This window comes from Pseudomonas syringae group sp. J248-6 (assembly GCF_032586995.1).
Taxonomy (GTDB): domain Bacteria; phylum Pseudomonadota; class Gammaproteobacteria; order Pseudomonadales; family Pseudomonadaceae; genus Aquipseudomonas; species Aquipseudomonas amygdali.
On record NZ_JAWHOP010000001.1, the window covers coordinates 318426 to 376096 of the forward strand.

The following is a 57671-nucleotide window of genomic DNA, read 5'->3' on the forward strand; positions in this document are numbered from 1 at the left end:
AGAGCGTCCAGAACTGCATGCGACGCGGAGCGCCGCACGATAGTTGGGATTATCGTTCCGCACGCTCCAGCGTGGGAATGCCGTTCGTGACGCTACGCGTCACAGATCTGCACCGCGCCGCAACCTCAAGACCGGACGCAGAGCGTCCAGAACTGCATGCGACGCGGAGCGCCGCACGATAGTTGGGATTATCGTTCCGCACGCTCCAGCGTGGGAGTGCCGTTCGTGATGCTCCGCGTCACAGATTTGCGCCGCGCCACGTGGGCAACGACAGTCGTCAAACGTTTAGGCACTCTCCGTTTGGCGAGCGCGATTTAGTGCAGCGAGGTCGCGAAAGGCAGCGCCCGGGTGCCCCGCTTCCAGGCGCGGTCCTTCGCCGAACAGTTTCTCGCGCAGGGTGCCTTTGGCATATTCGGTCTTGTAGACGCCGCGTTTCTGAAGTTCCGGCACCAGCAGGTCCACCGCATCGATGAACGTTTCATGGGTCAGCGCGTAGGCCAGGTTGAAGCCGTCCACGTCGGTTTCTTCAACCCACTCCTGGAGCAGGTCGGCCACGGTTTCCGGGCTGCCTACAAATAGCGGGCCGAAACCGCCGATACCGACCCAGTCGGCCAGCGCCTGCGGCGTCCACACCGTATTCGGGTCAGCAGTGGAAAAGGTCTCGACTGCCGACTGAATGGCGTTGGTGTGTACATGCCGAAGCGGCTCATCAGGCTTGAACTGGCTGAAGTCGATGCCGGTCCAGCCGGAAATCAACGCCATCGCGCCTTCATAACTGACCCAGCTTTTGTATTCTTCAAACTTGGCCTTGGCCTTGGCGTCCGTTTCACCAAGGATCACCGTCTGCAAGTTGAAAATCAGCACACTGGAGGGGTCACGACCGGCCTCGGCGGTGCGGCGACGGATATCGGCCACGGTCTTTTTCAGTAGAACCTTGGAAGGCGCGGCCACAAAAACGCATTCGGCGTGCTCGGCGGCGAACTGCTTGCCGCGGCTTGAAGCCCCAGCCTGATAGAGAACCGGCGTACGTTGCGGCGACGGCTCGCACAGGTGGATACCCGGTACCTGGAAGTGTTTGCCAACATGACGAATCTCGTGGATCTTGCCGGGGTCACTGAATACCCGACGCTCGCGATCACGCAGAATAGCGCCCTCCTCCCAACTGCCTTCCCAGAGTTTGTAACAAACCTCCAGATACTCCTCGGCATAGTCATAGCGCGCATCGTGCTCGGTAAGGGTTTTCTGCCCCAGGTTCTTCGCGCCGCTCTCCAGATACGACGTGACGATATTCCAGCCTGCGCGGCCCTTGGTCAGGTGATCGAGCGTCGACAGACGTCGGGCAAACGGATAAGGATGTTCGAACGACAGCGACGCTGTCAGGCCGAAGCCCAGATGCTCGGTCACCAGCGCCATGGGCGGAATAAGCTGCAACGGATCATTGACCGGCACCTGCGTGGCCTGGCGAATGGCCGCCTCACCGTTACCCCGATAAACATCGTAAATGCCCAGCACATCGGCAATGAACAAACCATCGAACTTGCCGCGCTCAAGAATTCTGGCCAGATCGGTCCAGTATTCCAGGTCCTTGTACTGCCAGGAGCGATCACGAGGATGAGCCCAGAGGCCAGGCGATTGATGGCCGACGCAGTTCATGTCGAAGGCATTGAGGCGAATCTGACGAGACATACACTTACTCCTGAAGCTGCGGCGGAACCACGCCATTGAGGCGTTGATTGCCGATAACCTGATAGTGCCAGCGCAGCGGTTCACGACCGGTCGGGGCGGGCAATGACGAGCGTTTGCCGGTCAATTCGTACTTAATATTGCCCACCGCCTGCAATGCATCAGCACTGGCGATGACCGCCTCACTGCTGGCGACAAGGCGCTGCTCGGACGAGCCATCCAGCCTCTGGGCGCGCTCAAGCAGCGCGGCAGCAACCTCCAGACGAATCTGCAGGTCTCCGACTTTGCTGATCACATAGGGGTCATCGACAATGCGTTGCAGGTCACTGAGCGGCCACGGCTGAGCGTGCTCACGCAGGTAATCGAGGGTGTCTTGCAAGCCTTCGCGCGCCTGACCAAGGTCTTCGGCGGCGACCTTCAGTTGTGCGGTAATAGCGGGATGCGTCATGGGCGTACTCCTTGATCAGTTCCAGGCATGGCGTGGCGGTGCAATGCCGTTGAGCACCTGATTGCCGATCAGGTGGTATTTCCAGCGCGCCGGGTCATGCAGCGTGTGGGTCCGCGCGTTGCGCCAGTAACGGTCCAGATTGAGTTTGCCCAGCACCGAGCGGGTGCCGGCCAGTTCGAACAGCTGGCTACTGGCGAGCAAAGCGATCTGTGTCGACAGCACCTTGGCCTGCGCGACGATTACCGAGGCCTGCGCGACGCTGGCTTCACTGGGTTCGGCCAAGGCATGGTCAATGGCCTGCCCGGCCTTGGCGAGAATCGCGTCGGTGCCATGCAGCCGCCACTGCAAGTCGCCGATGGTGGCGATGCTGAACGGGTCCTGCCAGCCGAAATCCTGCTTGCTGTCGATCCAGGGCCGCGCCAGCCGCGCGTGCTTGAGGGTTTCTTCGAATGCGCCATGCGCGATGCCGGTGTCCACCGCCGCCTGAATGATCTGCGAAATCGGCCCGTCGGCAGTCGGCTCATCGAATGCCCGGTGCGCAGGGATCACCGCGCTCGACGGCACGCGGACGGCGTTCAGGGTTGCCCCGCCGCTGGCGGTGGTGCGCTGGCCGAAGCCGTCCCAGTTGTCGATGATGGTCAGGCCCGGATTATCGCGCTCGACGAATGCAATGAAAGCCTGATTCTTCTCGTTGACCCCCGCCACTGGCACGATGTGCGCGAACAGCGCGCCGGTGCAGTAAAACTTTTCACCGTCCAGCACCGCGTGCTCGCCATCGAAGCGGATACGGGTCTGGAAGGCTCCGGCGTTCTTGCTTTTCGACTCGGAGAACGCATTGCCGAAGCGGTAACCGGCCAGTGCCTTGCCGAAATAGTGGCGCTTCTGCTCCTCGGTGCCGGTCTGCAGCAGGATATCGAGCACGCCCAGATGGTTCTGCGGGATCTGCCCGAGCGAAGAGTCGGCGGCAGAAATGATCTTGATCACTTGCGCAACAGTGACGTAGGAAACGCCTGCACCGCCATAGGCTTTGGGCACGGTAATGGCCCACAGTCCGCTGGCGGAAAACTCATCCAGCTCGGCGACCGGCAGACGGCGTTCGCGATCACGCAGCGACGCTTCCTCGGCAAACCGGCTGGCCAGTGCTGTGGCGACTTCGATGGCTTCGGCATCGGAAGCGATGACATGTGCTCTGGGCGGTGCTGCAGGTGGAATTGAGAGTGGGTTACTCATGGGCTGGCTCCTGCTCGTTGGCGACAGGTTGAAAACACTCAACACGCTTGACCTTGAACAGTGCACAGCCCGTGCCGTAAATTATTTTTCTTTTAAAACAGTCGCTTGCATTAGATTTAAGATTCTCGGCGGTGCCCCGCAGAACAAAATGTCCGAACACTGTTGCTGGGCGAACAGCGGGGATTCACGCTTGGGTCGCCGTGCCCAGATAGAAGTTCTGGATATCGTCACTCCCGGCCAGTTCCTGCGCAGTCCCTGAGCCCACCACCCGGCCGTTCTCCAGCACATAACCGAAGTGCGCGTATTCCAGGGTCAGATTGATATTCTGCTCGGCCACCAGCAGGCTCAGCCCCGCCTCGCGATTGAGCCGCGCCAGCGTGTCAAAAATTTCCTCGACTACCTGCGGAGCGAGGCCCATGGAAGGCTCGTCGAGCAGCAGTAAACGAGGCTGGGACATCAATGCCCGGCCGATGGCGACCATCTGCTGTTCACCGCCCGAGGTATAGCCGGTCAGCCGTTTACGCAGCAGGCGCAGCCTGGGGAAGTAGCTGTAGACCCTCTCCAGCCTGGCCTTGATTTCGGCCCGTGATGGTCGCGACACAAAAGCGCCGATCAGCAGGTTCTGCTCGACACTCAAGTGGGTGAAGCAGTGTCGACCTTCCAGCACCTGCGCCAGACCGTTTTTGACCAGTGCCGAAGGATCGGAATGGGTGATTGGCAGGCCCTGGTAGTGAATCCGGCCACTGACCACCTCGCCCCGCTCGGCACGCACCAGTCTGGAAATGGCCTTGAGCGTAGTGCTTTTGCCCGCGCCATTGGCCCCCAGCAAAGCCACGATCTGGCCCTGCCGAACCTGCAGACTGATCCCGCGTAACGCGAGGATGGATTGCTCGTAGAACACCTCGACCTGCTCCACCGACAGAATGGTTTCGGCAGCGGGCGCAGCATGCGGGATCAGGCTCATCGGGTTTACTGCTCCTTGCTGCAATCGCGCGGGGTAATGCCTTTTTCCTTGGCGTACTGCGCAGCCGATGCCTCGATGATAGGCCGCAACAAGGCACGATCAGCCTGTATCCAGTCGCTGATCAGGTTCCAGCGCTGGCCGTCCCATTGCTGAAAGCGCACCGCACCACCGCCTTCGTGGTCAGCGCACGACAGCTTCAATGGCTGTACCAGCCCTTTGGCACCCAGCGCCTGCAAGCGTGCGTCGTCAAGGTTCAAATGCTCGAACCCCCAGCGCACCTGCTCGCCAGTCAGTGGCTTATTGCCGAATCGGGCCTGTGCAATGCGCAGCGCTTCGACATTGAGGATGCCGTTCACCACACCCAGGTTGTAATACACGGTGCCAAAACGTTTGGGGTCGGCCAGGTTGCCTTGGCCCTTGTCGAGCACCGCCGTCTTGATGCCTTGCAGCACCGGGAAGTCGGTCCCGGAGGGGTGCGTGGTGATAGAAATGAAGCCCTTGGCGGCTGCCCCTGCGGGAATCACGTCTTCCTCGGAATTGCTCCAGATGTTGCCAATGATGTGATCCACCGGAAAGCCAACCTTCTGCGCCGACTTCAGCGCCACCGGATTCATCACCCCCCAACCACGCAGGATCACCCAGTCGGGCTTGAGGCGACGAATGTTCAGCCATTGCGATTGCTGTTCGTTACCGGGGTGCGGCACTTCAAGGGTGGTCAGCTCGAAGCCGTAATTTTTTGCCAGGGTTTCCAGTACACCATTGGTTTCCTTGCCATACGGCGAGCCGTGATACAGCACAGCGATTTTCTTGCCCTTGAGCGACGCCAGGCCGCCTTCACGCTGACCGATGTAATTGACGATGGCCGACACTTCGGAGTACGGGTTCAACTGCAGCGGAAACACATAGGGAAAGACACTGCCGTCTGTGGAATCCGTGCGTCCGTGGTTGATGGTGATCAGCGGAAGTTTGTCGGCAGTAGAGCGCTCCAGCGTGGCGTAGGCGATGCCGACGGAAAGCGGATTGGTCGCCGCAGCCGGCGCACCGTTAAGCCCGCCTTTGAGACGCTCGTAGCACTCGACGCCCTTCTCCACCACGTATTCGGTTTCGCACTCCGACCAGGTCAACTTGACGCCATTGACCCCACCGTTGGCATTGACGTATTGCAGGTAGTCGATGAAACCACCGAAAAACCCGGTGCCGCCCGCAGCATAAGGGCCTACCCGGTAGCTCTGCAGCGGGAAATACTGCTCGTTGGCAGCCTGTGCCGTGGTAGCCAGACCACACCCCAGCAGGGCCATACCGAGGGCCAGACGCAACAGGGATTTTCGGTGTTTCATAGGCGCATTCCTTGAGGTACACGAGGTTTTTGTGGGTGAGTAACCAGTCAATAGCGCAGCGGCCAGACGCGTGCGCGCTGACGAAAGCGCAGCCAGAGACGCGCCAGCCCTTCGGGCTCCTTAATCAGAAAAGCGATGATCAAGGCGCCGAAAAGCATTTTCTGAATGTTTTCCAGTTGCCCGGAATCGATCAGGCCGACCGGCAGCAAGGCGCTTAGGTTGCCGAGCAGAATCGGGAACAGCACGATGAACGCCGCCCCAAGGAAGTTGCCTTGCACGCTGCCCAACCCGCCGATAATGATGATGAACAGAATCTGGAATGACCGGTTCAGGTCAAAACCATGCGGCTCGACCGTGCCCAGATAAGCGAACGCCCACAGCGAGCCAGCGACGCCCAGATAGAAACCACTGATGGCGAATGCCAGAAGTTTGGCCTTGAACAGGCGAATGCCGATCACCGCAGCAGCGGTGTCCATATCGCGCACGGCCATCCAGTTGCGGCCCAGCTCCCCGCGCAGCAAATTTCTCGCCAGCCAGAAAAGCAGCACTACTAGCCCAAGCGTCAACAGGTAGCGGCCTTGCGGCGAGCTGAAATTCACCCCGGCGATGATCAGTGGCGGCGAGGTGATCACGCCCGACGCATTGTCGTTGGTGAACCAGCTGAAGCGGGTCAACACCCACTCGACCACAAACTGTGCGGCGAGTGTCGAAACCAGCAGGTAGAAGCCCTTGATCCGCAGGCTCGGCAGCCCGAACAGCAACGCCACCAGCGCAGACACCAGCCCACCCAGCGCGAAACCGAGCAGCAACGGCATGCCCGGCACGCGCAGTTGCAGGTTATAAGCAGCGAAAGCACCCACCGCCATGAACGCAGCCGAGCCCAGCGATAACTGCCCTGCGTAACCGGTCAACAGGTTCAGCCCCAGCCCCGCCAGCGACAGCACCAGAAACGGAATCAGGATCGCGCTGAACCAGTAATCGTTACCCAGCAACGGCACTGCGATAAAAGCGAATACCAACAGGCTCCACAGCCCGATGCGGTCCTGGCGCAGACGAAACACCCGGCGTTCATCCGCGTAGCTACTCGCCAGTTGTCCGGTTTCTCGATAAAGCATGGCATTGATCCTTGATGAAAGTCAGACGCGCTCTATCGCCCGCTCGCCGAACAGGCCGGCAGGGCGAACCAGCAGAAACAACAGCGCCAGCACATACGGCACCCAGTTTTCGATACCGCTGCCGATGATCGGCCCCAGGTAAATCTCGGCCAGCTTCTCGGCTGCGCCGATGATCAGACCGCCGACAATCGCGCCGCCAATCGAGGAAAAACCGCCAATGATCAACACCGGCAGCGCCTTAAGCACCACCAGTGACAGGGAAAACTGCACCCCCAGCCGCGCCCCCCAGAGCAGCCCGGCCACCAGTCCGACAAACCCGGCCACGGCCCAGACCACCGCCCAGATGCGTGGCAAACGGATACCCACGGCCAGCGAGGCCAATGGGTCGTCCGCCACTGCACGCAACGACAGACCGATACGAGTACGGTTGAACAGCAACGACAGGGCAATCACCAGCGCCGCAGCCGTGCCCGCCGCGAACAGGTCGAACTGCGAGAGCAACATGCCGCGAATTTCCAGTGGCTCGTCAGGGATGCCCAGCTCAAGGCCGTGAACCTGCGCCCCCCACAGCGCCTGGGCCAGGCCTTCGATCATGTACGACAGGCCAAGGGTGGCCATGAACAGAATGATCGGTGGACGATTGACCAGTGGGCGCAGAACCATTCTTTCGATCAACAGCGCCAGCACCACCATGCTGGCCAGCGTTGCCAGAAACGCCCAGAAAAATGGCACACCCCGCTCCAGCAGGCTGACAAACGTCAGCGCCGCGAACAGCACCATCGCGCCCTGAGCGAAGTTGAACACCCCCGACGCCTTGTAGATCAGCACAAACCCAATCGCCACCAGCGAGTACATGACACCTGCCAACAGCCCGCCGATCAGCACTTCAAAGAAGAATTCCATGGTTTATGGTTTCCCGACCGAAGACGAACGACGCGTGCCGAGATACGCAGCGATTACCTGAGGGTTGGCGCGAACCTGCGCGGGTGTGCCGTCCCCGATCTTGCGACCGTAATCCAGCACCACCACATGGTTGCTGAGGCCCATCACCACACCGATGTCGTGCTCGATCAGCACCACAGTGACGCCCAGCTCACGATTGATATCGCGGATGAACTGACTCATCTCGTGCTTTTCTTCGGCATTCATTCCGGCCATCGGCTCGTCCAGCAACAGCAGGCGCGGTTCCGCCGCCAGGGCGCGGGCCAGTTCGACACGTTTTTGCAGGCCATAGGAAAGTTTGCCCACCAATGCATGGCGCCACGGGTGGATGCGCAGAAACTCAATCACCCGCTCGGCATGCCGGCGTTGTTCGTCGTCTTCGGCAGGTGCCCGACCGATGCGCAGCATCTGCTCAAGCCAGGTACTGCGCCGTTTGAGATTGCGCCCGGTCAACACGTTGTCCAGCACACTCATGCCCTTGAACAAGGCGATATTCTGAAAAGTACGGGCTATACCGCCCTCGGCCGCCTGGTGCGGACGCATCCGGCGGCGCGTCTGGCCGGCATAAGTGATGGAGCCGCTTTGCGCCTGATACACGCCATTGATGACGTTGAGCAGCGAACTCTTGCCCGCACCATTGGGGCCTATCAATGCGCAGATCTCGCCTGTAGCCACCGAGAAACTGATTGAGGTAACAGCTTTAACCCCTTTGAAAGATAAGGAAATATCTTCAAGTTCCAACAGCGCCACAGGCGCCAGCGCATTCAAGACGGCACACCCAGTAGTGCTGGCGTATGCGGCATATCATCTGCCGGTTCTTGTGGCTGACTGGTTTGGCTCGCTGCCCCCAACCTGATTGGCCTGATACCCAGCGCCGTAAAAAACGCTTCGCTCTGTGGCGTCAGCGCATCGCCTGCCAGCAATGGTTTAGCCAGCCGACTCATGCCCAACACGTCCAGCAGCGGGCGGCGAATCAACCAATAACCCAGCCAGCGCCGCACGGCACCCGGAGCAGGAGCCATCGCCCATTGATAAAGCCGGTGGCTGATGCTGCCTGGTAGCGGCAAGCGCTCCCTGACCCAGAGTTCCAGACGTGCGTAGGACTCGCGAGTGCCCAGCACCAGGGTGGGCCCCAGTTCGCGACGGTCGTTGTCGCGAGTGCCAAGGGCCTCGGGAAAATTCAGGCAAAACCCGGCAACCAGCCAGGGTGCCAACATATAGCGCGCCTGCCCGCTGGCGGCAAACACTCTGGCGGCCAATGCCTGATCCTGGCTGGAAAGCGCATGCCTTTGCGCCAATTGCCTTGCGTCCGAAAGCAGAACTGCATGACTCAACTGCAGGTCCGGCTGCCAGTCGACAGCGGGAAAAACAAAGGCCGCAGCCTGGCTCTGGCGCGGATCGGCAACGTTGCCAGCCGATCCGTTCAGCAGTCGGGCATAGTCGATCACCCCGCTGTCATCAGCCTCAATCAGGCCGCGCTTGTCCAGCAACACGACGATGCCCGGTGAGGCGACGCGCACCTGGAGAAGCGCTTCCAGCCCGTCGACCACTGCAAACTCCGGGGACTGGCCTGCCAGCCATGCGCGGTTATCCAGCGCCGGGTCGAGCAGGCTGACGCTGCCCCCAAGCCAGTGCGCCGCCAGCGTCAACAACAACGCTTCGGCTCGCGCCTCGCTGATAATGAACAGCCTGTCGGCCGGGCCGAACCCGACGCCCTTCAAGGCAGCAGCCAAGCTTCTGACGTCAATGGCCAGCTCGCCCCAGCTACGTTTCTGCCAGATACCGAATTGCTTGTAACGCAAGGCCGTCTGTTCAGGGCGGCTTTGAGCCTGCTGTAGCAGCGCCTGGGGCAATGAGTCGCACATGTTGCGCTTCCGTCGATAAAGAATCGATGAAGCCATAGCAGCGAGCGTGCCAGTCTAACAACCTTATTAATATCAATAGGTTGCAACGCCTGAATGAGTTTTATCACTGTGCGGTTTGCAGACAAGCTGTTGCGCGGCTGTTGCCCGGACAACAGATGAATCCACCAATTAAAATAAAATCTATAAAAATCAGATAGTTATATTCAGGCATAAAGCATGCAGAGATCTGCACGAACCCACCCGGCCCATGTGCCGATCTCTTCGCGTTCAGGAGTACCGCATGACTCAATCAACCGGCTCAAACCCTCTCTCGCTGGGCACCGATTACGAAACTCTGGCCAACCGGTTCCGGCCGATTTTCCGCGAGATCGGCGCTGGCAACGTCGAGCGCGAGAAAGCCCGCGCCCTGCCCTATGAACCGATTGCCTGGTTGAAGAAAGCCGGTTTCGGCGCTGTGCGGGTACCCGTCGAATACGGCGGTGCGGGTGCTTCGGTCAGCCAGCTGTTTCAACTGCTGATAGAACTGGCCGAAGCCGACTCGAACATTCCGCAAGCCTTGCGAGCGCATTTCGCCTTTGTCGAAGACCGCTTGAATGCACCACCCGGCGCCGACCGGGACACATGGTTTGCACGCTTCGTGGCTGGGGATCTGGTCGGCAACGGCTGGACCGAGGTAGGGGCAGTGAAAATCGGCGATGTGATAACCAAAGTCAGCCCTCAAGGCGATGGCTTCGTGCTTAACGGCACCAAGTTTTACAGCACCGGCAGCATTTTCGCCGACTGGATCGACGTCTACGCCCAGCGCGCCGACACTGGAACCGATGTGATTGCGGTGGTGGATGCCAGGCACGCAGGCGTTCGTCACAGTGACGACTGGGACGGGTTTGGCCAGCGCACCACCGGCAGTGGCACCTCGGTGTACGACAATGTGCCGCTGCCTGCCACACATGTCATTCCGTTCGAGCAGCGTTTCAAATACCAGACGGCGTTCTATCAGCTGGTGCTGCTGGCGGTGCTGGCAGGTATTGGCCGAGCCGTCGAACGCGACATCGCGCATGAAGTGCGCGACCGCAAGCGCATCTTCAGCCACGGCAATGCGGGCAGCGTCAGCCAGGACTCACAGGTGCAGCAAGTGGTCGGGCAGATCTCCTCTCAGGTCTACGCCGCCGAAGCGGCCACCCTGCGTTCTGCCGAGCCTTTGCAACGCGCTTATGTGGCACGCTTCGGTAATAATCCACAGCAGGAAAAAGACGCCAACATTGCCGCGGAAATCGAGACGGCCAAGGCGCAGGTCATTGTGTCGGAACTGGTGCTGCGCTCTGCCACCGAGCTGTTCAATGCGCTGGGCGCGTCAGGCGTCAGCGTCAACAAGGCGCTGGATCGCCACTGGCGTAATGCTCGCACAGCGGCATCGCACAATCCGCTGATCTACAAGGCGCGCATTGTCGGTGACTGGCGCATCAATGGTACCGAGCCGCCTTTTGTCTGGCAGATCGGCAGCGGTACCGGCAAAGCCTGAGGCGTAAGGTTACGCCGCGTTACGCAACAGGTGGCGACTGGCAAAGCTGAACGCCAGCACCAGAAAGATCAGCACCCCGGTCGCCACCTGCTGCCAATAGAAGTTCCAGCCGATCAACAACAAACCATTGGCGATGACGTTGATGAACAGCACGCCCAATAACGTCCCGACAATGTTGGCACGCCCATGGCGACTCAGCGTCGTGCCGATGAACACCGCGCCAATGGCGTTGATCAGGTAGGCATTGCCCGACATCGGCACGTAGGCGTTGACCGTGGAGCTGAGCAGGATACCGGCGACCGCGCAGGCCAGAGCGCTGGCGACAAACACCTGTACGGCGATGCGCCGGGTAGAAAGCCCCGAGTAATACGCCAGCTGCGGCTGCGTCCCCAGCGCAAGCATTTCCCGCCCCAAACGGCCACGCGCCAGCACCAGCCCGTAAAACCCTGCCAGCACCCCGACCACCACCAGAGGCAATGGCACGCCCAGAATCAGTACACCGCTAATGCCCGGCAACGCGCCCTGAGCGATGTAGATAGGTTGACCACCGTCGGATAACAGCTGCTGCACGCTGGTGCCGATAAACAATGTACCCAGCGTCGCCAGAAACGGCGAAATACGCAGCCCGGCGATCAGCGTCGCATTGAACGCGCCCGCCGCGCCGCCTGCCAACAAGGCCACCGCGATGGCCGCGCCCAGACCGTGGCCGCCATTGAGCGTGACGACAAAGCCGAGGCTGGCAAAGTCCAGCGCCGTTCCCACCGACAGATCGATGCCGCCGGCAGCAACTGCCCAAGTCATGCCAACGGCCACAATGGCCAGCAACACAAAATTGTTCAGCACCAGGCTCGACAGGTTGCCCCAGCTCAGAAATCCCGGTGCATTGATGGCGAAAAACAGCAGGATGATCAATACCAACAGCGGCAGGACCGCAGGCAACAGGCGCGGCAGGAATTTCACCAGTGTTGAAGAAGTGTTCAGGGTCAGCGTATTCATTGTTCACCCTCCCGGCGGCCCAGCGCCCCGGAAAATGCCACCACCAGCAGGATCAGCACGCCTTGAACGCCATTGACCCAGAAATTGGAGATGTTCAGCAATTGAAAGCCATTGATCAGAAAACCCAGCAGCAACGTCGCCAGCAAGGTGCCAGGAATGTTGGCGGTCAGGCGCCGCGAGAACACCACACCGAGAAAGGCAATCGCCACCACTGACAGCAGCATGTCGCCGGAGCCGGTGGTGCTGCCACTGAAAAATGCAGCAGAGCAGAACGCCGCAATGGCGGCGCAGCCACCGGCAATCAGGTAGCTGGCGAACACATGGCCCTGCAGATTCAGGCCGGCAGCAGTTGCCGCTTGCGGGTATTCACCGATGGCATACAGGCGCAGGCCAAACGCTCTGTGCTGAATCAGCAGCCACAACAGCGCTGCGACACTCAGCAACACCCACGCCAGCGCCGGAATGCCCAGCCAGACGCCGGAAGCCAGACTGTCCAGCAGCGCGGAATCGGTAGCCAGTACGGTGTTCTGGGTCAGCACCAGCTCCAGACCTGCAATCAAATTCATGCTCGCAAGTGTCGCCAGCAACGGCGGCAAGCGTAAAAACACCACTGCCAGACCATTGAGCGCGCCAACCAGCAGACCACAGGCGAGCGTCAAACCAATCGCTTGCCAGGCGTCGAAACCGGCGTTGTTCAGACTGCTGTAAACGGCTGCGCACAGACCGAGATTGGCCGCCAGCGACAGGTCCAGCCCGCCGCTGACAACGTTGGAGCCACCGCCGATAACCACACATGTCAGGCCCAGCGCCAATATGCCCAGCACGGCTGACTGGGCGAACACGTTGCTGATGTTGCCGATGCTGAGAAAGTTGGGCGCGCTGACCGCAAAGCCCAGCAGTATCGCCAGAAATACCAGCAACGAACCGCGCTGTGCCAGCCGCACCAGCCAGCGTTGCGAGGGATCGCCGACCTGAATGACTGATGTTTCAAGCGTGGACATGGCGGGTCTCCTGGAGAGTATGTTTACCGTCATGACGGCTTTCGCTGGCACCGGTGGCGCAGGCCAGCAACTGGTCACTGTCGGTGCTCGACGAATCGAATTCGCCCGCAATACGCCCCCTGTGCAGCACCACAATGCGCTGGGTGATGCCGATCAGTTCCGGCAGGTCCGACGACAGCACCAGCACTGCTGCACCGCCTTCAGCCAGCCGGGCAATCAGCCGGTAGATTTCCACCTTGGCACCAATGTCGACACCCACACTGGGCTCATCCAGCAGGTACAACGTCGAGTGTCGACTCAGCCACTTGGCCAGGGCGACCTTTTGCTGGTTGCCACCGCTGAGCAATTGAACCGCCGCATCATGGCCTGAGGTCTTGATCGCCAGTTCACCGATCAGGCGCTGGCTTTCCCTTGACTGCGCAGCACCGTCGAGCAATCCCCAGCGGCTGAAGCGCCCGAGGCTGGCCAGGGTAATGTTCTCCAGCACCGAAAGCGCTGGCGCTACGCCATGCGTGCGGCGCTCTTCGGGGACCAGCGCGATACCGTTGCGCACCGCATCACGAGGGGATTTCAGGCGCAACGGCTGACCATTCAACAGCACGTCGCCACGATCCGGCTTGAGCAGCCCGAACAGGCTCTTGAGCAATTCCTTGGCACCCGAGCCGACCAGCCCGGTCAGGCCCACCACTTCGCCACTTCGCACGCTCAGGTCAACGCCGTTGTAAAAGCGTCCTGCTCCCAGCCCGTTCAATTGAAGCACTGGCGGGCCGGGCTGCGTCTGCGCCCGGAAATATTGCTCACCCACGTCACGATTGACCATCAGCCGGGCGATCTGCGCGGTGCTGACAAGCGCGGGATCAACCACCGCCACATCGCGTCCATTGCGCAGCACGGTGACCTGATCACACAACGATTCGATTTCCTGCAGGTAGTGGGAGATGTACACAATGGTCAGACCGTCATCGCGCAAGCGCCGGACAATCGCCAACAACCGGTCCACCTCCTGTTTGACCAGTGACACACTCGGCTCGTCGAACACCAGCACCTGCGGTTTGGCCAGCAGTGCGCGAGTGATCTGCAATATCTGTCGCTGCGCGCTGTCCAGATCGCGTACCAGCGCCCCGCTCGGCAGGCGCATGGCAAAATAATCATCCAGCAACCGGGCCGCTTCGCGCTCCTGAGCGCGTCGATCGACGAACAGACCGCGTTTGATTTCCTGCCCGAAAAACAACGCCTCGCCGACGCTGAAGCTGCCCGGCAGCAAGCGCTCCTGATGAATGAAATGCACGCCCGCGGCTTCAATCTGGCGCGGCGTAAAGCTGTCGAACTGCTGGCCATGAATACTCAAGCTGCCCGCATCGGCGCGATGAATACCGGCGAGGACCTTGATCAGGGTTGACTTGCCTGCGCCGTTTTCGCCAACCAGCCCATGAATCGTTCCGGCCTCGACCCGCAGGTTGACCCCATCCAGTGCCTGAGTGGCACCAAAGCGCTTACTGATGCCCTGCAAGTGCAAGGCCGCCGTTGCCCTCGTAACGTCTGCAATCGCTGCTCTCATGGTCGATCTCCTGCGTCAGTTATCACCCCTGAGTTCCTGCACTTGCGGCAGGTTGGCGGCCGTGGTCAGCAAGGTCGGCACCTGAGTCTCTTTGGGCAGGTCGCGTTGCCCGGCCAGGTAGCGAGCGACGTTCTGCACCGCGGTCTTGCCGATCAGGGCCGGCTGCTGCGCAACCACCGCACCAATCGGCGAGTTCTCACGGCGCATCAGCTCAAGCACTTCCGGGGTGCCGTCGACGCCATAGGTCTTGATTTCAGTTCTTCCGGCGTCGATCAGTGCCTTGCTGGCACCCAGCTGGGGAATGTCCCAGGCCGCCCAGATCGCCGAAACACTGCCTTTGGGATACTTGTTAAGCAGTGCCGAGACTTGTGAGTAAGCGTCTTGAACCGTGTTGGGAATGACGTCACGCAACTCCGGCTCGATGATTTTCAGTTCCGGATGATCCTTGAGCGCCAACTTGAGCTGGTCGTAACGAATGGCACACACCGGCACACCATAAAAGCCGTTGAATACCAGCACGTTGCCCTTGCCACCCGCGTCTTTGATCAGTTGCCCGGCCAGTGCCTTGCCGGTGGCAATATTGTCCGAGGTGGTGTTGTTGAGGCTGTATTGCGAAGGTGCATCGATGGTGAATAGTGGAATCCCCGCCTTGCTGATGCGCTTGAGCCAGGGGTCGATAACGCTGAGTGTGCCCAGGGTCTGAATCACCGCGTCGGGTTTTTGCGTAACCACGGTCTGCAGTTGATTGACCAGGTTCTTGTCGTTGCGACCTGCATCAAGCGTTATAGGCGTGCCGCCCAGGCGCTTGACCTCATCCACCTGCGCCTGAAACGTCTTGATATCGAAGTAGTGACTGGTACCGGTCATGCTGATCGCGATGCGCTTGCCCGCCAGCGAAGGTACATCGCTGTCATCGGCATATGCCGTCGCGACAAGGCTGGTGGCCAACACGGTCAGCGCCAGGGCGCGCCCTAATGCACGCAGGCGGGTTGGCTTATAAATCGGGACGGCATCAGGCATTCGGGTGGCTCCGCTGGCTCAGGAAAACAATCCTGATCAGCAGTGCACAGGTCATGCCCAAAGCCCTGCGGTTACGCTGGCAACGGCGCAGAGCCTGGCTTGCAGGCTATTGCGCCGAATTGCGTCTAGGCTGATAGCCGACGCTTCAGGCCCAAGGCGGCGAACACATTGTCGATTCGCTGTTGTCCGGGCAACAGCAAGGTCATGCCTGACTGCTTAGCCAAGCTTGAACTGCCTAAGGGTAGTAGTCAGATCACTCGCCAGTTCGGCCAGCGACTGACTGGCACTGCCGGTCTGGCCGGTGCGCACTGCCGACTGCGCCGACAAGTCACGGATTCGTACCAGGTTGCGATCCACTTCGCGCGCGACCAGCGCCTGCTCCTCAGAAGCGCTGGCGATCACCGTATTTCGCTCATCGATGACCATGACCGAACTGGCGATACTGGCCAGCACGGCGTTGGCCGACTCGGCCTGCTGTTTGGTACGTTGGGCCTGCTCGGTACTGACTTCAAGCGCCACCAGCGTGCTCTTGGTGCCCTGCTGGATGTGCCCGATCATGGTCTCGATCTCACGGGTCGACTCGCTGGTGCGATGAGCCAGCGCGCGAACTTCGTCCGCAACTACGGCAAAACCCCGCCCGGCATCGCCAGCCCGTGCCGCCTCGATGGCGGCATTGAGGGCCAGCAGGTTGGTTTGCTCGGAGACTGCGCGAATAACATCCAGGACCTTGGTGATATCCAGCGTGCGGGTTGCCAGCGCCTGCGCCTCGACCGACGCGGTGCTGACATTGCGGGTCAGTTCAAGGATCGACTGAACGGTTTGATTGAGCTCTTCCTGACCTTCGCGGGCCGACACCGAAGAGGCTTTGGATTCTTCCGAGGTGGCCACCGCATTTCGCGCTACTTCGTCGACCGCCTGGCTCATCTCGGTAACGGCGGTGGCGGCCATTTCTATCTCGCTGTTCTGCACCACAAGGTCAGCGTTGCTGTTGACCATCAGCACACTCATTTGCTCTGTGGCCGAGGCCAATTGGTGAGCGGCATCGCCCACCTGGGTCAGGGTCTGGCTCAGATTGCCGCGCATGCGCTCCATCGATTGCAGCAAAAGGGCCGCTTCATCAGTGCCCTCACGGTTGATTGCGCTGGGGCGCAGGTCGCCCGCAGCAATGGTTTCCGAGCTATGCAGCGCCTGACTGATCGGCACTGCCAGACTTTTGGTCAGGCGCCAGGCGAGCAATACGGTCAGCAACACCGTCAGAAACATAACCCCCTGAGTGACGATCAGGGCGTTTTCATACACCGACGTCGCTGCAGCGCTGGATTCGGCTTCGGAGTCATCATTGATCTTTTCCAGCTTGCCAAGGGCGGCTTCGATACTTTCCGCCATGGCCTTCATCTCGCCCCAGACGAGCGCCCTTCCGGCCTCTGCCTGATTCTCGTTGATCAGCGTATAGACCTTTTCGGCATGCTCGATGTAGCCCTGATAAGTGCTCTTCAGACCCTCTACGAGCGCGCGCTCTTCATCATCGGTGATCAGCGGGTCGTAGGCCTCTACGGCCTTTTGGAAACCGGCCTTTCTTTCAAGGAACTCGTTGTGAGCCTGAGCTACCTGCGCAAGATCATGCGTGGCAAGCATTTTGGCCACGGTGGTGCGGGTTTTCTCGACCGCCAGGGCAATATCGTCACCCAACGCAATCCCTGGAAGCGCGTCGTTTTCGATTTCAAGCGATTGCTCACGAATACCGTGCAATTGCTGAATGCTAAAAATACCAAGCCCGAACACCAGCACCACCATCAACGCAAAGCAGGCGGAGGTCCGCGCGGCTATTTTCAGCTGTCTCAGCATGTTCAATCCCCTTCCCGTGGCTGACGAATAAATTAGCACCGTCATTTCTATCGGCTGATCGAGAAAAAGAATGAAGAACGTCGAATCAGAGCCGTGCCACTGCTATTCAGGGCCCACTTCAAGGAAACCTTATGGTAGGTTTCGCGACGCTCGATAACCACGAGATGACGGGTCTTTTCAACCTTCAGACTGACTTACTGGAGTTGCCATGAAACATTATTACGCTGCCGCATTACTTGCCCTTGCACTGCCCGGTGCTGCTCACGCTGGCGACGCGCTGGTCAGCTACCCCGCTATCGTCCAGGCGTTGAACACCGGAGAGTCGGTCGCTGTGGCGATTGATCTTGGGCAATGCAAGTCTTCGGTCGCGGGTGCCGAGCCGTCCAAAACCAAAGGCGGCAAACGCATCGATGCCTACCGCATCACTCCCGACGGCACCCTAGCGTTCTCGGACAGCCACTTCACCCTCGATCGCGATAACAAGCCCATCGAGCAGTTCATTCGCTACCAGATACGCTCTAATGGCAGTGCCGTATTCAGCATGACGACGCTGAGTGTTCCCGGCTACCAGCAGGTCGGCAATCCGGTGAGTTATGAATGCGCGATCGGCAAAGGACTAAGCTTTTTTGCCAGCCAGTAACGGTCACGCCACAACAAAAGGAACCAGACATATATCCGGCGTGGGCGACAGACCGTCCTCACGCCCTTGAAAGTAACGCTTGAATTGCTTATTGGTGGACAATTTCGAGCACTTCAAACCCGACTGATAAACTGAGAATGGTTGAACCTAGCCTGCGCGCAAGCCGCCCTGTCAGACTGACCAGTCTCTGGTTATATACATAACCAGCAAAAATGATTTAAACGCCATTACTCCGACCCGCCAAGTGTCAGCGACAAGGTTTATACCTTGATAACACATTTGACACTTGCTTTCACACCCACGCGTTTCTTTGAAGGCTCTCTATATCTCGTTAACCTGATAAATACTGACACGCAGGCGGTCATCCCCGGCTTTTATATTTAATCTGCCGACGTACAGGTTTCTCTGCAGGTAATCATGAGCGCCGGAAGGAACGCTGAACTGTTTGCTGCACGTGCACCGACAGCGCGATTCGGCGAATGGCGCGCGGTCCGTTTCATCGAAGGCCACGAGCCCTTCTCCGACGACATCTATCTTTATTCCGTCGTCAGTCAGCAAGGTGTAGTACAGGCTGAATCGTGCAAGGCTGTCATCCTGGGGCACGAGAAAAAAGCTACCTCCCGGAAGAACCTGCCCCTGCAATCGATCGCCGTTGAATTCGCCTCCCAGTACCTCACCGCTGCTGCGCTGCCCCCGCTTAGGATTGCAAAGCGCTTGTGGCGTATCGATACGCAGGTGAGCAGTCATTATTTCATGCAGTTGCATCGTATCCATCCCCCTACCCCTCATCTTGCATGTGGCGATTTGCGCCTCGCCCATAACTGTACCGAGGTGTATCTTTTAGCCCTTACATCGCATGCTGTCAATTTAAATGTACCGATCGGTACGCTTATGGGCTTAGGATAAGCGTCTATAAAGCAGTATCGTTTTGCCACTTTCGATAAGGCGCTTTGGCTCGTATCAAGCGCAAAAAAAAGCAGTAATTCTATTCCGCAGGCCCATTTAACAAACTGGTTAATATGGCCCGCTACTCAACTAACAGTACTGGCCAAATAAGTCCACCCGGCCAACTCATAGCTCACTATTGACTAAACTAAGTTTAATCCGCGCCTGCCAAAAACCTGTTTACATGAGCGCTGTCAAATTTTCTGACAGTGTCTTACAAGGAGATACGAAATGACCTATACCGTGAAACAGTATGGATGGATTCGCGATCTGCCTGATCATCGCGATCATCTTTATGCGGCCCCCACAACGGCGCTGGCGGCGCTTCCACACATGGTTGATCTGCGCCCCCATTGCCCGCCCGTATACGACCAGGGCCAACTGGGCAGTTGTACCGCGAACGGTATTGCCGGAGCGATTCAGTTTGATCGCATGAAGCAAAAGCTGACGCCGGCGTTCGAGCCCTCGCGGTTGTTTATCTATTACAACGAACGGGTCATTGAGCATACCGTCGATTCGGACAGCGGCGCGATGATCCGCCACGGAATCAAAAGTGTAGCGGAGCAAGGTGATTGCCCTGAAAAAGAGTGGCCTTATGACATTGAAAAGTTCGCTGTCAAACCTCCGGCTGCCTGCTACAAGGACGCTAGAAAATACAAAGCAGTGTCTTACCAGAAGGTTGCGCAAAACCTCAACCAGATGAAAGGCTGCCTGGCGGCAGGCTATCCATTTGTCATTGGTTTTTCCGTCTACGAGAGCTTTGAAAGCAAGAAAGTCGCCCAGACCGGGCATGCCCCGATGCCGGGCCCTCACGAAAAAATGCTCGGAGGGCACTGCGTGTTGGCAGTGGGCTACAACGATGCCCACCAGCATTTCATCCTGCGCAACTCATGGGGCACTGGCTGGGGCATGGAAGGCTACTTCACCCTGCCCTACAGCTATCTGCTGGATGAAAATCTGTCCACCGACTTCTGGACGATAAGGGTCGTGGCTGCCTGACTTGTCAGGCAACCGTGCATTGCACTGCCGCATTGACACCTTGCAGGTACTCTCGCGGCGTGCAACCAAATTCCCGGCGAAAGACCGTATGCAGGTATTGCGCCGACCGGAAACCACAATCGCGTGCGATGTCGGCAATTGCGCAGTCCGTATTTTGCAGCCCGTGTGCGGCAGCGGCCAATTTGAAACGCAGGATCTCGTCATGCACGCTACAGCCCCGCACCCGGCGAAAATGCGCTTCCAGCGACGAGCGCGAAACGCCCACGTACGCGGCTACCTGTGCGGTCTTGATGCCTTGGCACGCGTACTGCCGGATAAACAGCAACGCCTGCATGACATAGGGGTCCCCCAACGGTTGATGCAGACTCGAAGCCTGTACGTTGACAGCGTCCGGCGGTATCAGAATGTGGGTGCCGGAAGACGGCATGCCATGCAACATCTGGTGCAGCAGGCGCGCGGCGGTTCGGCCCATTGTGTCGGTGCCTTGAACCACCGAGCTCAGCGGTACACGCGTGAGGGTTCTGGTCAACGGATCGTTGTCGATGCCGATCAGCGCCACTTGTTCAGGCACGGCAATTCCGGCAGTCAGGCAGGCCTGCAACAACTGACGGGCGCGGGCATCTGTCACGGCAATAATGCCGATAGGCTTGGGCAGGCTTTGCAGCCAGGCGATCTGCTGTTCCACAGCGCTGTCCCAGAGCGGTGCACTGGTGCCCAGGCCGCGATAAACCTCGGCGTGCAGGCCGTCGCGCTGCAGCAGTCGACGAAAGGCCTGCTCGCGCTCCTGCGCCCAGCGATTGGCCTGAGCCTCAGGCAGACTGAAGCAGGCAAAGCGGGTCAGCCCGGCCACTATCAAATGCTCGTAGGCGGCCTTGATCAAGGCGTGGTTGTCGGTCGCGACATAGGGAATGCCCTTCGGGTAGGCGCGCTCATCCTGATAGGAACCGCCAACCGCCACCACCGGCAGCCTGATGCCGGCCAATGCCTCACCAATCAGCGGGTCGTCGAAGTCGGCAATGATCCCGTCACCCTGCCAACGCTCGATGCCTTTCAAGCGACAGAGAAAATCTTCCTCCAGAAACAGATCCCAGGACACCCGGGTACTGCTTAGGTAGTTGCCGATGCCGCTGATGATGCCGCGGTCATAGATTTTGCTGCCGTTGAACAAAAGTGCAATACGGTGAACGGGGGGTACGGTTTTCATTATTTTTATGCCGGTTTTTTATATTGATTCGATAAGCACTACATCGCTCAACACAGACTAGGCCCGCAAAGGACCAATCTCAATACTCAAAATCGCACTGCGCGTTGACGATTTTCATAATCAGCAGGCCTGGGGCCGTTGCTAGTATCGAGGCATCGCCAAGAACAATAAGGAAAACGCAGATGCCGTACTTCCCCGCCGTCGACAAGGTTCGCTACGAAGGCCCTGACAGCGACTCGCCCCTTGCCTTTCGTCACTACGATGCCGACAAACTGATTCTCGGCAAACCCATGCGCGAGCATTTGCGCATGGCGGCCTGTTACTGGCACACGTTCGTCTGGCCGGGCGCCGACATGTTTGGTGTCGGCACTTTCAAGCGTCCATGGCAAGGTTCCGGGGACCCGCTGGAACTGGCTATCGGCAAGGCTGAAGCAGCTTTCGAGTTTTTCTCCAAACTCGGCATCGACTACTACAGCTTCCATGACACCGACGTGGCACCGGAAGGCAGCTCGCTCAAGGAGTATCGCAACAACTTCGCGCAGATGATTGATCAGCTGGAACATCATCAGGGGCAAACCGGGATCAAGCTGCTGTGGGGCACCGCTAACTGTTTCAGCAACCCGCGCTTTGCCGCAGGGGCCGCCAGCAACCCGGACCCTGAAGTATTTGCCTACGCCGCGACTCAGGTGTTCAGTGCCATGAACGCCACCCAGCGACTCAAGGGGGCCAACTACGTCCTGTGGGGCGGTCGTGAAGGCTACGAAACCCTGCTCAACACGGACCTCAGGCAGGAGCGCGAACAGTTGGGCCGCTTCATGCGTATGGTGGTCGAGCACAAACACAAGATTGGCTTCAAAGGCGACTTGCTGATCGAGCCCAAGCCGCAGGAGCCCACCAAGCATCAGTACGATTACGACAGTGCTACGGTGTTCGGTTTTCTGCAGCAGTACGGTCTGGAAAAAGAGATCAAGGTCAACATCGAAGCCAACCACGCGACCCTGGCCGGACACAGCTTCCACCACGAAATTGCCACAGCAGTCTCGCTGGGGATCTTTGGCAGCATCGATGCCAACCGCGGCGACCCGCAGAACGGCTGGGACACTGACCAGTTCCCCAACAGCGTCGAGGAGATGACCCTCGCCACCTACGAGATTCTCAAGGCCGGTGGTTTCACCAATGGCGGCTACAATTTCGATTCCAAGGTCCGTCGTCAGAGCCTCGACGAAGTCGACCTGTTCCACGGCCACGTTGCCGCCATGGACGTGCTCGCCCTGGCGCTGGAGCGCGCAGCGGCGATGGTGCAGAACGATAAGCTTCAGCAGTTCAAGGACCAGCGCTACGCAGGCTGGCAGCAGCCTTTCGGAAAGTCGTTGCTGGCGGGTGAATTCAGCCTCGAGTCGCTTGCAAACCATGCATTCGACAACGAACTGAACCCACAAGCCGTCAGCGGCCGGCAGGAATTGCTGGAAGGAGTGGTCAACCGCTTTATCTACTCCTGAAGCAAGGCTGAACGGACGCCGCAGTGACATTCTCAAGACAAATCTGTGCCCGCGGCGTCCGACAACGTTTTACAGTTGCACCGGCATTACGCTGCACATCATGAAGTGTCTTTCGAACAACAATAAAAGGACGCACCCTATGAACACCCTGAAACGCACGCTGCTTGCCAGCGCTCTGGCCTTGCTGTCCCTGCCGGTCATGGCCGACTCCGCCCACCCGAAAATCGGTTTTTCCATCGATGACCTGCGTCTGGAACGCTGGTCACGCGACCGTGATTACTTCGTTGCGGCAGCGGAGAAACTGGACGCCAAGGTCTACGTACAGTCGGCGGATGCCAACGAGCAGAAACAGATATCGCAGATCGAAAACCTCATCTCTCGCGGCGTCGATGTGCTTGTCATCGTGCCGTTCAACGCCACCGTGCTGACCAACGCCGTTGCCGAAGCCAAGAAGGCCGGGATCAAAGTGGTGTCTTATGACCGGCTGATCCTCAACGCCGACATCGACGCTTACATCTCCTTCGATAACGAAAAGGTCGGCGAAATGCAGGCCGGCGGCGTACTGAAAGCAGCGCCCAAGGGCAACTACTTTTTGCTGGGCGGAGCCCCCACTGACAACAACGCCAAGATTCTGCGCGAAGGTCAGATGAAGGTGCTGCAGCCAGCCATCGACAAGGGCGATATCAAAATCGTCGGCCAACAGTGGGTGAAGGAATGGAACCCCACTGAAGCCCTGAGCATTGTTGAAAATGCCCTGACCCGAAATAACAACAAGATCGATGGCATCGTTGCTTCCAACGACGCCACCGCCGGGGGCGCGATTCAGGCGCTGGCCGCACAGAAACTGGCCGGCAAAGTGCCTATCTCGGGGCAGGATGCGGACCTGGCGGCGGTCAAGCGGGTCATTGATGGCACCCAGACCATGACCGTCTACAAGCCGCTGAAGCTGATTGCCAGCGAAGCCGCCAAACTGTCGGTGCAACTGGTGCGCAACGAGAAGCCTGCCTTTACCGCGCAGTACGACAATGGCAGCAAGAAAGTCGACACCATCCTGCTGACCCCGACACCGTTGACCAAGGACAACATCGACCTGCTGGAGAAAGACGGGTTCTACACCAAGGCGCAGATGGGCGGCCAGTGAGCTATCGATAATCAGTCGATAGAAAGCCTGGGCCTGTGCAGAACGGCTGCGCAGGCTCAGGCACGCCCTTGGATCCCCGTGTGAGCCTGTGCCATGTCCGACTATCTGTTGCAAATGAACGGCATCGTCAAAACCTTTGACGGCGTCAAAGCCCTGAACGGCATTGACATAAAGGTCCGGCCCGGTGAATGCGTCGGCCTGTGCGGCGAAAACGGCGCGGGCAAGTCCACGCTGATGAAGGTGCTGTCAGCGGTTTACCCTTACGGCACCTGGGACGGCGAGATTCTCTGGGACGGCACCCCCCTTAAGGCGCAGTCAATCAGCGAAACGGAAGCAGCCGGTATCGTCATCATTCATCAGGAACTCACGCTGGTGCCTGACCTGTCGGTGGCCGAAAACATCTTCATGGGTCATGAACTGACGCTCCCGGGTGGGCGCATGAACTACCCGGCAATGATCCATCGCGCCGAAGTGTTGATGCGTGAGCTCAAAGTGCCAGACATGAACGTGGCACTGCCGGTTTCCCAGTACGGCGGCGGTTATCAGCAACTGGTGGAAATCGCCAAGGCACTGAACAAGAAGGCGCGCCTGTTGATCCTCGACGAGCCGTCCTCGGCCCTGACCCGCTCGGAAATCGAGGTGCTGCTGGACATCATTCGTGACCTGAAAGCCAAGGGCGTGGCGTGCGTGTACATTTCGCACAAACTCGATGAAGTGGCGGCCGTGTGCGACACCATTTCGGTGATCCGCGATGGCAAGCATATCGCCACCACCGCCATGTCGGGCATGGACATCCCGAAGATCATCACCCAGATGGTCGGTCGCGAAATGAGCAACCTTTACCCCACCGAACCCCACGAGATCGGCGAGGTGATTTTCGAGGCGCGAAACATTACCTGTTACGACGTCGATAACCCCGGACGCAAACGGGTCGACGACATTTCGTTTGCTCTCAAGCGCGGGGAAATTCTCGGTATTGCCGGGCTGGTAGGCGCGGGTCGCACCGAACTGGTGTCCGCGCTGTTCGGTGCCTACCCGGGCCGATATACCGGTGAAGTGTGGCTGGACGGCCAGCCTGTCGACACGCGCACGCCGCTCAAATCAATCCGCGCCGGCCTGTGCATGGTCCCGGAAGACCGTAAGCGTCAGGGCATTATTCCGGACCTGGGCGTTGGTCAGAACATCACCCTCGCGGTCCTCGACAGCTACTCGAACATGACCCGCATCGACGCCGAAGCCGAGCTGGGCAGTATCGACCGGGAAATCTCGCGCATGCACCTCAAGACGGCCAGCCCGTTCCTGCCGATCACCAGCCTGTCCGGTGGCAATCAGCAGAAAGCAGTGCTGGCGAAGATGCTGCTGACCCGCCCGCGCGTTCTGATCCTCGACGAACCGACCCGCGGCGTCGATGTGGGTGCCAAGTACGAGATCTACAAGCTGATGGGCGCGCTGGCGGCCGAAGGTGTGTCGATCATCATGGTCTCTTCGGAACTGGCCGAAGTGCTGGGCGTGTCCGACCGTGTGCTGGTGATTGGCGAAGGCCAGTTGCGCGGCGACTTCATCAACCATGAACTGACTCAGGAACAGGTACTCGCCGCAGCCCTCAGCCACCCCGATGCCCCTGACAATAATGCCCGGAAGACCGCATAGATGAACCAGGTCAAACAGTTCTTCACCCGCTACAAAATGCTTGCGCTGGTGATTGCCATCGCGGTTATCTGGCTGTTCTTCAGTTGGCAGACCGACGGCGGGTTTCTGACCCCGCGCAACCTTTCCAACCTGCTGCGGCAGATGTCCATCACCGGCATTCTGGCGTGTGGCATGGTGCTGGTCATCATCAGTGGCGAGATCGACCTGTCGGTGGGTTCATTGCTGGGCCTGCTCGGTGGCCTGGCGGCGATTCTCGATGTGGTCTACCACGTGCCGCTGCTGGCAAACCTGAGCGTGGTTGCGCTATGCGGGCTGATGATTGGCCTGGCCAACGGCTACATGACGGCCTACCTGCGCATTCCCTCCTTTATTGTCGGGCTGGGCGGTATGTTGGCCTTTCGCGGCATTCTGCTGGGGATCACCGGTGGTACGACCATCGCCCCGGTATCGCCTTCGCTGGTCTACGTTGGCCAAGGGTATTTACCGCACTCTGTCGGTACAGGGCTTGGCGTACTGTTGCTGGCGCTGACGCTGTTCCTGACCTGGAAACAACGGCGCAACAGAGCCCTGCACGGGCTGGCGGCACATTCGATGATCCGTGATGTGTTACGCGTGGTATTGATCGGCGCTGTGTTGGGCGGGTTTGTCTATGTACTCAACAGCTACGACGGAATCCCCGTTCCGGTATTGCTGTTGCTGGTCCTGCTCGGTGTGTTCAGTTATGTCACCAGCCAGACGGTTTTCGGACGGCGCGTCTATGCGGTGGGCAGCAACATGGAAGCCACGCGGTTATCCGGCATCAACGTACAGGCCGTAAAACTGTGGATCTTCGGCATCATGGGCGTCATGTGTGCCTTCGCCGGGCTGGTCAATACCGCACGCCTGGCTGCAGGCTCGCCCTCGGCCGGCAACATGGGCGAACTGGACGCCATTGCCGCCTGTTTTATCGGCGGCACGTCCATGCGCGGCGGCTCGGGCACTGTCTACGGTGCCCTGCTTGGCGCGCTGGTCATCACCAGTCTCGATAACGGCATGTCCATGCTCGACGTCGACAGTTACTGGCAGATGATCGTCAAGGGCGGCATCCTGGTGCTGGCGGTGTGGGTGGACGTCAGTACCCGGGCCGCACGGCGATAGTCGAGCAACTGGCGGCATTGAATCAAGCGGGTCTGGCCGCGATTGCTTCGACCTCGATCAGCGCACCGGGCAATGGCAGCGCCACTACCTGCAAAGCGGTGCGCGCAGGTTTGAAGGGTTGCTCGGGGGTGCCGAAAAACTGCGTGTAACCGGCCTGCAGTCCCGCAAAATCAAGCTTGCCGCCGGTTTCCTCGGCCCCCACCAGAAACACTCGTAACTGCACGATATCGCCCAGGTCAAGATCCTGTTGCCGGAGGATATTGCGCAGTTTGTTGAACACCGAAACGCTTTGCACTTCAGTGTTGCCATAGGCGGCAGGCGTGTCCGCGGGAGCGTGTGGGTCGGCAAGGTCGGGTAAAGTGCCGCTGATGAACACAAGGCTGGCCGAGGCAGGCACGGTCACGGTTTGCGAGATTGGAAAATCGCCGACGCTGGTACGTTGAATGCTGTCGCTCATGGTGTCTCTCCCCAATAGATGTTGATGCTGAAATAAAGGCTCACGACGCCGCGAGGGCCGCGGTCTGCCGTTGCTGGATGACCCGCTCGGCCAGTTGCCCGACCACATGGCGCGCCGAATTGGCGGCTGATTCCTGCCAGATACCCACGCCGCTCTGCACCAGCCCGTCGCCAGCGAAGTAAACCCGGCCATGAGGTTCATCCAGCAAGGCGCTGGCGTCGGCCGGGAAATGTTCGCGTTGCAGCCACGGGCCTTCGCTGTACGGAATCTGCTCCCAGGACACGGCCAGCGGGTTACGCAGGTGATGCGAGTAACCGGGATGCAGCAGTTCGACCGCTTCTCTGGAGGCGGCGTATTGCGCCTCGAACGGTTTCGCGCCGAACACGTCGGCACCCTCCCCGGTCACGTAACCGGCGACGAGCAGGCCATCGCGGGTGTTCAAGTCATTGCTCGGGTACCACAGCAGGCGCGCCGGATGGTCGATCCAGGACAACCCGCCATAGGTACGGTAATCGGTTTCCCAGAAGCGCGGGGATTGCCACGCCACCTTGGTCGCCTGATCGTTGCGGGTGCTCAGCAAAGCAGCCTTTACCGGATTACTGAAGTCGGTATCCAGCCTGGCCAGCAACGGCAACGGCAGGGTCGACACCAGATAATCGGCGCGTACTACCTGTTCACGGCCACTGTGTCTGTCGTGATAGGTGACCGCCACACCGTCTTCCAGTTGACGAATCTGGCGCACCTGCGCGCCCAGTTGCACCTGTTCAGTGAGACGCTGGTAAAAGGCGTCGGTGATGCGGTCCATACCGCCGACCGGCTGAAACATGGTCGCCGAGAACTCGGGAAACTCAGTGTGCAGCAGCGCGCCCCACAGCTCGGGATGCAGCAGGCGCTCCAGCCCTACCGGCTGCGCACTGGTCGGCAATGCCCCCGGATGCGAGAGCGACTCCTGATGTCCGGAACGCAGGCTGCCCTCATAAGCCAGTTCCTGCGAGAGGTCGCCATACACCTGCAAAAACGCTAACAGGCGCTGACGCTCTTCGCCGCTCAACACATCGTCCAGAGCATCGCGCTGCACCGCCGTGGCCAGTAGACCCGAGAGGTGGCCGCGGGCGTCGTTGATAGCCTGGCCGACAGTGAACGCGGGCTGTTGCAGGTCCGGACGGACCTGAGCGCCATGGCTGCTGTTGACCAGCACTTCAAGCGGCACCCCCAGCTCGCTGCAATAGTCGAGCAGCGTGCGGTGCTGGCTGGGAATCCGCGCTGGCCCGGCATTGAAATACAGCCCGGGATCAAAGCCCACGGTCTGCGTGCGACCGTCCTTGTAGTCCACCTGATCGCCGCTGCGCAACGTCCAGTTGCGGCCGCCCACTCGATCACGGGCCTCCAGCACTTGCACAGTAAACCCTGCCCGCGTCAATTCCAGCGCAGTCACCAGCCCGGCGATTCCGGCACCCAGCACCAGTACGCGAGTGCCCTGCCCCAGCCCGTCTCCGAGTTTCAGAGGTTTTGGCCGCCGGTGTGATGAAGGCCCCAGCCCCAGTACCGCAAGCGCGTCCTTGACGGCTTTTTCGCCACCTACCGCAGCAATGCTGGAAAGTGCTTCACGTCGTGTCAGTCCCATATCATTTGCTCCCTTGAAGGCCTCAATCCGGTAAGCCGGGCGGGTTGATCAGCGACTTGTCGACGCGCTCCACATCCAGGCCCCAGCGCTGCAACACTTGCTCGTACTGCCCGCCGGCAATCGCGCCTTCAAGGGCGGTATGAATCGGTTTGACCAGACCGTTGTCCTTGCGCGTGGTCACGGCGATATCAGCCTGCAGTGGCCAGCCGCCGTTAACCGTGCCGACCCGCTTGATGCCTCCGGTGATGGCGGCCGAGTAGGCATACACCGAATTGGGCCCGAACAGCGCATCACTGCGCCCCGACTGAATGGCAAGCTGCGCAGCCGCCTGATCATCGAAATACTGCAACAGCGCAGGCTTGATACCAGCCTTTTCGTTAGCCTCGTTCCACGCCAACAGGACCTTTTCCTGATTGGTGCCGGAGCCGACGATGATCTTCAGCCCCGCGATGTCCGACGCCTGTTTTATCTCGCTGATTTTGCTGTTGGTCTTGACATAGAAGCCCAGGACATCCTGGCGGTAGGTGGCGAAATCGAAGCGTTTCTTGCGCGCTTCGGTCACGGTGACGTTACTGATGACTGCGTCGTATTTGCCCGAACTGACGCCCAGTGGCCAGTCCTCCCAACTGGTCTGCACCACGTTCAATTGCAGGCCCAGGCTGTCCGCCACCAGTTGCGCGGTGTCGGCCTCGCTGCCGATGGTGGTCTTGTCATCATTGGCCAGCAGCGCCAGGGGCGGCCCCGCCACACCGGAGACGGCCACGGTGAACTTGCCTGGCTGGGCAAACTTGAAGCCCGCCGGGATCTGCGCAATGGCCGCTTCGTTACGCGGTACATGAATGCGTTGCCGGTCAGGACTGAGGTCGACCGGTTGCGCGGTGGAAGCAAAAGCACTTTGCGCCACGCTGACGGCTATCGTCAGCAGGGCTACGCGGGCGGTATTCACTAGCATCAGCAATCACTCCTTGAAAGCGGGAAATTCACAGCACCTTGCCGAGAAAGGCAGCGGTGCGAGGGTGTCGGGGATGGTGGAAAACCTGTTCCGGCGGCCCTTGCTCAATCAACTGGCCATCGCACAGAAACACCACGTGATCCGCCACTTCCCGGGCAAAACCGATCTCGTGGGTCACTACCACCAGCGTGACCCCCAGTTGCGTGAGCCCTTTGATGACATCCAGCACCTCGCCGACCAGCTCGGGGTCGAGGGCTGAGGTAGGTTCATCAAACAGCAGCACCTTGGGGTCCAGCGCCAACGCACGGGCAATGGCGACGCGCTGTTGCTGGCCCCCGGAAAGCTGGCGTGGGTAAGCGTCCACCTTGTCTGCCAGGCCAACCCTGGCCAGCAATTCACCTGCTCTTGCCTGCGCCTCGGCCTTGCTCCAGCGTTTATGGGCCAACGGTGCTTCAGCAATGTTTTCCCAGGCGGTGAGGTGCGGGAACAGGTTGAAATTCTGAAACACGAAGCCGACCTCGATGCGCCGCTTGAGGATTTCACGCTCCTTGAGCTCATAGAGCAGATCACCCTTGCGCCGATAACCAACGTAGTCGCCGTCGATGGTGATGTAACCGCTGTCGATCTTTTCCAGGTGGTTGATGGTGCGCAACAGCGTGGACTTGCCCGAGCCGGACGGCCCGAGAATCACCGTGACCTTGCCCGGCTCAATGCTCAGATCAATGTCCTTGAGCACCTGCTGGCTGCCAAAGCGTTTGCCCACGCCCTGGATCTGAATGCGCCCTGCGCGCACGGGTGCAGAGGCTTCACTCATGATGCTTCTCCTTCAACCAGCCGCGCACTCGCTGCAAGGGCGTGGGCGGCAAAACACGCGCCGTGCCACGAGCAAAGTGTCGCTCGACGTAGTACTGCGCGCTGGTCAACAGCGTGGTGATGATCAGGTACCAGACGGTGGCAACAATCAGCAGCGGAATCACCGCCTGGGTACGGTTGTAGATGACCTGCACGGTGTAAAACAGCTCTGGCAAGGCCAGCACGTAAACAATGGAAGTGCCTTTGACCAGGCCGATGATTTCGTTGAAGCCCGAAGGCAGGATCGAGCGCAGTGCCTGGGGCAGAATGATGCGGAAAACCCGACGCGAAGCCGGCAAGCCGAGGGCTGCAGCGGCTTCATGCTGGCCAGCATCGACACCGATCAGCCCGCCACGAATGATTTCTGCGGTATACGCCGCCTGCATCAGGCTCAAGCCCAGGACCGCCACGGTGAATTGACTGAGCACGTCGACCGTTGACCATTCGGCGAAGACCAGATCGGTAAACGGCACACCCAGTACGATGTGGTCGTACAGGTAGGCGAAATTGTAGAGAATGATCAACACCAGCAGCGCCGGCATCGAGCGGAAAAACCAGATGTAGCCCCAGGCCAGCGCCGCCAGCAGCGGTGAGCCCGACAGGCGTGCCAGCGCCAGCGCCGTGCCGAGAACGATGCCAAACACGGTGCTGAGCAGTGTCAGCAGCAACGTCTGGGCCAGGCCGCGCAGCACTGACGGCGAGAAGAACCATTGCCCGAACACGCCCCACTCCCAGCGCGGATTGGTCGCCAGCGAATGCACGATGGCGACCAGCACCAGTGCAGCGAATATCGACCCCACCCAGCGACCGGGATGCCGGGCGGGTACTACTTGCAATGCCTTGATCGGTGGTTGTGCTACCCGGCTCTGGCGCAGCGGGTAACGGCTGGTCTCGTCGATGAAGTCATAGGGTTTGGCGACAGTGGGCATGCTTGTTCCTCGCACTCAATGGGGGTTTTCAGGTGCTGGCCTTAAAAGGCGTAAGTCAGCCGGGTGTAGTAGTAACCGCCGGTAAAACCGTAGGGCGAATAGGTGCCGTAACTGCTGACCATGGTGCTGCTGGGAACCCCCTGTTTCTTTGGATAGATGTCGAACAGGTTCTTTGCGCCGATGGCAACGTTGAGGTTTTTGCTGAGGTTGTAGCCGAGGTCCAGATCGGTGATCCACTTGGCGCTGTACACCCGGTCCAGATCGCGATTGGCTGAGGAGTTGACCTCTTTGTAGGAACCGTAACGGGTCAGCGCCAGGTTCAGGTTGAAGCGCTCGATGCTCCAGTCGCCGCCCAGAATCAGTTTGGTACGCGGCTGCACGCCGGTAATCAGATTGCGCGCTTCGCGGTCCATCAGCTCATAGGAAGTACCGAGGATCGAGGTGGATTCCTTGTAGCTGAGGATCTTTGTCTGATTCCAGTTGAACGCCGCCGTCCACTTCACTAACCCGTACTGCCCAAGGTCCTGACGGTAGTTGCTGACCAGATCCAGCCCCTTGGTGCGGGTGTCGGCACCGTTGATGAAATACTGGCCGCCCGACGTCGAATCGATGCCGTTGTTGAGCAGCACCTGAGTGACTTCATCACCCAGCAGGGTGCCGGTCAGGGTGATGCGGTCACGCAGATTGATCACGTAGGCATCGGCGGTCAGGGTCAACTGATCGGTAGGCGTCAGGGTGAAACCGAGGCTGAAATTGGTGGAGCGCTCCGGCTTGAGGTCCTCGGCACCCAACGCTCTGGCGGCACCCGAGCCGGTCGGCAGTACGCCGTAATTGATCGACTGATACACGCCGTCCACCACGCCGTAAGTGGTCGAACGTGCACTGAATAGACTGTTGGCCAGGGATGGCGCACGAAAGCCATTGCTGACGGTGGCGCGAACGGCGAACTGCGGGGTGAAGTCGTAGCGTGTGGTCAACTTGCCGCTGCGGGTCGCGCCCACACCTTGGTTGTAATGTTCATAGCGCAGTGCGCTGCCGACATACCAGTCAGGCACAGGGTTGAAGCCTACGTCGACATAACTGGCGACACTGTTGCGCGAGGCGCTGCTTTCTTCATCCGGCGAAATGCCGTTGGTGACCTGCGCACCTGACGATGCACAGTTGCCCGGTGCGACGCAGTAACCACCGTTGGCATAGGATTCATAGTCGCCCGCCTGCACCTCATACGTGTCGCGTCGATGTTCAAGGCCGTAGGACACGTCGAGGGGCTTTTGCAGGCCGATGTCAAAGCCGCGCTTGAAGTCCAGATTGGTGGTCAGCTCGGTGGAAATCCACGTTCCTGATGTGAAGCTGTTGGGCGTGGCCTCACCCAGCGACGGGTTCTGGTTATGCGTGGTGCCCTGCTCCGCCTCGTTGCGCCCGTAAGTGCTGGACAGATCCCAGTCCCATTCACCAAGCGTGCCTTTGCCACCAAACGCAGCCTGAAAATCGTCTTCGTCGATGTACCAGGTCGGTGTGTATCCCGCCGGATAACCATTGGGCCCGGTGGTGATCGTATTGGTAATGGTCGGCAGGCGAAAATTCTGCCCCTGCTCGGCCTTGCGACGCGAATAGGTGGTGAAGGAATACAGGCTGAAACTGTCATCGATCGGCAGCTCGGCGTTGTAACCCAGGGTCAGCAGATTGGTCTTCGGCGTGCCGTAACCGCCGTACGTGGACTTGCCCGCCAGGTCGTAGGCTTGTTCGTAGCTGTAGCCATTGGCGCTGGCCTTGTTGTCGTCATTCTGGCTGCGGGCGTCCAGCGCCAGTTGCACGATACCGCCGTCGCCAATCTCGAAGCCTTTATTGAGGCTTTGCTGCACGGTCTGCTTCTTGCCGTCATAGCCGAGCCCGGCGTTGGTCACCGACATGCCGCTGGTGTCGGCCTTGAGAATGACGTTGATCACCCCGGCAATGGCATCGGAGCCATATTGAGCCGCGGCACCGTCACGCAGCACTTCTACATGATCGATGGCGCTGATCGGGATCAGATCGAGGTCTGCCGGCGCAGCGCCGGTGTTGATGCCGTTGATATTAAGAGTCGCGCTGGTATGGCGGCGTTTGCCGTTGACCAACACCAGCACCTCGGCGGCACTCAAACCACGCAAGTTGGGCGCACGGGCAATGCCGCTGGCGTCCCAACCGGTTTTTTCCGGCAGTGTCAGAGATGGGATGACCGCGCTCAATGCCTCCATCAGGCCGGGCTTGCCGGTGCTCTGTAATTGTTTGGCACTGACCACATCGATCGGCACCGGGCTGCTGGTCACGGTGCGCTGCTCGGCACCACGATTACCGGTGACTACCACGGTGGACAAGGTGCGACGCTCATCCTCGGAGGTTTTTTCCTCGGCCTGAATCGTCCCTGACAGCAACACGCTCCCTATCGCCAACGCCAGCGGGCAGAAACCCGGCGCAACAGACAACGCTCGGGCACGGTGTAAGGCTTGCTTCATATCCACTCCAGACATGGCCGTCATTGAAGCCATGCATGCAAATCGCAAAGTCGGGCGCTCCTGCTGTCGTCGGGACAGCGCGGTACGCACGTTTCAGGCTGTGCAGGTAAAACCTGCGCGATGAGCTAGCGGTGGGGTGAGAAGCCGGTTGGCGGCAGAAGTGTCGCGCAGCGCCTGGTAACGACAGGGCGAGAGGAATAAAGCCAGTGGCAGGCTTGAACAGGCAACATACGTCGAACTCCCTTCCAACGATTCTGCTTGAGGGGAATGGTTTATCCCTCGGTCATGGCGCACTCGACGGCGGCCTGAAGCGCAGAATCCCGATAACGATTGGTACCATCCGAGGTAAGGGGTAGGCTGTTGAAACCAAACATAACGGAATCAATTTCGAAAATATAATTCTATTTGGTCATAAGCTAATATTATTATTTTTGATTTATATTTATTTTATTATTCATAAATAGCATTTCAGTTCTCAGGTGTTCGACTGACAGGAAGACCCGGCTATGAGGCCGGGCTTCCCAAGGCTGCTCTACTTTGAGAGCAACAGCTCGACCAGCTCATCTGCGCCTCTGGAAATGCCGGCCTGCGCCGCCGACAAGCGCCCGAAGGTCGAGCTTATGTCATAAACCTTAGGGTATTGCCGAGTGACATAGGACTCCAGAAGCTGCGAAGTGGACGCATCGTAGATCTCGACGGCATAGCTGACGGACCCCGTAAACGTACCTTCACGGTCTCTGGAGGCCTGAACGAGGTTATATGACCCCATGCCGATATCGAATCGGGAGAATGTAGACAGCCCGGTAACAGTGGTCTCGGCCCCGGTCAGGGTGAGGCGAATGCGCATTGTCCCGCGTGAAGGTGTGTCGGTGAACCGGAAATGCTTGCCCAGGGCTTCAGAGAACCTGACCGTCATGTCGTTGGCCAGGACGGTCTTTTCGTTGCGCTCCAGGTCTGAAAATTGCGCATCCGCTCCCGAGTAGATCACCACAGGCTCAAGCATTACTTTATCGTATTGGTTCCAGTTGACTGACGTCGAGTACTTGAAGGGAATACGACCCGAGCTGTCCTGTTTGTTGGGCCGCATTTCAAGTGATGACTCGATTCCTGAATAAGGCGACGGCTCGTGACTGGCACACCCCGTGACCAGAAAAACCAATAACAACAGCCCGGCCAACTTCATGTTTTTAACGTAGTGCATGCAGAACTCTCCAGCGTGATCAGGTTATTGAAATTCAAGCACTCACCGTCAATCCCCGAGCCCGACTACTATCAGGCACGCACCGTCACGGGCAGTACCTTTGAAGGGCACTGGTAATATCCCGGGACTGTTTATCCAGAAGCACGTTTTCCAGAGGCACTGTATCTCGGAGCACTCTCTTGCCTGATGCAGGGCCATCCATGATCGCGACGTACCGCGTTGCACGGCATTTAATCGATCATCATCAGACTGCTCTGCGAGGCGCTGCCGGACTGTTCTGGATGTGTGTCAGTCTGCAATGAACTGCGAGACCACCAAAACTGTACCGACGTGTATAGTTTTAAACCGTTGGCGATGGGTCGTCAACCTAAAATGTACACATCGGTATGCTTTTGAAGAGTTCACCATTCGCATCAAGTGGGCTGAACCCGTCAGACCCTTGAACGGCAATCATTCCAGATTCCGCGAATCAGATCCTTGAGTAACAGTGCCTCGCTCCAGCGATCTGAAATTTCGCGCCCGTCACTCCCTGTGATTGCATACGGGGGTGGGCCCAGCTCGCACGTGAAAGACAGGCTGGCTGGTTTATTCGGTCGAGCCAGCCAATCTTCAATACCGTAACGCCACCAGGCTGAAAACCGCTCAAGCCAGGGGCGGTGTTGTGCAAAGCTCAAAGGCACCTGCACTTGTTCACTATTGGCTATACGGCCGTGAAAGCCCCAACTATGGCGCAAGATGCTGTGAATGTGCTCGTCGTCCTCGGCCGTCGCCGACTCGGGCAACTCCCGACCTACCACGTAGTGGGACAAATCAGCCAACAGTTTGAGGTCCGGCATCTGCGCCAGCACGTCGAGGGTAAACAACAGATCACTGGTAAGGCGGTAACGGTGAGTTTCCAGCAGAACCGGAAAGTCCACCTGCTCGGCCAGACGCTGCCAGCCCTCGATCAACGTGATCGCCTGGGCCAGCGTCCGCGGACGTGCATCGGCCTGCAGAGTCAGGTGGTGACAACCGTAGCGGCAAGCAACTTCAAGCGCCCTGTCCAGATCGGCTACTGTCTGTGGGAATAGCTGGCCTTCAATCTGTAAGCCACGGGCCTCTGCGGCGGCATGCAGCCGCATGACATCGGGGGCATGCCAGTAATGGTCGGTGATCCCGTCAAAGCCGGCGGCGGCAATTCTGTCCAGTTGCGCCTCGATGGGAACGTCACACTGGCCACGATGGTCCTGCATGGCCCATAGCGACTGAAATACCAGAAATGTGTCCATGTCAGAGCCTCAGCAGTTGTTTGAGCGAACACTCGGGGTCGTTGAGCATGGTGACGCTCAGCGGAGTTCGGGCAACGATCAGGCGCTCACACAGCTTGATATCTTTGGCAACGCTGTTGCCCAGCGCCAGGCCACAGGCCCCCTGCAGTCGTTGTTGCGCATCCAGGTAGAACAGCAACCGCCCACCGCAGGCCAATGCGCGGCTGGCTGAAGGCAGGGGCTGCGTGGTTACACCGACTGTCTGCACGCTCCAGTCGTACTGATCGGACCAGAAGCCGGGCACCTCCTGGAACGGAAGATCGTACCCCAGCATATTCAATGCGCTGTGGCGCCCCTGCGCTTCGGCGTTGCGCCAGGTCTCCTGCCGCTGGTACACCCCCTCGGGGTGCAGGCGATACTCACACACATCACCGGCGGCGAAGATGTCCGGGGCGCTGGTGCGCAGTCGATCGTCGACACGAATCCCTTGCCCCACGGCAAGGCCAGCCGCTACTGCAAGCTCGATGTTCGGCTGCATGCCAACGCCGACAACCACTGCGTCACAAAGCACACTCCGGCCGTCGACCAGCAGCACTGACTCGGCGCGCTCATTGCCTTGCACGCCTTCAAGCACGACATTGAGTTGTACATCGACGCCGTGCTGCCGATGCAAATCCAGCAATGCCCGGGACACTTCTTCAGGCAAGACGCGCCCGGCCAGACGAGGGCCTGCTTCGAGCAACGTCACCTGGCAGCCTAGAGCCCGCGCCGTCGCCGCAACTTCAAGGCCAATGAACCCGGCACCGATGATCACCAGGCGTGAACCGTGGATCAAGGCACCCCGCAACGCCAATGCTTCATCGTGGGTGCGCAGGTAGAAAACATTGCTCAGGTGCCTGGGGATCTGTGCCAGGCAACGCGCCCTGCCCCCGGTCGCCAACAGCAATCGGCTGTAAGGCAACTCATCGCCGTCAGCCAACTGCAGGCGATGACCCTGCGGGTCGAGGCTCTTTACCGGATTGTCGGTCAGATGCTCGATACCCAGCTCAGTGAGGCGCGTGTCCGCACACAGGCTGCAACCGGCCAGGTCCACGGAGCCTCGCAGCACGCCCTTGGACAAAGGTGGACGCTCATACGGCACGTGCGGCTCGGAGCCGATCAGTATCAGTCGGCCGGCGTAACCCTGATCGCGCAAGGTCAGCGCTGCACGGCCACCTGCATGACCCGCGCCAACGATAATCAATGGAGCATTCATGGCATGCACTCCTGATTTTCAGTCACTGACCGCAAGCAAAACCCGCCCGGCTTCGACCCGTACGGCAAAGGTCTTGAGATTGACGCACACGGGTGCTCCCAGGGCTTTGCCATTGCGATAGTCGAAGCGGCCGTTATGTTTAGGGCATTCGATGACGTGATCTATTACCAACCCGTCGGCGAGGTGAATCTTTTCGTGGGTGCACAGGCCCGCCGTGGCGAAAAATTCGTTGTCGGCGGAACGGTATACGGCATAGGTATGCGGGCCGTGATCGAAGCGCATGACGTCTTCTTCATCAATTTCGCCCACGGCGCATACATCAATCCATTGATTGTTCATGGTTTTTCTCTCTCGTTCGGGAACAACCGGAAAGTGTCAGCCGGAGGTCGCTTCAGGCTGGGGACGTGCGGCGGTGGCAGGCGCTGAAGCATGTGACACCTGGCGCTTGATGAAGTAGGTCGGGTCGCGGCGCTGCCTCAGGAGGGTTGGAATAATTTCCTTGAAGGCTTCGCCGAGGCTGGCATAAGGCGGCGGACAGTCGTGGCGGATCTCTTCATGAAGTTGCGCCAACGCGTGATACGGCACCATCGGGTACATATGGTGCTCAAGGTGATAGTTCATGTTCATGTACAGAAAGCGCAGCACGCGGTTCATGTAGATAGTGCGGCAGTTGCTGCGATGATCGAGCACGTCTTCAGCCAGCCCCACATGTTGAGTAAGGCCGAACAGGTAAGACAGCCAGCCGCCATAAAGCATGGGCAAACCGACGTACATGAGGGGTAACCAGCTTTGCAGATACAGTGCCGCAGCAACCACTCCGGCATAAATGGCGAGCCAGATACGCGCGGCCAGAAACACTCTGGGCCATTCGGACACCGGGATGAAATCCTTCTCTTGCTCGCTCATGTGCGCAAAAGCATGTCGGCACACGCCGCCCATTGTTTTGATCAGCAAGGGAATCTGAAACAGGCTCAGGAACATCATCACAAGGCTCGGCGGCCGTGGCTCGACAATTTCCGGGTCGCGACCTACCACGATAGTGTCGGTATGATGCCGCGCATGGCTCCAGCGCCATACATGTGGCTCGAACATGCACATGAAACTGGCCACCTGGTACAACCCGTCATTCATCCACCGGGTCTTGAACGCGGTGCCGTGGCCAGTCTCGTGCCAGCGCGGGTTGGAGGCTGTGGCGTAAAGAACGCCATAAGCCAGGAAGAACGGCACACATGCCCAGGAACCCCAGAACCAGTAGCCGCCAAAACCGCTGACCAGCAGCGCCAGCAACCAAATCGCGGTGTCGAGCAAGGCCGGGCCGTCGCGGCGCTGCATCAATTGTTTCATGCGTTGACGAGAGATGGGCGACTGGTACCACTCGGCAGATACCAGGCCTTTTTCCGCTGCACGGGCAGCTTCGGTGCCGGTCAGGCTATAGTCGCGCTGACAGGCTGCAGTGTCTTGAGGCATTGTTATTATTCTCCGCAAGTGTGAAGTTTCAGAAACTTTGCGTAAGAAAATATAGAGAGCACCCACCCCCCTCTCAAGGCCTTGAATACATTCACTATCAAGCTATCATCGAGCATCTGCGGTGCTTGATAGTTTTCTATCAAGCCGCTTCAAGGGCATGTCATGAATAACAATAAGCGCCCCACCATCGCGACTGTTGCCGCGCAGGCAGGCTTGAGTGTCGCGACTGTCGATCGCGTGCTCAACGCCCGCGCTCCGGTAAACCCCGCTACCGCCGAGCAGGTGCTGAAGGCCGCGGAAGCAGTGGGTTATTTCGCCGCACGGCTGATTGCGCAGCGCATTGTCGAGCAACGTCCCACTTACCGTTTCGGCATTCTGTTGCTGAACACCGCCCAGGCGTTCTATGCCAACCTCGCTCAGGCCATTGGCCAGGCCGCGCAACGTCGTATCGGGGCCAATCTGACCTGCCAGTTCGAATACGTGACTGATCGCAGCCCGGCCGCCATCGTTGCCCAACTCGAACAACTGGCAGTGCAATGTGACGGCCTGGCGGTGGTCAGCTTCGCCCACCCGCTGATCAACGCTGCTCTTGAACAGATTCGCCAGGCTGGCGTCCCGGTGATAGCGCTGCTTTCAGACATTCATGAGAAGGCCGATGAGCCTTACGTCGGTCAGGACAATTATCAGGTCGGACGCACCATGGGCTGGCTGCTGGCACGTACCTGCGGTGCTCGCAAAGGCAGCATCGGCATTCTGCTCGGCGGCCATCGCTTTCTTGGCCATCAGGCGCGGGTTGAAGGGCTACACAGTTACCTGGCAGAACATGCGCCGGGGTTACGTCCTCTGGTGCCGCTGATCAACCTCGACAACTGTGATATCACCGAAGAGGCGAGCCTGGAATTGCTGGGCAATCATGACGATCTGCGCGGGCTGTGCGTGGTGGGCGGTGGTGGCGACGGCATCATCAGTGCCCTCGCGCAACTGCCCAGACGTCCAGCGCTGTGCTGCATTTTACAGGAGTCCACCGAACTGTCGCGCCTCGCACTCGCGAACGGGCTGGTTGACGTGGTGATCGACTCCCAGCCTCTTCAAATTGCCGAGGCACTGGTAAATCTGCTGATCGAGTTGCAGACCGTCAACAGCTTCGATCCGCTCAGGCACCGGGTGTATGTACCGCTACAGATCGTGACCTCGGAGAATACCGACGCCTGACCGGCGTCAGAGCCCTCGAAAATCGGCGGCGTTCAAGCCGAATCGACTCATTTTGTTGTACAGCCCGCCGCGGGAAACGTTCAGCTGTCGAGCAGCGAGGCGAATGTTGCCTCGGGTGCTTTCGAGCGCCGCAATAATCGCGTGCATTTCGTGGGTGCCAAGGTCATGGGCCGCCAAAGGCACTGGCAGCCGGCCCGGCACCGCGGGGCCGCTGCGCTGCCTGATTTCAAGGGGCAGATCGGCGGGCTGGACGAGCTCACCCGTGGCCAGATTGGTCGCGCGCTCAATGCTGTTTTCCAGCTCTCGCACGTTGCCCGGCCAGCTATAAGCCACCAGCAATTCCAGAGCTTGCGCAGAAAGCCCCAGCACTGACTTGCGCAATGAACGGGCACAACGATCAAGAAAATGTTGCGCCAGCAAGGCAATGTCTTCCCGACGCATACGCAGCGGCGGTACGGTCAGGTTGAGCACGTTGAGTCGGTAATACAGATCTTCACGAAAGGCGCCTTCGGCCACTGCCTGACTCAAGTTACGGTGAGTGGCGGCAATGATGCGTACATCCACTGGTCGCGAGCTTTTCGCCCCGACCCGGGTTACTTCGCCCTCTTGCAACACCCGTAACAGGCTGACCTGCGCGTCGAAGGACATGTCGCCGATCTCATCAAGAAAGATCGTGCCGCCATCGGCCAGTTCGAACTTGCCCGCCGACCCGCCTTTAGCCGAACCCGTGAATGCGCCCTCGACATGGCCGAACAGCTCGCTTTGCACCAGGTCCCGGGGAATCGCGCCACAGTTGACCGCTACAAAAGGCCCGCTATTGCGGTCACTCGCATTATGGATCGCCTGGGCGAACAACTCCTTGCCGGTGCCGCTTTCGCCAAGAATCAAGGTGGTGGAATCGCTGCGACTGGCGATCCGCCCAAAATGCACGGCATCTGCAATCGCCCGTGAACGGCCCTGAATGGTCTCGAACGTGTAACGGGCCTGAGTGCCGATAATTCGCCGGGTGATCTCCCGAATGCGCCGATTTTCTCGCAGCGACACCACGCGCCCGCCCTGCTCCAGTGGGCATACCGAAACCAGACAGGACAACTGGCTGAAATCATGCAGTTCAAAGGTGCAGTCCAGGTCCCGCAGCCCTTCACCGATACGCGCCAGAATCTGCTCGTTCAAATCACTGCGCCCCAGACGCTGGAACGGGCTGCCCAGCAAATCCAGGCCGACCCGAAAAAGCTGCCGGGCATAGCGATTGAGCGCTTTTATACAGCCTCGTTCGTCCAGTACCACCAAACCTTCGTTGAGCACTTCGAGAACGGTTTGCTGTTCTTCCAGCAGCGCCTGCAAGGCCATTTGCCGCGAGACGGCCTCGGCCGCCGCCTGGACAGTGCCGAGCGTATGAAAATGGAACCAGCCAGGTTCTGCGGTCAGGGTCAGCATCGCCAGGGTCTTGCCTTGGGCATTGCGAATGGGCGCCGCAGCGCAATGCATCCGCCGCTGACGAAGGCCTGTACCGAAGTTTTCCTCTGCCAGTACATACACCAGGGAATCTTCAGCCAGGGCCAGCCCGGTGCAGTTGGTGCCCTGCACCGACTCCAGCAAGCGCGTACCTACCGGCGTCAGATCCAGCCCGCAAAAATACAGTGTGGTGCCCTCAGCATCGGTGAGGTTGATATGGCCTCTCGGGTTATAGGCAAGCAAGCCGCGCATCACTTGAGCTGCTGCGGCAATCAAAACCCGATTGGCCGTCAGAGTAGCCGCAAGGTGTTGAGGGTCGACAAACCGGTAGTCGCTGTCTTCCGGGTTCACGCCGCCTGCGATGCTGCGTCCCCAGGAATCCCAAATAACCTTCCTGACCGTCGCCGGGCGCTCGTCAACGCCACTCAGGCGCGCCCGCCAGGCCTGTTCCAGTTCAGGTATGGGACCGCTGTTGAGTGCAACCGTACCCAATGCTGTGAGGTAACCGAGGTCTTGCACGCTAAAGGTCGCAAACTGTGAGGGCATTGATGTATCCATGTTCATATAGTCGACATGTCAGTATAGACATGTCATTAAAATGAACATTTTTTGGCTAAAAATTATTAATAACACTTTAAAATCAATAGCTTAATTTGTGGCATAGCCTTTGCTCTTCCCCCTTTTACCCGGCGCGCTTACAGCCGGGAAATAATCGAACAACAATTAAAAAGGGTTATTTCATGAGCAAAAAAATTCTCCGCCTTGGTCTGATCGGTGCCGGTCGCATGGGCAGCTTCCACGGCCAGACCGCTGCCTACCACATTCCCGGTGCCTGCCTTGCAGCCATCGCCGACCCCACTCCCGGCCAAGCGTCGCGTCTGGCCGCAGAGTTAGGGGTAGATCGGGTCTACACCGACCCGCAGCAATTGCTGGACGACCCAGACCTGGATGGCGTGCTGATCGCTGCCCCCGCGCGCAGCCACGCAGAATTGGTCATCAGCGCGGCGCGGGCCGGCAAGGGCGTTTTTTGCGAGAAACCCATGGCGATCACTCTCGAGGAAGCCGACCGCGCTATCGCTGCGGCCGCCGATGCCGGCGTGCCCTTGCAAGTCGGTTTCAACCGTCGCTTCGCCAAAAGCTTTCGTACGGCTCATCTGAACGTGGTTGAGGGGCGTATAGGTACACCGCAACTGTTGCGCTCGTTAACCCGAGATCCTGCGCTGAACAATCCGGCAGCCTCGCCGCAATGGGTGATCTTTCTTGAAACGCTGATTCATGACTTCGATACCCTGCGCTACCTGAACCCCGGTGCCGAGGCAGTCAGCGTGTTCGTCATGGCTGATGCGCTGATTGCACCGGATTACAAGAACAATGGGTTTCTGGACACAGCGGTGGTGATGATCCGTTTCGACAACGGTGCCATTGCCACCGCTGAAGCCAGCTTTCAGGCGGTCTACGGTTACGACGTCCGGGGCGAGGTCTTCGGCAGTGCCGGCATGTTGACTATGGGCAACGTCAGTGAATCTGATCTGACCCGTTATCTGGCCAATGGCATACAGGCCGACTCCCAACGACTGGACACCGACCTGCTGCGTGACGCCTACATCGCCGAACTCAATCATTTTGCCGACTGCCTGCGTACCGGGGCCAAACCCCTGGCCAGTGGCGAAGATGCCCGAGCGGCGCTGGCCATTGCCCGCGCCTGCATCGAGTCGTTCCAGCAAGGCCGGCCGGTGGCGGTGTCACGAGGAGTCTGCGCATGAGCTCCATACCATTCACATTAGCGGTCAGCGCCGAGATGGTGTTCCTGGATTTACCCTTCACCGAGCGTGTCAGGCGTATTCACGAGCTGGGCTTCAGCGCCGAAATATGGAGCTGGGCCAATAAGGACATCGCGGCGCTGGCTGCCACAGGGGCGAATTTCACCTCCATGACTGGCTACACCCACGGCAATCTGACCGACGCAGACGCAATCCAGCACCTGCTGGACAGCGCACGCGAATCCCTCGCGGTTGCAGCCCGGCTCAATTGCCCGAGCCTGAACCTGCATGGCACGGGCCTTGACGACAAAGGTCTGCCCGTCAATCCGGTGGCTCATGTCAATGGACGCATGTGGCTGAGTGCCTGCAAAACGCTGGAAAAACTCGCTCGCCTTGGCGAAGAGGCAGGCCGGGTATTCTTGCTGGAAAACCTGAATACCGAGGTCGACCACCCCGGCACCCCGTTCGCTCGCGCTGAAGACACATTGGCCCTGATCGAGGCCGTGGGCAGCCCGCACCTGAAAATGAACCTGGACCTTTATCACGCGCAAATCGGCGAAGGAAACCTGATCGAACTCATCCAGCGCTCAGGCAGCGCCATAGGAGAAATCCAGGTCGCCGACGTCCCGGGTCGCCAAGAGCCTGGTACGGGTGAAATTCATTATCCCGCCATTGCCAGAGCGTTGTTCGATATGGGCTATACGGGTGTCGTCGGGCTTGAAGGCTGGGCCAGCGGCAACAGCGAAGCAGCACTGGAACGCTTCAAAAAAGCCTTCACCCTGACTTGAGGAACACCTTGGCAAGCTCTCGTGAAAAGCGCTGGAAACGTTCATGACAGGTCTTGGTGAACGTCACACATAACAACAAAAGGAAACGTCTCATGCCCTTCCGCAAACTGTTTATCGCCGTGCTGTTACTGGTTTCCAGCCAATGGGCTGCTGCGAGCTACCGAATTGGCGTCACGATCGCCAGAGTCGACGATAACTTCATGACCTATGTGCGCAGCGGCCTGGAAGAAGCTGCCCGAAAAGAGAATGTGCAGCTCCAGTTCGAGGACGCTCAAGGCGATGTGGTTCGCCAGATCAATCAGGTTCAGGGCTTTCTCAGCCAGAAAGTGGATGCGGTTATCGTCTTGCCGGTGGACACCGCCGCCACGGCAAATATGACCCGCGCAGCGGTCGAGGCAAAGATGCCGCTTGTCTACGTCAACCGTCACCCGGATGAGCGCGTCTTGCCCAAGGGCGTTACCACCGTGGCGTCCAACGACATTGAGGCAGGACAATTGCAGATGCGCTATCTGGCAGAAAAGATGGGAGGCAAAGGTACTATCGCGCTCATCATGGGTGACCTTGCGCAGAACTCGACACACGACCGCAGCGAAGGCGTCAAACAGGTGCTCAAGGACTATCCGGGCATAACGATCGTCGAGCAGCAAACAGCGGAATGGCAACGTAACAAAGGTATGGACCTGACCAGTAACTGGCTACTGGCGGGCAGAACCTTTGATGCCATCGTGGCCAATAACGACGAGATGGCCATCGGCGCCGCCATGGCGTTACAACAGGCTGGCAAAGCGAAGGGGGAAGTTGCAATTGTAGGCATTGACGGCTTGCCTGATGGCCTGGCGGCAATCAAACGTGGAATGCTGGCAGCCTCGGTGTTTCAAGACCCGAAGGCCCAGGCGACCACAGCTCTTCAATCGGCCATAAAAATGATCAAAGGCGAGCCGGTCGACGCTGAAGTCTGGGTGCCCTTTCAACTCATTACACCGGAGCAGGTAGCGGTGTTCGAGCAACATTATAAATAGTAGTCGGGAAGGCGAGTATCGAATGGTGGGATGGACGCCCTGACCAGATGAGTTTCGAAGTTCAGAGGCAACGCATGGCATGGGCTACCAAGCCGGGTATCGACACTGGCGTAGAAGGTGTGCGCTGGGTACAGTCTGCCAATAACGATGCCGCCTGGGTGAACTACTAAAGCACTGACTGCCGGGTTTCTTACCCGGCAGGATGGCTGCCCTGCCGGCGATTCAACCGACAGTGGCTTCCTTGCCGAAGTCTTCGTAGGTGCGCAGCGGGTGCCCGATAATGGCCTCCAGCCGGTCTACTGTTCCTTCGACTGCTTGAGGTGGCGACGGCTATATGGCTTCGGACGCCAGAACTGCTTCAGACAATCAGAAGTACATCACAAGAAAGTAAACCCGGGATATTTACCGCAAAAACGAAAAAAGACGCCTAAGCGTCTTTTTTGTTAATCCCATATGCCTCTTGTGCATACATGGATTTAGATTTGGAGCGGGAAACGAGACTCGAACTCGCGACCCCGACCTTGGCAAGGTCGTGCTCTACCAACTGAGCTATTCCCGCATTGTCTTGATGACGGGCGCTATTCTAGCGTTTCAGAAAGCTGCGTCAACCCCTTGATTCAAAAACTTATTTTTTTTCTGCCGTAGTCTTGAGGTGCGGCCATGCGGCTCTGAGGTATTGCACCATCGACCACAGGGTCAGCCCCGCTGCAACGAGCAGCAATGCGTAGCCGAGAATCACCCAGATCGTGATCGCAGGCGGGTTACCCAGCAGAATAACCAGCGCGAGCATTTGCGCCGCGGTTTTCCATTTGCCCATATTGGAAACGGCAACCTGCGCACGCGCGCCGATTTCCGCCATCCACTCGCGGAGTGCAGAAATCACGATTTCGCGACCGATGATCACCGCTGCGGGCAGCGTCAGCCACAGATTGGCATGCGCCTGAACCAGCAGCACCAATGCCACGGCCACCATCAGTTTGTCTGCTACCGGGTCGAGAAAGGCGCCAAAAGGCGTACTTTGTTCAAGACGGCGGGCCAGATACCCGTCGAGCCAGTCGGTCGCCGCAGCGAACGCAAAGACTGCACTGGCGGCCATGTAGCTCCAGTGATAAGGCATGTAGAACAGCAAAATGAAGATCGGAATCAATAAAACGCGTAGTACGGTGATCAGATTAGGGATATTCATCGGCACAACTGGCTACGAGGTGAGCGGGCATTCTACTCGCTGTGCAGGTTTGCATAAATCGACTCTGCCAGCTTTTTACTGATTCCGGGTGCTTTTGCGATTTCATCGATGCTGGCACGGGACAATTCCTGTAATCCGCCGAAATGTTTGAGCAGGTCACGACGCCGGGTCGGCCCGACGCCTGCAACACCCTCAAGGGTCGAGGTGCGCCGGGTCTTGCCGCGCCGCGCGCGGTGACCGGTGATTGCGAAGCGGTGGGCCTCGTCGCGAATCTGCTGAATAAGGTGCAACGCCGGAGAATCGCCGGGCAGCGTAAATTCATGTGCTGCGTCGTTCAGGTAAAGGGTTTCAAAGCCCGCCTTGCGCGTGGTGCCCTTGGCGACACCGAGCAGGATGAGGTCAGGCACCTGCAATTCGTTGAGCACATCACGGGCCATGGACATCTGGCCCTTGCCGCCGTCCACCAGCAGCACATCCGGCAACTTGCCCTCCCCGGCCTTGATGCGGCTGTAACGTCGGGTCAAGGCCTGGTGCATGGCGGCATAGTCGTCGCCCGCCGTCACGCCTTCGATATTGAAACGCCGGTAATCGGACTTGATCGGGCCTTCCGGACCGAACACCACACAGGACGCTACGGTCGCCTCACCACTGGAGTGGCTGATGTCGTAGCATTCGAGGCGCATTGGCGGATCTTCAAGCCCCAGCACCTTGGCCAGCGCTTCGAACCGCGACGCAACATGCTGACGGTTGGCCAGCCGCGCAGTCAGTGCCTGCTCGGCATTGGTGACTGCCATTTGCTGCCAGCGCGCCCGGGTGCCGCGCACGCGATGACTGATAACCATCTCGACGCCGCGCAGTTCTTCGACGGCGTCGACGAACGCAGGGAAATCGTCGTTGATGACATTGACGATGACTTCGCCGGGCAGCTCACGGTCGATGCCGCCGAGGAAATACTGAGCCAGGAATGCCGACATCACTTCGCCGACCTCCTCTTCTATGCCGACCTGCGGGAAGAAGTTCTTGCTGCCCAGCACCCGCCCGCCCCGCACGCTGATCAGGTGCACGCAGGCACCGCCAGGGTTGACGAACGCGGCGACCACATCGACATCGCCGGTACCGCCGTCCATGCTTTGCTGATCCTGGACGCGGCGCAACAAGGCGACCTGATCGCGCAACTCGGCTGCGCGTTCGAAATCGAGCGCCATCGCGGCTTTTTCCATGGAGGCGTTCAGTTCGTCACTCAGGGCACTGCTGCGTCCCTCGAGAAACATCACCGAGTGACGTACGTCCTCGGCATACACCTCAGGCTCGACCAGCCCGACACACGGCCCTTTGCAACGTTTGATCTGATATTGCAGGCAAGGACGCGTGCGGTTCTTGAAGTAGCTGTCCTCGCACTGCCGCACCTGAAAGGTCTTCTGCAGCAGGCTAAGGCTCTCGCGAATCGCGCCGGCACTCGGGTAAGGCCCGAAATAACGGCCCTTGGCTTTTTTGGTGCCGCGATGAATGCTCAGTCGCGGGTAGTTACCATCGGACAGAAACACATAGGGATAGGACTTATCGTCACGCAGCAGAATGTTGTAGGGCGGCCGCCACTCCTTGATGAGGGTCTGCTCCAGCAAGAGCGCTTCAGTTTCGTTGCCCGTGATGGTCGTTTCAATCTGGGCGATGCGCGACACCAGCGCTCCGGTCTTGGGCGCGTGTCCGGTTTTGCGAAAATAGCTGGCAAGACGCTTCTTGAGGTTCTTGGCCTTGCCGACGTAAAGCAGTGTGGCTTCGGCGTCGAACATACGGTAGACGCCGGGACGACCGCTACAGGTCGCGAGAAATGCACTTGGATCGAATGTCTGGGTCATGTTCAGGCGCTGGCATCAACCATGCCGTGACGTACAGCGAGCAAAGCCAGTTCAACATCACTGCTGATCGAGAGCTTTTCAAAGATACGGTATCGGTAGGTATTAACGGTTTTCGGTGACAGGCACAGCTTGTCCGAGATGGTCTGGACTTTCTGGCAGCCGACAATCATCAGGGCAATCTGGATTTCACGCTCGGAAAGCAGATCGAACGGCGAATTGTTGACCTGCGGCTGAAACGACTTCAAGGCCAGCTGCTGGGCAATCTGCGGGCTGATGTAACGCTGACCGGCAAACACCAGGCGAATGGCCTGGACCATTTCGGCAAGCCCCGCACCCTTGGTCATGTAGCCGGCAGCACCTGCCTGCAGCAAACGGGTCGGAAACGGGTCTTCTTCACAGACAGTGACTGCGACGACCTTGATATCAGGGTGGCTGCGCAGCATCTTGCGCGTCGCCTCCAGCCCACCGATGCCCGGCATCTTGACGTCCATGAGTACAACGTCAGGCTTGAGCTCGCGCGCCTTCTTCAGTGATTCTTCGCCGGAATCAGCCTGCCCGACAACCTGCAGACCGTCTATGTCGGCCAGCATGCGTGTGATGCCTGTCCGGACAAGATCATGGTCATCGACAACTAGCACCTTAATCAAGCAGACACCTCGCGCAACGGTCATAACGAATGCCAATCACCATAACAAAAACAATGAGTCAGACCTAGCACTGCGAACTCAGACTCTCGACAACTTGACGGTGGGTGCTTCGAGAACGACGAAAAAAACCCGCAGGCCGCAGAAAAGCAGGCTGCATGTCCGCCTCGCAATGCCTGCACTAAGGAAGCTTTTCAGGAGCGGAAAGCTCGGCAATGGTCGTCGTCAAACGCCTGATCGCATCCTGATCATCCTTGGCCAACACCCGGTAATTACCCAGAATCTTTTCTTCGATCACACTGAGGTTGTCAATCGGCACCGGAGTGCGCGCTCCCGTCAGCACATAGAGCACATCCACACCTTTGGCCGCCACCGCAGCCAGGTAATCGGCCTTGGGCGCGCGATCACCATTTTCATACTTTCCCTGGGCGTTAGCCTCAACTCCCCCTATTTCACCGAAGGTACGCTGAGACATGCTCAGACGCTCTCGTTCTTTTCTCAGCCGACAACCGATTCCACTCATTTGAATCTATGATCCTGTTAAAGCCATCCTAACGAATGTTAGAATCCCGCGGAATTGAATAGATTTGAACGGTTTTGAACTATGCCCGGAATACGCACCGCCGCACAAGCCAAGGCCTGGCTCGAACAACAGGGAAAATCTGTTCAGGAATTCGCTCGGGAAAACAGCATTGATCCGGCGACAACTTACCAGGTGCTGGCGGGCCGCAAGAAAGGCAGGCGCGGTGAAGCGCATAAGGTAGCCGTATTGCTGGGCATGAAGATCGGGACCATCCCGAACATGCAAACCCCGCAGGAAGAAGTAATGGGTGAAGAGTAGCTGATCCTGCCGGAGACTGCAGGCGCAATATGTAGAAGCCTGGCCGAACCATAGCCTGCCGCCAGGTAACTGTCATCAGCCGTTGAGCGGTTTACCCCTCGCCCTCTGGACCACCACGTCAATGCTCGTAGCCATTGATAATCCTGGTGATTGAATTTTCCAATTGAATGCGCCGCCGCTCCTGAAGTAAGCTTCGGAGCAATCAACGGAGACCCACCATGCTGCAATCCACTTCATCACTGCTTCAAGCGGCTACCGGCATTTCCTGCCGTGCATGCGCTGTGGCTGTGCGGGTTGCCTCGGTGAATGCTCCTGTTCAGCTCAACTCTTATTATGGGTATTGGTTTAGCCACTGGCGCGCCTGATACCCATCCGGCGCCCACTTCAAGGGGACGCCAACCAGAGAATTCTCTACCCCCGGTCGGCTTCCCGACCGGGGGTTTTGTTTTTTCAGGGTCAGGTATTTTCAACCCTTCCTAAATATCACGCTGCACATTGAGGATCACGACATGAACTATGCCACTTATTACCGCAACGACATCGACTTCGCTTGGCGATTTAGCCATCTCCGTTCGGGACAGCCTGCCGCCTCCGTTCGGTCACTGCCAGGTGGCAACCACAAACGCCCGGCCAATAAGGCCCTTTGTCGAACACCCCAGCAGGTCTGCGCGGGACTGCCCCGCCAGCCCAGGAAGCCAGAATATGAATTCGTCCGTTGCCGTAAAACCGTCCGACCTGTCCAGCCATGCCGTTGCTCTGGCAGACAACAGCCCCGCCTCGAAACGCCTGCCCGGCACGCTTGAACTGAAAATGCGCCTGCCACTGAATGCAGCGCTGACCGAACAGGTTGCTGCCCATCGCCGCGCCGTACGCGCCATCCTTGAAGGTGAAGACTCGCGACTGCTCGTTATCGCGGGCCCCTGCTCGATCCATGACCCACAATCTGCTCGTGAATATGCCGAGCGACTGGCCGGCCTTGCGGCGCAAGTCAGTGACCAGATGCTGCTGGTGATGCGCGCCTACGTCGAAAAACCGCGCACGACAGTGGGCTGGAAAGGCCTGGCGTATGATCCCCATCTGGACAGCAGTGACGATATGGCTGAAGGCCTGGCGCTGTCGCGACAATTGATGCGTGACATGCTGGGCATGGGCCTGCCGATCGCCACCGAGATACTGCAACCCATGGCCGCGGGCTATTTCGATGACCTGCTCAGTTGGGTCGCGATTGGTGCGCGCACCACCGAGTCGCAGATCCATCGGGAAATGGCCAGCGGGCTGCCGATGGCAGTCGGCTTCAAGAATGGCACTGACGGCGGCGTCGCGGTGGCCTGCGATGCAATGCGTTCAGCGGCGCATCCGCATCGCCACTTCGGCATGGACGGTCACGGTCATCCGGCAATCATCCAGACGCAGGGCAATCCGAACACTCACATTGTGCTGCGCGGCGGCCACAGCGGCCCCAATTACGATGGCCAGAGTGTCGCTCGGGTGCAGGCCAGCCTGACAAAAAACAATATCGCATCGCGAATCATGGTCGATTGCAGCCACGCCAACAGTGGCAAGGACCCGTCACGCCAGCCCCACGTCTTTAACGATGTTCTTGAACAGCGCCTGGCCGGCAATACCTCACTGATCGGCATGATGATCGAGAGCCACTTGTTCGACGGCTGCCAGGCATTGGGCGGGACGCTGCGGTACGGCGTTTCGGTCACCGATGGCTGCCTTGGCTGGGAAGGCACCGAACAGCTGTTGCGTCGCGCGGTTGACCGTCTGCGTTACAGATAAACAGAGCAAAGGAACTTTGTCGGGAAATACCGCACTGAATCCGGTAGGCTGTTTCTTTTTTTTCACAGGAGATTATTCCCCATGGCTAAAGCCACTGCCCGCCACATCCTTGTTTCGAGCGAAGAAAAATGCAACGAACTCAAGGCTCAGATCGAAGGCGGCGCTGATTTCGCTGAAATCGCCAAGGCCAACTCCAGCTGCCCATCGAGCCGCCAGGGCGGTGACCTGGGTTCGTTCGGTCCAGGCCAGATGGTCAAGGAATTCGACACTGTCGTATTCAGTGCTCCGGTGAACACCGTTCAGGGTCCGGTAAAGACTCAGTTCGGCTACCACCTGCTGGAAGTGACCAGCCGTCAGGACTGATCCTGCTGCGCCGCATGCCAGACGGCTCATCTTCGGATGGGCCGTTTTTGTATGTGGTCGTTTTCAACAGCGCAGTGGCCCAGCCTGCGCGCAGTGGCTTGGCGAAGCGGCCATTTGTCTGTAGAAGATAGCGCGATGCAGAGGCATGAGCGCTGCCGGGATTTCGCCATACCTTTACAGTCAGTCGCCTTTAACCCTGACATTCGCTTGCGAACGTCAGTCAGGATTCGAGTCATGCGTTTTGTTTTTCCATCATTGCTCGCCTTGACGCTGACCTTCGTTGGCGTTGTTCAATCGCTGTCTGCAGCACCACAACACGCACTGACCGTTTACGGCGAGGCCCCGCGCTACCCTGCCGACTTCAAACATTTCGATTATGTGAACCCGGACGCCCCGAAAGGCGGCAGCATGCGCCGCTCGGCCATTGAAATAGGTCAGTTCGATCACTTGATGCCGTTTACCGACAAAGGTATGGGGGTTTCGCAGATCAATGGCCTGCTCTATGCCCCGCTGGCCATACGCTCTATGGATGAGCCTTATACGGTCTACGGACTTGTCGCCGAGAAAATGGAGCGTGGTGCAGACGGCCTTTCCTTGCGCTTTTACCTCAACCCGAAGGCGCGTTTCGCGGATGGCACCCCGATTACCGCCGACGACGTCAAGTACACCTACGAACTGCTGATGACCCAAGGCAACATGCAATACCGGACCCAGTTTGAGGCGGTCAAAGGCCTGGAAGTCGAATCCCCCTTGCAGATCCGTTTCGACTTCAAGCATAGCGACAGCCGCACCCTGCCCCTTGACCTCGCTTCACTGCCGGTCTTCCCCGAGCACTGGTGGAAATCCCGAGACTTCGCCAGTGGCGCGGGGTTTGAAGTTCCTCCGGGCAGCGGGCCTTACACCATCAGCCGTGTCGACCCGGGGCGCACCGTCACGTTTCAACGTGACCCAGGCTGGTGGGGAAAAGACCTGCCGGTCAGCAAAGGCCTGTACAACTTCGACACCTTCAGCATCGAGTATTTCGGCGACATTGACGTGGCACGCACGGTTCTCAAGGGCGGGGCCTACGACTACAACCGCGAGTTTTCAGCGACCGGCTATTCAATTCGCTATGACGGCCCGGCACTCAGTGACGGTCGCTTGCAGAAGGCCCAACTGGCCAAGGGCGCGGTGCAAAGCTCGCAGGGCTTCGTATTCAACCTGAGCCGACCGATGTTCCAGGACCGCCGCGTGCGCCAGGCGCTGTCGTTGCTCTGGGACTTTGAATGGACCAACCGGCAGATGATGCGCAACATGTACATTCGCCAGGACAGCTTCTTCTCCAACTCGGAGCTGGCTGCCAGCGAGCTGCCGACTCCCGCCGAACTGAAAATCCTTGAGCCGCTGCGTGGCAGGGTCCCTGACCAGGTGTTCGACAGCGTGTTCAAGGCGCCAAAAACCGATGGCACAGGCTTCATTCGCGACAAGCAACTGCAAGCACTGGCGCTGATGAAAGAGGCTGGCTGGACGCCGCAGGGCGACCAACTGGTTAACGCACAGGGCGAACCCTTCAGCTTTACGTTTCTCAACGCACAGAATGGTTTCGAGCGGATGCTGCTGCCCTACAAACGTACGCTGGCGCAGATCGGCATTCATTTTGATATTCGTCGCATCGATTCCGCGCAATACCTCAACCGGGTAATGGCCCGCGATTACGACATGATTGTCACCGGCTACCCGGTATCTACCTCGCCGGGGGCCGAGTTGTACAACAGCTTTGGCTCGAAAGTAGCGATGGACCCAGGCTCCAGCAATTACATGGCACTTCAGGACCCCGCCGTCGACACCCTGATTGCAGGGCTGCTCAAGGCCGACAACAAGCAGACCATGACCGACTATGCACATTGCCTGGATCGGGTACTGCAATGGAATTACTACTGGATTCCCAATTATTACCCGCCCGGCTCTTCCACCGTCTGGTGGAACCGTTTCGGCATTCCGAAAATCCAGGCCAGCAACAATGAAGCCATCGAAACATGGTGGGAAATCAGCCCGACGCCATTGACCAACGAGCAGTTCGCTGAAAAACGCGGTGCTTCAGCCATCGTTTCGGAGATGCACTGAATGCTCGGCTATATTTTGCGTCGCCTGCTGCTGATCATCCCTACCCTGCTGTGTATTTTGCTGGTCAACTTTTTCATCGTGCAGGCCGCGCCGGGCGGCCCTGTCGAACAGGCCATTGCACGCTTGCAGGGAATTGGCGGTGCGACCGTGGGCGCGGGTGCGAGCGAGTCGGCCGGTGCCGGACACTCTCGAGCGTCCCGAGGACTGGACCCAGTACTGATCAAGCAGATCGAACGTCAATATGGTTTCGACAAACCCTTGCATGAGCGGCTCTGGCTGATGCTGAAGAGTTACGCCCGACTGGATTTCGGCAACAGCTTCTTTCGCGGCGCTACGGTAACCGACCTTATTCTGCAAAAAATGCCGGTCTCCATATCGTTGGGCCTCTGGGCGACGCTGCTGACGTACCTGGTATCCATCCCGCTGGGGATTCGCAAAGCGGTCAAACATGGCAGTCAGTTCGATATCTGGAGCAGCACCGCGATCATCATCGGTTACGCCACGCCAGCCTTCCTGTTCGCCATGCTGCTGGTGGTGGTGTTCTGCGGTGGCACGTCGCTGAACTGGTTTCCGGTGCGCGGGCTGGTCTCGGACAACTTCGAGCAACTGAGCACCGTCGGCAAGATCGCTGACTATTTCTGGCATTTGGTGCTGCCTGTTTCAGCGCTGGTGATTGGCGGTTTTGCCACACTGACCCTGCTGACCAAACATTCCTTTCTCAACGAAATAACCCGTCAGTATGTGACTACCGCCCGCGCCAAGGGCATGAGCGAGCGGCGCGTGCTCTATGGCCATGTGTTCCGCAATGCCATGTTGCTGGTCGTGTCGGGTATTCCGCAGGCGTTCATCAGCGTGTTCTTTGCCGGTTCGCTGCTGATCGAAGTGATCTTCTCGCTGGATGGCCTGGGCCGCATGAGCTATGAAGCGGCCGTTTCGCGGGATTATCCGGTGGTGTTCGGCTCGCTGTTCATCTTTACCGTTTTCGGCCTACTGATAAAACTGATTGGCGATGTCTGCTACACGCTGGTTGACCCCCGAATCGACTTCAGCGCGAGGAATGCATGATGCGTAGCCTCTCGCCGCTGGCCCGCCGCCGCCTTGAGCGCTTTCGCAGCAATCGCCGGGGCTGGTGGTCGCTGTGGCTGTTCTGCGCACTGTTTGCCCTGACTCTGGGCGGTGAGCTGATCGCCAATGACAAACCACTGATGGTCAGTTACCAGCACTCGCTCTACTTTCCGGTGTTCAAGCGCTACACCGAGCAACAATTTGGCGGCGAACTGCCCTTCCAGCCGGATTACCGCAGCGACTACGTACGTCAGCTGATTACCAAGGGCGACGGCTGGATGCTGTTTCCGCCAGTCCCGTTCAGTGACGACACGCCCAACTATGAATTGACTACCCCGGCCCCCAGCCCGCCCTCAGCGAACAACTGGCTCGGCACCGATGATCAGGCGCGCGATGTACTGGCGCGGGTCATTTTCGGCGCTCGGGTGTCGATCCTGTTTGCGCTGGTCCTGACCTTCATCAGCGCGCTGATTGGCATCACCGCTGGCGCGTTGCAAGGCTATTACGGCGGCTGGGTAGACTTGCTCGGCCAACGTCTGCTGGAGGTCTGGTCCGGCTTGCCTGTGCTGTACCTGCTGATCATCCTGTCAGGCTTCGTCGAACCCGATTTCTGGTGGCTGCTGGGTATCATGGCGCTGTTTTCATGGTTGACGCTGGTCGACGTCGTGCGCGCCGAGTTCCTCCGTGGGCGCAACCTGGAGTACGTCAAGGCAGCGCGTGCACTGGGCCTGGGGGACCGGACGATAATCATGCGTCACATCCTGCCCAACGCGATGACTGCGACGCTGAGCTATCTGCCATTCATCCTGACCGGTGCCATTTCGACCCTGACCGCGCTGGATTTCCTGGGTTTCGGCATGCCGGCGGGCAGCGCGTCACTGGGCGAGCTGATCGCCCAGGGCAAGCAGAACCTGCAGGCACCCTGGCTGGGCCTGACAGCGTTCTTCTCCCTCGCGTTGATCCTGACGCTGCTGGTATTCATAGGCGAGGCGCTGCGTGATGCCTTCGACCCGAGGTCCTGACATGTCGGAAAACCTGATCGAAATCCGCGACCTGAGCGTCGCCTTCAACGGGCAGAAAGTGGTCAGCAACCTGAGCCTGGACGTGCGCCGCGGTGAATGCCTGGCATTGGTGGGTGAATCTGGCTCCGGCAAGTCCGTTACTGCCCATTCGATCCTGCAACTGCTGCCGTGCAACGGCACGCTGACCACCGGCAGCATCACCTACCGGGGTCAACAACTGGTGGGTGCCGACCAGCGCACCCTGCGCGAGCTGCGTGGCAACCGCATTGCGATGATTTTCCAGGAACCGATGACCTCGCTGAACCCGCTGCACAGCGTGGCCCGGCAGATAGGCGAGACGCTGCTGCTGCATCGCGGCATCAGTGGCCGTGAAGCGCAGAAACGCATTGTCGAGCTGCTGGAGCTGGTAGGCATTCAACAGCCGGAAAAACGCCTGAAAGCCTACCCGCACGAACTGTCCGGAGGCCAACGCCAGCGGGTGATGATTGCCATGGCGCTGGCATGCGAGCCGGAACTGCTGGTTGCCGACGAACCGACCACTGCACTGGACGTCACCGTGCAACGCAAGATCCTCTTGCTGCTCAAGGAGCTGCAGCAGCGTCTGGACATGTCACTGCTGCTGATCAGTCATGATCTCAATCTGGTTCATAGCGTGGCGCAGCGCGTCTGCGTCATGCGTGCCGGCGAGATTGTCGAGCAGTCCGATTGCAAGTCGCTGTTCAAATCGCCGCAGCATCCTTATAGCCGCCTGCTGCTGGATGCCGAACCTGCGGGCGAGCCGCTGCCACGCGACACGCGGGAAACGGTTCTGCAGGTCGATAATCTGAAAGTCTGGTTCTCCCTGACCGGCGGCATTCTGCGGCGGCACAAGGAGTACCTCAAGGCGGTGGATGACATCAGCCTGAGTATCGAGCGCGGCAAGACCCTCGGTATCGTTGGCGAATCAGGTTCCGGCAAGTCGACACTGGGCCAGGCGATCCTGCGCCTGCTGGAATCACGCGGCGGTATCCGCTTCCGCGGGCAGGCGCTGGACGGCCTGAGTCAGAAACAGATGCGCCCGTGGCGTAAAGAGATGCAAGTGGTCTTTCAGGACCCTTACGGCAGCCTCAGCCCGCGCATGTCAGTGGCGCAGATCATCAGTGAGGGCCTGGAGGTACACAGCCAGTTCGCCTCTGCCAAATGCGATGCCGAAGTCATTCGGGCGCTTGAAGAAGTCGGCATCGACCCGCAGAGCCGGCATCGCTACCCCCATGAGTTTTCCGGTGGCCAGCGTCAGCGTATCGCCATTGCACGGGCGCTGGTGCTGAAACCCGCGCTGATTCTGCTCGACGAGCCTACCTCGGCGCTGGACCGCACCG

At 59.0% G+C, this 57671-nt stretch carries 49 protein-coding genes, 1 tRNA gene and 2 pseudogenes (1 of these 52 only partly in view); 18 read left to right on the forward strand and 34 right to left on the reverse strand.

Annotated elements, in window-relative coordinates:
• Positions 1 to 285: 285 nt before the first annotated feature.
• From RYC17_RS00945 to RYC17_RS00985, 9 genes are all read right to left on the reverse strand, one after another.
• Positions 286 to 1686 carry an LLM class flavin-dependent oxidoreductase gene (locus RYC17_RS00945; protein ID WP_004665253.1) on the reverse strand — a complete coding sequence of 467 codons (1401 nt, stop codon included), beginning with the start codon at positions 1684 to 1686 and terminating at the stop codon, positions 286 to 288.
• A 4-nt stretch (positions 1687 to 1690) separates the two neighbouring features.
• Positions 1691 to 2131: an acyl-CoA dehydrogenase family protein gene (locus RYC17_RS00950; protein WP_122280765.1), complete on the reverse strand. Its 441-nt coding sequence runs from the start codon at positions 2129 to 2131 to the stop codon at positions 1691 to 1693.
• A gap of 15 nt (positions 2132 to 2146) precedes the next feature.
• Positions 2147 to 3361: an SfnB family sulfur acquisition oxidoreductase gene (locus tag RYC17_RS00955; RefSeq protein WP_193601284.1), complete on the reverse strand. Its 1215-nt coding sequence runs from the start codon at positions 3359 to 3361 to the stop codon at positions 2147 to 2149.
• A gap of 184 nt (positions 3362 to 3545) precedes the next feature.
• Positions 3546 to 4325: an ABC transporter ATP-binding protein gene (locus RYC17_RS00960; RefSeq protein ID WP_122259977.1), complete on the reverse strand. Its 780-nt coding sequence runs from the start codon at positions 4323 to 4325 to the stop codon at positions 3546 to 3548.
• 5 nt (positions 4326 to 4330) lie between these two features.
• Positions 4331 to 5662 (reverse strand): ABC transporter substrate-binding protein, encoded by a 1332-nt coding sequence (locus RYC17_RS00965; protein ID WP_002553384.1) that lies wholly within the window; start codon positions 5660 to 5662, stop codon positions 4331 to 4333.
• Between the two features lie 47 nt (positions 5663 to 5709).
• Positions 5710 to 6777 carry a branched-chain amino acid ABC transporter permease gene (locus RYC17_RS00970; RefSeq protein ID WP_004665249.1) on the reverse strand — a complete coding sequence of 356 codons (1068 nt, stop codon included), beginning with the start codon at positions 6775 to 6777 and terminating at the stop codon, positions 5710 to 5712.
• 21 nt (positions 6778 to 6798) lie between these two features.
• On the reverse strand, positions 6799 to 7680 hold the full coding sequence (locus RYC17_RS00975) for a branched-chain amino acid ABC transporter permease (protein WP_005733105.1): 882 nt from the start codon (positions 7678 to 7680) through the stop codon (positions 6799 to 6801).
• 3 nt (positions 7681 to 7683) lie between these two features.
• Complete coding sequence (locus RYC17_RS00980) at positions 7684 to 8478, reverse strand: ABC transporter ATP-binding protein (protein ID WP_316902394.1); 795 nt, start codon at positions 8476 to 8478, stop codon at positions 7684 to 7686.
• 5 nt (positions 8479 to 8483) lie between these two features.
• Positions 8484 to 9584, reverse strand: coding sequence for an AMP-binding protein (locus RYC17_RS00985; RefSeq protein WP_316902230.1), 1101 nt, complete (start codon positions 9582 to 9584; stop codon positions 8484 to 8486).
• Positions 9585 to 9864: 280 nt separating this feature from the next.
• Here RYC17_RS00985 and RYC17_RS00990 point away from each other — a divergent pair, with 280 nt between their 5' ends.
• Positions 9865 to 11103: an acyl-CoA dehydrogenase family protein gene (locus tag RYC17_RS00990; RefSeq protein WP_054077477.1), complete on the forward strand. Its 1239-nt coding sequence runs from the start codon at positions 9865 to 9867 to the stop codon at positions 11101 to 11103.
• 9 nt (positions 11104 to 11112) lie between these two features.
• Here the strand turns inward: RYC17_RS00990 and RYC17_RS00995 are convergent, their stop codons facing one another.
• The 6 genes and pseudogenes from RYC17_RS00995 to RYC17_RS26830 form a co-directional block, all read right to left on the reverse strand.
• Entirely contained in the window at positions 11113 to 12099 is a 987-nt protein-coding gene (locus RYC17_RS00995) for an ABC transporter permease (protein ID WP_004665242.1), read from the reverse strand.
• The gene (locus tag RYC17_RS01000) at positions 12096 to 13100 is read right to left on the reverse strand and encodes an ABC transporter permease (protein ID WP_316902235.1); all 1005 of its coding nucleotides are present in this window, start codon (positions 13098 to 13100) and stop codon (positions 12096 to 12098) included. The genes RYC17_RS00995 and RYC17_RS01000 overlap by 4 nt, the downstream gene beginning before the upstream one ends.
• Positions 13087 to 14658: a sugar ABC transporter ATP-binding protein gene (locus RYC17_RS01005; RefSeq protein ID WP_058408098.1), complete on the reverse strand. Its 1572-nt coding sequence runs from the start codon at positions 14656 to 14658 to the stop codon at positions 13087 to 13089. Before RYC17_RS01005 ends, RYC17_RS01000 begins: the two co-directional genes overlap by 14 nt.
• Before the next feature lie 15 nt (positions 14659 to 14673).
• Entirely contained in the window at positions 14674 to 15678 is a 1005-nt protein-coding gene (locus RYC17_RS01010; RefSeq protein WP_316902238.1) for a sugar ABC transporter substrate-binding protein, read from the reverse strand.
• 216 nt (positions 15679 to 15894) lie between these two features.
• Complete coding sequence (locus tag RYC17_RS01015) at positions 15895 to 17073, reverse strand: methyl-accepting chemotaxis protein (RefSeq protein ID WP_410478445.1); 1179 nt, start codon at positions 17071 to 17073, stop codon at positions 15895 to 15897.
• Positions 17047 to 17568 (reverse strand): annotated as a pseudogene (locus RYC17_RS26830) (MCP four helix bundle domain-containing protein); the annotation flags it as partial. The pseudogene RYC17_RS26830 and the gene RYC17_RS01015, both read right to left, overlap by 27 nt.
• Positions 17569 to 17731: 163 nt before the next feature.
• On the opposite strand from RYC17_RS26830, the gene RYC17_RS01020 reads away from it, so the two are divergent.
• A complete protein-coding gene (locus tag RYC17_RS01020) occupies positions 17732 to 18163 on the forward strand; it encodes a VirK family protein (protein ID WP_002553374.1) in 432 nt (143 codons plus the stop codon).
• A gap of 321 nt (positions 18164 to 18484) precedes the next feature.
• Here RYC17_RS01020 and RYC17_RS01025 read toward each other — a convergent pair whose 3' ends face one another.
• Positions 18485 to 18937 (reverse strand): DUF3237 family protein, encoded by a 453-nt coding sequence (locus RYC17_RS01025; protein ID WP_316902242.1) that lies wholly within the window; start codon positions 18935 to 18937, stop codon positions 18485 to 18487.
• 402 nt (positions 18938 to 19339) lie between these two features.
• Between RYC17_RS01025 and RYC17_RS01030 the strand changes: the two genes are divergently transcribed.
• The gene (locus tag RYC17_RS01030) at positions 19340 to 20107 is read left to right on the forward strand and encodes a C1 family peptidase (RefSeq protein WP_002553372.1); all 768 of its coding nucleotides are present in this window, start codon (positions 19340 to 19342) and stop codon (positions 20105 to 20107) included.
• Between the two features lie 4 nt (positions 20108 to 20111).
• Here the strand turns inward: RYC17_RS01030 and RYC17_RS01035 are convergent, their stop codons facing one another.
• Entirely contained in the window at positions 20112 to 21311 is a 1200-nt protein-coding gene (locus RYC17_RS01035) for a XylR family transcriptional regulator (protein WP_316902244.1), read from the reverse strand.
• Positions 21312 to 21493: 182 nt separating this feature from the next.
• Here RYC17_RS01035 and xylA point away from each other — a divergent pair, with 182 nt between their 5' ends.
• From xylA to RYC17_RS01055, 4 genes are all read left to right on the forward strand, one after another.
• Positions 21494 to 22810: a xylose isomerase gene (gene xylA / locus RYC17_RS01040; RefSeq protein WP_316902246.1), complete on the forward strand. Its 1317-nt coding sequence runs from the start codon at positions 21494 to 21496 to the stop codon at positions 22808 to 22810.
• A gap of 139 nt (positions 22811 to 22949) precedes the next feature.
• Positions 22950 to 23951, forward strand: a complete 1002-nt coding sequence (xylF, locus tag RYC17_RS01045) for a D-xylose ABC transporter substrate-binding protein (protein ID WP_054077933.1) — start codon at positions 22950 to 22952, stop codon at positions 23949 to 23951.
• 93 nt (positions 23952 to 24044) lie between these two features.
• Positions 24045 to 25601, forward strand: a complete 1557-nt coding sequence (gene xylG, locus RYC17_RS01050) for a D-xylose ABC transporter ATP-binding protein (protein WP_316902248.1) — start codon at positions 24045 to 24047, stop codon at positions 25599 to 25601.
• Entirely contained in the window at positions 25602 to 26738 is a 1137-nt protein-coding gene (locus RYC17_RS01055; protein WP_058408103.1) for a sugar ABC transporter permease, read from the forward strand.
• A gap of 22 nt (positions 26739 to 26760) precedes the next feature.
• Here RYC17_RS01055 and RYC17_RS01060 read toward each other — a convergent pair whose 3' ends face one another.
• From RYC17_RS01060 to RYC17_RS01110, 11 genes are all read right to left on the reverse strand, one after another.
• Positions 26761 to 27195 carry a RidA family protein gene (locus RYC17_RS01060; RefSeq protein WP_316902249.1) on the reverse strand — a complete coding sequence of 145 codons (435 nt, stop codon included), beginning with the start codon at positions 27193 to 27195 and terminating at the stop codon, positions 26761 to 26763.
• A gap of 40 nt (positions 27196 to 27235) precedes the next feature.
• The gene (locus tag RYC17_RS01065) at positions 27236 to 28819 is read right to left on the reverse strand and encodes a flavin monoamine oxidase family protein (protein WP_316902251.1); all 1584 of its coding nucleotides are present in this window, start codon (positions 28817 to 28819) and stop codon (positions 27236 to 27238) included.
• A gap of 22 nt (positions 28820 to 28841) precedes the next feature.
• Positions 28842 to 29771 (reverse strand): ABC transporter substrate-binding protein, encoded by a 930-nt coding sequence (locus RYC17_RS01070; protein WP_005733125.1) that lies wholly within the window; start codon positions 29769 to 29771, stop codon positions 28842 to 28844.
• 28 nt (positions 29772 to 29799) lie between these two features.
• Positions 29800 to 30585: an amino acid ABC transporter ATP-binding protein gene (locus RYC17_RS01075; protein ID WP_004665212.1), complete on the reverse strand. Its 786-nt coding sequence runs from the start codon at positions 30583 to 30585 to the stop codon at positions 29800 to 29802.
• Complete coding sequence (locus RYC17_RS01080) at positions 30578 to 31552, reverse strand: amino acid ABC transporter permease (protein ID WP_122259986.1); 975 nt, start codon at positions 31550 to 31552, stop codon at positions 30578 to 30580. Before RYC17_RS01080 ends, RYC17_RS01075 begins: the two co-directional genes overlap by 8 nt.
• Positions 31553 to 31593: 41 nt before the next feature.
• Positions 31594 to 34044, reverse strand: a complete 2451-nt coding sequence (locus RYC17_RS01085; protein WP_316902254.1) for a TonB-dependent receptor — start codon at positions 34042 to 34044, stop codon at positions 31594 to 31596.
• A 532-nt stretch (positions 34045 to 34576) separates the two neighbouring features.
• Positions 34577 to 35245, reverse strand: coding sequence for a DUF3313 domain-containing protein (locus tag RYC17_RS01090; protein ID WP_002553358.1), 669 nt, complete (start codon positions 35243 to 35245; stop codon positions 34577 to 34579).
• Positions 35246 to 35676: 431 nt separating this feature from the next.
• Positions 35677 to 36513 carry a sugar phosphate isomerase/epimerase family protein gene (locus RYC17_RS01095; protein ID WP_005732041.1) on the reverse strand — a complete coding sequence of 279 codons (837 nt, stop codon included), beginning with the start codon at positions 36511 to 36513 and terminating at the stop codon, positions 35677 to 35679.
• A gap of 1 nt (position 36514) precedes the next feature.
• Positions 36515 to 37747, reverse strand: coding sequence for an NAD(P)/FAD-dependent oxidoreductase (locus tag RYC17_RS01100; protein WP_316902257.1), 1233 nt, complete (start codon positions 37745 to 37747; stop codon positions 36515 to 36517).
• An 18-nt stretch (positions 37748 to 37765) separates the two neighbouring features.
• On the reverse strand, positions 37766 to 38086 hold the full coding sequence (locus RYC17_RS01105) for a MocE family 2Fe-2S type ferredoxin (RefSeq protein ID WP_002553354.1): 321 nt from the start codon (positions 38084 to 38086) through the stop codon (positions 37766 to 37768).
• Positions 38087 to 38122: 36 nt separating this feature from the next.
• Complete coding sequence (locus tag RYC17_RS01110) at positions 38123 to 39214, reverse strand: fatty acid desaturase family protein (protein WP_316902259.1); 1092 nt, start codon at positions 39212 to 39214, stop codon at positions 38123 to 38125.
• 121 nt (positions 39215 to 39335) lie between these two features.
• Here RYC17_RS01110 and RYC17_RS01115 point away from each other — a divergent pair.
• Positions 39336 to 40426 (forward strand): annotated as a pseudogene (locus tag RYC17_RS01115) (LacI family DNA-binding transcriptional regulator).
• Between the two features lie 6 nt (positions 40427 to 40432).
• Here RYC17_RS01115 and RYC17_RS01120 read toward each other — a convergent pair.
• The gene (locus RYC17_RS01120) at positions 40433 to 42427 is read right to left on the reverse strand and encodes a sigma-54 interaction domain-containing protein (protein ID WP_316902261.1); all 1995 of its coding nucleotides are present in this window, start codon (positions 42425 to 42427) and stop codon (positions 40433 to 40435) included.
• Between the two features lie 194 nt (positions 42428 to 42621).
• Here RYC17_RS01120 and RYC17_RS01125 point away from each other — a divergent pair, with 194 nt between their 5' ends.
• The 3 genes from RYC17_RS01125 (at position 42622) to RYC17_RS01135 (ending at position 45448) form a co-directional block, all read left to right on the forward strand.
• Entirely contained in the window at positions 42622 to 43644 is a 1023-nt protein-coding gene (locus RYC17_RS01125) for a Gfo/Idh/MocA family oxidoreductase (protein ID WP_230016297.1), read from the forward strand.
• Positions 43641 to 44429: a TIM barrel protein gene (locus RYC17_RS01130; RefSeq protein WP_011168510.1), complete on the forward strand. Its 789-nt coding sequence runs from the start codon at positions 43641 to 43643 to the stop codon at positions 44427 to 44429. Before RYC17_RS01125 ends, RYC17_RS01130 begins: the two co-directional genes overlap by 4 nt.
• A gap of 92 nt (positions 44430 to 44521) precedes the next feature.
• Positions 44522 to 45448, forward strand: coding sequence for a sugar ABC transporter substrate-binding protein (locus RYC17_RS01135; RefSeq protein WP_057401198.1), 927 nt, complete (start codon positions 44522 to 44524; stop codon positions 45446 to 45448).
• Between the two features lie 483 nt (positions 45449 to 45931).
• Here the strand turns inward: RYC17_RS01135 and RYC17_RS01140 are convergent.
• From RYC17_RS01140 to RYC17_RS01160, 5 genes are all read right to left on the reverse strand, one after another.
• Positions 45932 to 46007: transfer RNA gene (locus RYC17_RS01140), tRNA-Gly, on the reverse strand.
• Between the two features lie 66 nt (positions 46008 to 46073).
• Positions 46074 to 46634 carry a CDP-diacylglycerol--glycerol-3-phosphate 3-phosphatidyltransferase gene (gene pgsA, locus RYC17_RS01145; RefSeq protein ID WP_002553346.1) on the reverse strand — a complete coding sequence of 187 codons (561 nt, stop codon included), beginning with the start codon at positions 46632 to 46634 and terminating at the stop codon, positions 46074 to 46076.
• A 32-nt stretch (positions 46635 to 46666) separates the two neighbouring features.
• Positions 46667 to 48490 (reverse strand): excinuclease ABC subunit UvrC, encoded by a 1824-nt coding sequence (uvrC, locus tag RYC17_RS01150; RefSeq protein ID WP_316902265.1) that lies wholly within the window; start codon positions 48488 to 48490, stop codon positions 46667 to 46669.
• A gap of 2 nt (positions 48491 to 48492) precedes the next feature.
• On the reverse strand, positions 48493 to 49137 hold the full coding sequence (uvrY, locus tag RYC17_RS01155) for a UvrY/SirA/GacA family response regulator transcription factor (protein WP_002553344.1): 645 nt from the start codon (positions 49135 to 49137) through the stop codon (positions 48493 to 48495).
• A 178-nt stretch (positions 49138 to 49315) separates the two neighbouring features.
• The gene (locus tag RYC17_RS01160) at positions 49316 to 49609 is read right to left on the reverse strand and encodes a helix-turn-helix domain-containing protein (protein WP_005746418.1); all 294 of its coding nucleotides are present in this window, start codon (positions 49607 to 49609) and stop codon (positions 49316 to 49318) included.
• A gap of 129 nt (positions 49610 to 49738) precedes the next feature.
• Between RYC17_RS01160 and RYC17_RS01165 the strand changes: the two genes are divergently transcribed.
• The 7 genes from RYC17_RS01165 to RYC17_RS01195 all read left to right on the forward strand — a co-directional run.
• Positions 49739 to 49975, forward strand: a complete 237-nt coding sequence (locus RYC17_RS01165) for a DNA-binding protein (RefSeq protein WP_002553342.1) — start codon at positions 49739 to 49741, stop codon at positions 49973 to 49975.
• Between the two features lie 702 nt (positions 49976 to 50677).
• Positions 50678 to 51760 (forward strand): 3-deoxy-7-phosphoheptulonate synthase, encoded by a 1083-nt coding sequence (locus RYC17_RS01170; protein WP_316902266.1) that lies wholly within the window; start codon positions 50678 to 50680, stop codon positions 51758 to 51760.
• A gap of 81 nt (positions 51761 to 51841) precedes the next feature.
• On the forward strand, positions 51842 to 52123 hold the full coding sequence (locus tag RYC17_RS01175; protein ID WP_002553340.1) for a peptidylprolyl isomerase: 282 nt from the start codon (positions 51842 to 51844) through the stop codon (positions 52121 to 52123).
• Positions 52124 to 52357: 234 nt separating this feature from the next.
• A complete protein-coding gene (locus tag RYC17_RS01180) occupies positions 52358 to 54226 on the forward strand; it encodes an extracellular solute-binding protein (RefSeq protein WP_316902268.1) in 1869 nt (622 codons plus the stop codon).
• Positions 54227 to 55291, forward strand: coding sequence for a microcin C ABC transporter permease YejB (locus RYC17_RS01185; RefSeq protein WP_058408116.1), 1065 nt, complete (start codon positions 54227 to 54229; stop codon positions 55289 to 55291).
• Entirely contained in the window at positions 55291 to 56313 is a 1023-nt protein-coding gene (locus tag RYC17_RS01190; RefSeq protein WP_058408117.1) for an ABC transporter permease, read from the forward strand. Before RYC17_RS01185 ends, RYC17_RS01190 begins: the two co-directional genes overlap by 1 nt.
• 1 nt (position 56314) lies before the next feature.
• A protein-coding gene (locus RYC17_RS01195) for an ABC transporter ATP-binding protein (RefSeq protein WP_316902397.1) crosses the window boundary here: on the forward strand, positions 56315 to 57671 show its 5' portion. It continues 221 nt past the right edge of the window; the window shows 1357 of its 1578 coding nt (coding positions 1-1357); the start codon lies at positions 56315 to 56317; its stop codon lies off the right edge, out of view.

What these genes read in the sequence shown, in the direction of transcription:
- RYC17_RS00945 (WP_004665253.1), bottom strand. Translation starts at nt 1,686, where the DNA reads ATGTCTCGTCAGATTCGCCTCAATGCCTTCGACATGAACTGCGTCGGC.
- RYC17_RS00950 (WP_122280765.1), bottom strand. Translation starts at nt 2,131, where the DNA reads ATGACGCATCCCGCTATTACCGCACAACTGAAGGTCGCCGCCGAAGAC.
- RYC17_RS00955 (WP_193601284.1), bottom strand. Translation starts at nt 3,361, where the DNA reads ATGAGTAACCCACTCTCAATTCCACCTGCAGCACCGCCCAGAGCACAT.
- RYC17_RS00960 (WP_122259977.1), bottom strand. Translation starts at nt 4,325, where the DNA reads ATGAGCCTGATCCCGCATGCTGCGCCCGCTGCCGAAACCATTCTGTCG.
- RYC17_RS00965 (WP_002553384.1), bottom strand. Translation starts at nt 5,662, where the DNA reads ATGAAACACCGAAAATCCCTGTTGCGTCTGGCCCTCGGTATGGCCCTG.
- RYC17_RS00970 (WP_004665249.1), bottom strand. Translation starts at nt 6,777, where the DNA reads ATGCTTTATCGAGAAACCGGACAACTGGCGAGTAGCTACGCGGATGAA.
- RYC17_RS00975 (WP_005733105.1), bottom strand. Translation starts at nt 7,680, where the DNA reads ATGGAATTCTTCTTTGAAGTGCTGATCGGCGGGCTGTTGGCAGGTGTC.
- RYC17_RS00985 (WP_316902230.1), bottom strand. Translation starts at nt 9,584, where the DNA reads ATGTGCGACTCATTGCCCCAGGCGCTGCTACAGCAGGCTCAAAGCCGC.
- RYC17_RS00990 (WP_054077477.1), top strand. Translation starts at nt 9,865, where the DNA reads ATGACTCAATCAACCGGCTCAAACCCTCTCTCGCTGGGCACCGATTAC.
- RYC17_RS00995 (WP_004665242.1), bottom strand. Translation starts at nt 12,099, where the DNA reads ATGAATACGCTGACCCTGAACACTTCTTCAACACTGGTGAAATTCCTG.
- RYC17_RS01000 (WP_316902235.1), bottom strand. Translation starts at nt 13,100, where the DNA reads ATGTCCACGCTTGAAACATCAGTCATTCAGGTCGGCGATCCCTCGCAA.
- RYC17_RS01005 (WP_058408098.1), bottom strand. Translation starts at nt 14,658, where the DNA reads ATGAGAGCAGCGATTGCAGACGTTACGAGGGCAACGGCGGCCTTGCAC.
- RYC17_RS01010 (WP_316902238.1), bottom strand. Translation starts at nt 15,678, where the DNA reads ATGCCTGATGCCGTCCCGATTTATAAGCCAACCCGCCTGCGTGCATTA.
- RYC17_RS01015 (WP_410478445.1), bottom strand. Translation starts at nt 17,073, where the DNA reads ATGAAGGCCATGGCGGAAAGTATCGAAGCCGCCCTTGGCAAGCTGGAA.
- RYC17_RS01020 (WP_002553374.1), top strand. Translation starts at nt 17,732, where the DNA reads ATGAAACATTATTACGCTGCCGCATTACTTGCCCTTGCACTGCCCGGT.
- RYC17_RS01025 (WP_316902242.1), bottom strand. Translation starts at nt 18,937, where the DNA reads ATGGATACGATGCAACTGCATGAAATAATGACTGCTCACCTGCGTATC.
- RYC17_RS01030 (WP_002553372.1), top strand. Translation starts at nt 19,340, where the DNA reads ATGACCTATACCGTGAAACAGTATGGATGGATTCGCGATCTGCCTGAT.
- RYC17_RS01035 (WP_316902244.1), bottom strand. Translation starts at nt 21,311, where the DNA reads ATGAAAACCGTACCCCCCGTTCACCGTATTGCACTTTTGTTCAACGGC.
- xylA (WP_316902246.1), top strand. Translation starts at nt 21,494, where the DNA reads ATGCCGTACTTCCCCGCCGTCGACAAGGTTCGCTACGAAGGCCCTGAC.
- xylF (WP_054077933.1), top strand. Translation starts at nt 22,950, where the DNA reads ATGAACACCCTGAAACGCACGCTGCTTGCCAGCGCTCTGGCCTTGCTG.
- xylG (WP_316902248.1), top strand. Translation starts at nt 24,045, where the DNA reads ATGTCCGACTATCTGTTGCAAATGAACGGCATCGTCAAAACCTTTGAC.
- RYC17_RS01055 (WP_058408103.1), top strand. Translation starts at nt 25,602, where the DNA reads ATGAACCAGGTCAAACAGTTCTTCACCCGCTACAAAATGCTTGCGCTG.
- RYC17_RS01060 (WP_316902249.1), bottom strand. Translation starts at nt 27,195, where the DNA reads ATGAGCGACAGCATTCAACGTACCAGCGTCGGCGATTTTCCAATCTCG.
- RYC17_RS01065 (WP_316902251.1), bottom strand. Translation starts at nt 28,819, where the DNA reads ATGGGACTGACACGACGTGAAGCACTTTCCAGCATTGCTGCGGTAGGT.
- RYC17_RS01070 (WP_005733125.1), bottom strand. Translation starts at nt 29,771, where the DNA reads ATGCTAGTGAATACCGCCCGCGTAGCCCTGCTGACGATAGCCGTCAGC.
- RYC17_RS01075 (WP_004665212.1), bottom strand. Translation starts at nt 30,585, where the DNA reads ATGAGTGAAGCCTCTGCACCCGTGCGCGCAGGGCGCATTCAGATCCAG.
- RYC17_RS01080 (WP_122259986.1), bottom strand. Translation starts at nt 31,552, where the DNA reads ATGCCCACTGTCGCCAAACCCTATGACTTCATCGACGAGACCAGCCGT.
- RYC17_RS01085 (WP_316902254.1), bottom strand. Translation starts at nt 34,044, where the DNA reads ATGAAGCAAGCCTTACACCGTGCCCGAGCGTTGTCTGTTGCGCCGGGT.
- RYC17_RS01090 (WP_002553358.1), bottom strand. Translation starts at nt 35,245, where the DNA reads ATGCACTACGTTAAAAACATGAAGTTGGCCGGGCTGTTGTTATTGGTT.
- RYC17_RS01095 (WP_005732041.1), bottom strand. Translation starts at nt 36,513, where the DNA reads ATGGACACATTTCTGGTATTTCAGTCGCTATGGGCCATGCAGGACCAT.
- RYC17_RS01100 (WP_316902257.1), bottom strand. Translation starts at nt 37,747, where the DNA reads ATGAATGCTCCATTGATTATCGTTGGCGCGGGTCATGCAGGTGGCCGT.
- RYC17_RS01105 (WP_002553354.1), bottom strand. Translation starts at nt 38,086, where the DNA reads ATGAACAATCAATGGATTGATGTATGCGCCGTGGGCGAAATTGATGAA.
- RYC17_RS01110 (WP_316902259.1), bottom strand. Translation starts at nt 39,214, where the DNA reads ATGCCTCAAGACACTGCAGCCTGTCAGCGCGACTATAGCCTGACCGGC.
- RYC17_RS01120 (WP_316902261.1), bottom strand. Translation starts at nt 42,427, where the DNA reads ATGCCCTCACAGTTTGCGACCTTTAGCGTGCAAGACCTCGGTTACCTC.
- RYC17_RS01125 (WP_230016297.1), top strand. Translation starts at nt 42,622, where the DNA reads ATGAGCAAAAAAATTCTCCGCCTTGGTCTGATCGGTGCCGGTCGCATG.
- RYC17_RS01130 (WP_011168510.1), top strand. Translation starts at nt 43,641, where the DNA reads ATGAGCTCCATACCATTCACATTAGCGGTCAGCGCCGAGATGGTGTTC.
- RYC17_RS01135 (WP_057401198.1), top strand. Translation starts at nt 44,522, where the DNA reads ATGCCCTTCCGCAAACTGTTTATCGCCGTGCTGTTACTGGTTTCCAGC.
- pgsA (WP_002553346.1), bottom strand. Translation starts at nt 46,634, where the DNA reads ATGAATATCCCTAATCTGATCACCGTACTACGCGTTTTATTGATTCCG.
- uvrC (WP_316902265.1), bottom strand. Translation starts at nt 48,490, where the DNA reads ATGACCCAGACATTCGATCCAAGTGCATTTCTCGCGACCTGTAGCGGT.
- RYC17_RS01160 (WP_005746418.1), bottom strand. Translation starts at nt 49,609, where the DNA reads ATGTCTCAGCGTACCTTCGGTGAAATAGGGGGAGTTGAGGCTAACGCC.
- RYC17_RS01165 (WP_002553342.1), top strand. Translation starts at nt 49,739, where the DNA reads ATGCCCGGAATACGCACCGCCGCACAAGCCAAGGCCTGGCTCGAACAA.
- RYC17_RS01170 (WP_316902266.1), top strand. Translation starts at nt 50,678, where the DNA reads ATGAATTCGTCCGTTGCCGTAAAACCGTCCGACCTGTCCAGCCATGCC.
- RYC17_RS01175 (WP_002553340.1), top strand. Translation starts at nt 51,842, where the DNA reads ATGGCTAAAGCCACTGCCCGCCACATCCTTGTTTCGAGCGAAGAAAAA.
- RYC17_RS01180 (WP_316902268.1), top strand. Translation starts at nt 52,358, where the DNA reads ATGCGTTTTGTTTTTCCATCATTGCTCGCCTTGACGCTGACCTTCGTT.
- RYC17_RS01185 (WP_058408116.1), top strand. Translation starts at nt 54,227, where the DNA reads ATGCTCGGCTATATTTTGCGTCGCCTGCTGCTGATCATCCCTACCCTG.
- RYC17_RS01190 (WP_058408117.1), top strand. Translation starts at nt 55,291, where the DNA reads ATGCGTAGCCTCTCGCCGCTGGCCCGCCGCCGCCTTGAGCGCTTTCGC.